This is a genomic window from Micropruina sp., from assembly GCF_047606665.1.
GTDB lineage: Bacteria > Actinomycetota > Actinomycetes > Propionibacteriales > Propionibacteriaceae > Micropruina.
Genome location: NZ_JASGEF010000021.1, coordinates 57,190 through 114,727, shown reverse-complemented (window position 1 = coordinate 114,727; position 57,538 = coordinate 57,190). Strand labels below are relative to the sequence as shown.

53 protein-coding genes and 1 pseudogene (1 of these 54 cut by a window edge) are annotated in these 57,538 nt (G+C 69.1%); 24 read left to right on the top strand and 30 right to left on the bottom strand.

The window, feature by feature from the left end; all coding sequences use genetic code 11:
* A protein-coding gene (locus QM619_RS05195; protein ID WP_415105003.1) for a class I SAM-dependent methyltransferase crosses the window boundary here: on the top strand, positions 1 to 395 show its 3' portion. The gene continues 334 nt to the left of window position 1, outside the view; the window shows 395 of its 729 coding nt (coding positions 335–729); the start codon falls outside the window, past its left edge; its stop codon occupies positions 393 to 395.
* Positions 396 to 451: 56 nt separating this feature from the next.
* On the opposite strand, the gene QM619_RS05190 is transcribed toward QM619_RS05195, so the two are convergent.
* From QM619_RS05190 to QM619_RS05180, 3 genes are all read right to left on the bottom strand, one after another.
* Positions 452 to 919, bottom strand: coding sequence for a hypothetical protein (locus tag QM619_RS05190; protein WP_415105001.1), 468 nt, complete (start codon positions 917 to 919; stop codon positions 452 to 454).
* A 31-nt stretch (positions 920 to 950) separates the two neighbouring features.
* Complete coding sequence (locus QM619_RS05185; protein WP_415105079.1) at positions 951 to 1,127, bottom strand: hypothetical protein; 177 nt, start codon at positions 1,125 to 1,127, stop codon at positions 951 to 953.
* Between the two features lie 387 nt (positions 1,128 to 1,514).
* On the bottom strand, positions 1,515 to 3,326 hold the full coding sequence (locus QM619_RS05180) for an ABC-F family ATP-binding cassette domain-containing protein (protein WP_415104999.1): 1,812 nt from the start codon (positions 3,324 to 3,326) through the stop codon (positions 1,515 to 1,517).
* A 134-nt stretch (positions 3,327 to 3,460) separates the two neighbouring features.
* On the opposite strand from QM619_RS05180, the gene treY reads away from it, so the two are divergent.
* Positions 3,461 to 5,833, top strand: coding sequence for a malto-oligosyltrehalose synthase (treY, locus tag QM619_RS05175; RefSeq protein ID WP_415104997.1), 2,373 nt, complete (start codon positions 3,461 to 3,463; stop codon positions 5,831 to 5,833).
* On the top strand, positions 5,833 to 7,584 hold the full coding sequence (gene treZ, locus QM619_RS05170) for a malto-oligosyltrehalose trehalohydrolase (protein ID WP_415104990.1): 1,752 nt from the start codon (positions 5,833 to 5,835) through the stop codon (positions 7,582 to 7,584). Before treY ends, treZ begins: the two co-directional genes overlap by 1 nt.
* Before the next feature lie 219 nt (positions 7,585 to 7,803).
* On the opposite strand, the gene QM619_RS05165 is transcribed toward treZ, so the two are convergent.
* From QM619_RS05165 to QM619_RS05140, 6 genes are all read right to left on the bottom strand, one after another.
* Entirely contained in the window at positions 7,804 to 10,038 is a 2,235-nt protein-coding gene (locus QM619_RS05165; RefSeq protein ID WP_415104986.1) for a 6-phosphofructokinase, read from the bottom strand.
* Between the two features lie 120 nt (positions 10,039 to 10,158).
* Positions 10,159 to 11,835, bottom strand: coding sequence for an ABC transporter family substrate-binding protein (locus tag QM619_RS05160; RefSeq protein ID WP_415104985.1), 1,677 nt, complete (start codon positions 11,833 to 11,835; stop codon positions 10,159 to 10,161).
* 153 nt (positions 11,836 to 11,988) lie between these two features.
* Entirely contained in the window at positions 11,989 to 14,103 is a 2,115-nt protein-coding gene (locus QM619_RS05155; protein WP_415104983.1) for a dipeptide ABC transporter ATP-binding protein, read from the bottom strand.
* Positions 14,100 to 15,008 (bottom strand): ABC transporter permease, encoded by a 909-nt coding sequence (locus tag QM619_RS05150; protein WP_415104981.1) that lies wholly within the window; start codon positions 15,006 to 15,008, stop codon positions 14,100 to 14,102. Before QM619_RS05150 ends, QM619_RS05155 begins: the two co-directional genes overlap by 4 nt.
* A 1-nt stretch (position 15,009) precedes the next feature.
* Positions 15,010 to 15,990 (bottom strand): ABC transporter permease, encoded by a 981-nt coding sequence (locus QM619_RS05145; RefSeq protein WP_415104979.1) that lies wholly within the window; start codon positions 15,988 to 15,990, stop codon positions 15,010 to 15,012.
* Between the two features lie 87 nt (positions 15,991 to 16,077).
* Positions 16,078 to 16,512, bottom strand: coding sequence for an RDD family protein (locus tag QM619_RS05140; protein WP_415104977.1), 435 nt, complete (start codon positions 16,510 to 16,512; stop codon positions 16,078 to 16,080).
* 129 nt (positions 16,513 to 16,641) lie between these two features.
* Between QM619_RS05140 and glnA the strand changes: the two genes are divergently transcribed.
* The 3 genes from glnA (at position 16,642) to QM619_RS05125 (ending at position 19,791) form a co-directional block, all read left to right on the top strand.
* Positions 16,642 to 18,072 (top strand): type I glutamate--ammonia ligase, encoded by a 1,431-nt coding sequence (gene glnA, locus QM619_RS05135; protein ID WP_415104975.1) that lies wholly within the window; start codon positions 16,642 to 16,644, stop codon positions 18,070 to 18,072.
* Between the two features lie 538 nt (positions 18,073 to 18,610).
* Positions 18,611 to 19,000 carry an MmcQ/YjbR family DNA-binding protein gene (locus QM619_RS05130; protein ID WP_415104973.1) on the top strand — a complete coding sequence of 130 codons (390 nt, stop codon included), beginning with the start codon at positions 18,611 to 18,613 and terminating at the stop codon, positions 18,998 to 19,000.
* Entirely contained in the window at positions 18,997 to 19,791 is a 795-nt protein-coding gene (locus tag QM619_RS05125) for a phosphotransferase (protein ID WP_415104971.1), read from the top strand. The genes QM619_RS05130 and QM619_RS05125 overlap by 4 nt, the downstream gene beginning before the upstream one ends.
* Here the strand turns inward: QM619_RS05125 and QM619_RS05120 are convergent.
* Positions 19,776 to 20,690: a VOC family protein gene (locus QM619_RS05120; protein WP_415104969.1), complete on the bottom strand. Its 915-nt coding sequence runs from the start codon at positions 20,688 to 20,690 to the stop codon at positions 19,776 to 19,778. The genes QM619_RS05125 and QM619_RS05120 overlap by 16 nt on opposite strands.
* A gap of 324 nt (positions 20,691 to 21,014) precedes the next feature.
* On the opposite strand from QM619_RS05120, the gene QM619_RS05115 reads away from it, so the two are divergent.
* The 4 genes from QM619_RS05115 (at position 21,015) to QM619_RS05100 (ending at position 24,374) form a co-directional block, all read left to right on the top strand.
* Positions 21,015 to 21,155, top strand: a complete 141-nt coding sequence (locus QM619_RS05115; protein ID WP_415104967.1) for a hypothetical protein — start codon at positions 21,015 to 21,017, stop codon at positions 21,153 to 21,155.
* 9 nt (positions 21,156 to 21,164) lie between these two features.
* Positions 21,165 to 22,457, top strand: a complete 1,293-nt coding sequence (locus QM619_RS05110; protein WP_415104965.1) for a GH32 C-terminal domain-containing protein — start codon at positions 21,165 to 21,167, stop codon at positions 22,455 to 22,457.
* Between the two features lie 68 nt (positions 22,458 to 22,525).
* Positions 22,526 to 23,320 (top strand): PIG-L family deacetylase, encoded by a 795-nt coding sequence (locus QM619_RS05105; RefSeq protein WP_415104963.1) that lies wholly within the window; start codon positions 22,526 to 22,528, stop codon positions 23,318 to 23,320.
* A gap of 118 nt (positions 23,321 to 23,438) precedes the next feature.
* Entirely contained in the window at positions 23,439 to 24,374 is a 936-nt protein-coding gene (locus QM619_RS05100) for a glycosyltransferase family 2 protein (protein ID WP_415104961.1), read from the top strand.
* On the opposite strand, the gene QM619_RS05095 is transcribed toward QM619_RS05100, so the two are convergent.
* From QM619_RS05095 to QM619_RS05055, 9 genes are all read right to left on the bottom strand, one after another.
* Complete coding sequence (locus tag QM619_RS05095) at positions 24,359 to 25,525, bottom strand: nucleotide sugar dehydrogenase (RefSeq protein ID WP_415104959.1); 1,167 nt, start codon at positions 25,523 to 25,525, stop codon at positions 24,359 to 24,361. The genes QM619_RS05100 and QM619_RS05095 overlap by 16 nt on opposite strands.
* Before the next feature lie 117 nt (positions 25,526 to 25,642).
* Positions 25,643 to 26,404 (bottom strand): decaprenylphospho-beta-D-erythro-pentofuranosid-2-ulose 2-reductase, encoded by a 762-nt coding sequence (locus QM619_RS05090; RefSeq protein ID WP_415104957.1) that lies wholly within the window; start codon positions 26,402 to 26,404, stop codon positions 25,643 to 25,645.
* A gap of 36 nt (positions 26,405 to 26,440) precedes the next feature.
* Positions 26,441 to 27,871, bottom strand: a complete 1,431-nt coding sequence (locus QM619_RS05085; protein ID WP_415104955.1) for an FAD-binding protein — start codon at positions 27,869 to 27,871, stop codon at positions 26,441 to 26,443.
* 49 nt (positions 27,872 to 27,920) lie between these two features.
* A complete protein-coding gene (locus QM619_RS05080) occupies positions 27,921 to 29,042 on the bottom strand; it encodes a hypothetical protein (RefSeq protein ID WP_415104953.1) in 1,122 nt (373 codons plus the stop codon).
* The gene (locus QM619_RS05075) at positions 29,039 to 29,677 is read right to left on the bottom strand and encodes an ABC transporter ATP-binding protein (protein ID WP_415104951.1); all 639 of its coding nucleotides are present in this window, start codon (positions 29,675 to 29,677) and stop codon (positions 29,039 to 29,041) included. Before QM619_RS05075 ends, QM619_RS05080 begins: the two co-directional genes overlap by 4 nt.
* The gene (locus tag QM619_RS05070) at positions 29,674 to 30,714 is read right to left on the bottom strand and encodes a biotin/lipoyl-binding protein (protein WP_415104949.1); all 1,041 of its coding nucleotides are present in this window, start codon (positions 30,712 to 30,714) and stop codon (positions 29,674 to 29,676) included. The genes QM619_RS05075 and QM619_RS05070 overlap by 4 nt, the downstream gene beginning before the upstream one ends.
* Positions 30,715 to 30,771: 57 nt before the next feature.
* Positions 30,772 to 31,209: a hypothetical protein gene (locus QM619_RS05065; RefSeq protein ID WP_415104947.1), complete on the bottom strand. Its 438-nt coding sequence runs from the start codon at positions 31,207 to 31,209 to the stop codon at positions 30,772 to 30,774.
* A 695-nt stretch (positions 31,210 to 31,904) separates the two neighbouring features.
* Positions 31,905 to 32,543: a response regulator gene (locus tag QM619_RS05060; RefSeq protein ID WP_415104945.1), complete on the bottom strand. Its 639-nt coding sequence runs from the start codon at positions 32,541 to 32,543 to the stop codon at positions 31,905 to 31,907.
* Positions 32,540 to 33,703, bottom strand: a complete 1,164-nt coding sequence (locus QM619_RS05055; protein WP_415104943.1) for a sensor histidine kinase — start codon at positions 33,701 to 33,703, stop codon at positions 32,540 to 32,542. Before QM619_RS05055 ends, QM619_RS05060 begins: the two co-directional genes overlap by 4 nt.
* Before the next feature lie 129 nt (positions 33,704 to 33,832).
* Between QM619_RS05055 and QM619_RS05050 the strand changes: the two genes are divergently transcribed.
* Positions 33,833 to 34,705 carry a CPBP family intramembrane glutamic endopeptidase gene (locus QM619_RS05050; protein ID WP_415104941.1) on the top strand — a complete coding sequence of 291 codons (873 nt, stop codon included), beginning with the start codon at positions 33,833 to 33,835 and terminating at the stop codon, positions 34,703 to 34,705.
* Here the strand turns inward: QM619_RS05050 and QM619_RS05045 are convergent.
* Entirely contained in the window at positions 34,685 to 36,421 is a 1,737-nt protein-coding gene (locus QM619_RS05045; RefSeq protein WP_415104939.1) for a SulP family inorganic anion transporter, read from the bottom strand. The two genes, QM619_RS05050 and QM619_RS05045, sit on opposite strands and share 21 nt — an antisense overlap.
* Before the next feature lie 220 nt (positions 36,422 to 36,641).
* On the bottom strand, positions 36,642 to 38,330 hold the full coding sequence (locus tag QM619_RS05040) for a hypothetical protein (RefSeq protein ID WP_415104937.1): 1,689 nt from the start codon (positions 38,328 to 38,330) through the stop codon (positions 36,642 to 36,644).
* Positions 38,331 to 38,437: 107 nt separating this feature from the next.
* On the opposite strand from QM619_RS05040, the gene QM619_RS05035 reads away from it, so the two are divergent.
* Positions 38,438 to 39,229 (top strand): MBL fold metallo-hydrolase, encoded by a 792-nt coding sequence (locus QM619_RS05035; protein ID WP_415104935.1) that lies wholly within the window; start codon positions 38,438 to 38,440, stop codon positions 39,227 to 39,229.
* 315 nt (positions 39,230 to 39,544) lie between these two features.
* Complete coding sequence (locus tag QM619_RS05030) at positions 39,545 to 40,423, top strand: hypothetical protein (RefSeq protein WP_415104933.1); 879 nt, start codon at positions 39,545 to 39,547, stop codon at positions 40,421 to 40,423.
* A gap of 90 nt (positions 40,424 to 40,513) precedes the next feature.
* On the opposite strand, the gene QM619_RS05025 is transcribed toward QM619_RS05030, so the two are convergent.
* Positions 40,514 to 40,675 carry a hypothetical protein gene (locus QM619_RS05025; protein ID WP_415104931.1) on the bottom strand — a complete coding sequence of 54 codons (162 nt, stop codon included), beginning with the start codon at positions 40,673 to 40,675 and terminating at the stop codon, positions 40,514 to 40,516.
* Between the two features lie 155 nt (positions 40,676 to 40,830).
* Between QM619_RS05025 and QM619_RS05020 the strand changes: the two genes are divergently transcribed.
* Positions 40,831 to 41,262, top strand: coding sequence for a hypothetical protein (locus tag QM619_RS05020; RefSeq protein ID WP_415105077.1), 432 nt, complete (start codon positions 40,831 to 40,833; stop codon positions 41,260 to 41,262).
* Between the two features lie 480 nt (positions 41,263 to 41,742).
* Here the strand turns inward: QM619_RS05020 and QM619_RS05015 are convergent, their stop codons facing one another.
* A complete protein-coding gene (locus tag QM619_RS05015) occupies positions 41,743 to 44,706 on the bottom strand; it encodes a bifunctional [glutamine synthetase] adenylyltransferase/[glutamine synthetase]-adenylyl-L-tyrosine phosphorylase (RefSeq protein ID WP_415104929.1) in 2,964 nt (987 codons plus the stop codon).
* A gap of 24 nt (positions 44,707 to 44,730) precedes the next feature.
* On the opposite strand from QM619_RS05015, the gene QM619_RS05010 reads away from it, so the two are divergent.
* Positions 44,731 to 45,114: a sterol carrier family protein gene (locus tag QM619_RS05010; RefSeq protein ID WP_415104927.1), complete on the top strand. Its 384-nt coding sequence runs from the start codon at positions 44,731 to 44,733 to the stop codon at positions 45,112 to 45,114.
* Positions 45,115 to 45,243: 129 nt separating this feature from the next.
* Here the strand turns inward: QM619_RS05010 and QM619_RS05005 are convergent, their stop codons facing one another.
* Positions 45,244 to 46,581, bottom strand: a complete 1,338-nt coding sequence (locus QM619_RS05005) for a glutamine synthetase family protein (protein WP_415104925.1) — start codon at positions 46,579 to 46,581, stop codon at positions 45,244 to 45,246.
* Positions 46,582 to 46,777: 196 nt separating this feature from the next.
* Positions 46,778 to 46,948, bottom strand: a complete 171-nt coding sequence (locus QM619_RS05000) for an SPOR domain-containing protein (RefSeq protein WP_415104923.1) — start codon at positions 46,946 to 46,948, stop codon at positions 46,778 to 46,780.
* A 44-nt stretch (positions 46,949 to 46,992) separates the two neighbouring features.
* Between QM619_RS05000 and map the strand changes: the two genes are divergently transcribed.
* From map to QM619_RS04965, 7 genes are all read left to right on the top strand, one after another.
* Positions 46,993 to 47,841 carry a type I methionyl aminopeptidase gene (gene map, locus QM619_RS04995; RefSeq protein WP_415104921.1) on the top strand — a complete coding sequence of 283 codons (849 nt, stop codon included), beginning with the start codon at positions 46,993 to 46,995 and terminating at the stop codon, positions 47,839 to 47,841.
* Positions 47,842 to 47,889: 48 nt separating this feature from the next.
* The gene (locus tag QM619_RS04990; protein ID WP_415104919.1) at positions 47,890 to 48,858 is read left to right on the top strand and encodes a DUF2510 domain-containing protein; all 969 of its coding nucleotides are present in this window, start codon (positions 47,890 to 47,892) and stop codon (positions 48,856 to 48,858) included.
* A 268-nt stretch (positions 48,859 to 49,126) separates the two neighbouring features.
* Positions 49,127 to 49,849 (top strand): class I SAM-dependent methyltransferase, encoded by a 723-nt coding sequence (locus tag QM619_RS04985; RefSeq protein ID WP_415104917.1) that lies wholly within the window; start codon positions 49,127 to 49,129, stop codon positions 49,847 to 49,849.
* Between the two features lie 52 nt (positions 49,850 to 49,901).
* On the top strand, positions 49,902 to 50,927 hold the full coding sequence (locus QM619_RS04980; protein WP_415104915.1) for a CobW family GTP-binding protein: 1,026 nt from the start codon (positions 49,902 to 49,904) through the stop codon (positions 50,925 to 50,927).
* A gap of 56 nt (positions 50,928 to 50,983) precedes the next feature.
* A complete protein-coding gene (locus QM619_RS04975) occupies positions 50,984 to 51,883 on the top strand; it encodes a hypothetical protein (protein WP_415104913.1) in 900 nt (299 codons plus the stop codon).
* A 375-nt stretch (positions 51,884 to 52,258) separates the two neighbouring features.
* Positions 52,259 to 52,507, top strand: a complete 249-nt coding sequence (locus QM619_RS04970; RefSeq protein ID WP_415104911.1) for a helix-turn-helix domain-containing protein — start codon at positions 52,259 to 52,261, stop codon at positions 52,505 to 52,507.
* Between the two features lie 480 nt (positions 52,508 to 52,987).
* Complete coding sequence (locus tag QM619_RS04965; RefSeq protein ID WP_415104909.1) at positions 52,988 to 53,395, top strand: hypothetical protein; 408 nt, start codon at positions 52,988 to 52,990, stop codon at positions 53,393 to 53,395.
* A 132-nt stretch (positions 53,396 to 53,527) separates the two neighbouring features.
* Here QM619_RS04965 and QM619_RS04960 read toward each other — a convergent pair whose 3' ends face one another.
* Positions 53,528 to 54,295 (bottom strand): carboxypeptidase-like regulatory domain-containing protein, encoded by a 768-nt coding sequence (locus tag QM619_RS04960; protein WP_415104907.1) that lies wholly within the window; start codon positions 54,293 to 54,295, stop codon positions 53,528 to 53,530.
* 135 nt (positions 54,296 to 54,430) lie between these two features.
* Between QM619_RS04960 and QM619_RS04955 the strand changes: the two genes are divergently transcribed.
* On the top strand, positions 54,431 to 54,838 hold the full coding sequence (locus QM619_RS04955) for a hypothetical protein (protein ID WP_415104905.1): 408 nt from the start codon (positions 54,431 to 54,433) through the stop codon (positions 54,836 to 54,838).
* Positions 54,835 to 55,938, top strand: a complete 1,104-nt coding sequence (locus QM619_RS04950) for an alpha/beta fold hydrolase (protein ID WP_415104903.1) — start codon at positions 54,835 to 54,837, stop codon at positions 55,936 to 55,938. Before QM619_RS04955 ends, QM619_RS04950 begins: the two co-directional genes overlap by 4 nt.
* A 244-nt stretch (positions 55,939 to 56,182) precedes the next feature.
* On the opposite strand, the gene QM619_RS04945 is transcribed toward QM619_RS04950, so the two are convergent.
* The 4 genes and pseudogenes from QM619_RS04945 to QM619_RS04930 all read right to left on the bottom strand — a co-directional run bounded on the left by QM619_RS04945 (position 56,183) and on the right by QM619_RS04930 (position 57,333).
* The gene (locus tag QM619_RS04945) at positions 56,183 to 56,515 is read right to left on the bottom strand and encodes a hypothetical protein (protein WP_415104901.1); all 333 of its coding nucleotides are present in this window, start codon (positions 56,513 to 56,515) and stop codon (positions 56,183 to 56,185) included.
* On the bottom strand, positions 56,494 to 56,556 hold the full coding sequence (locus QM619_RS04940; RefSeq protein WP_415105071.1) for a hypothetical protein: 63 nt from the start codon (positions 56,554 to 56,556) through the stop codon (positions 56,494 to 56,496). Before QM619_RS04940 ends, QM619_RS04945 begins: the two co-directional genes overlap by 22 nt.
* Before the next feature lie 139 nt (positions 56,557 to 56,695).
* Positions 56,696 to 56,950: pseudogene (locus QM619_RS04935) on the bottom strand (hypothetical protein); the annotation flags it as partial.
* A gap of 62 nt (positions 56,951 to 57,012) precedes the next feature.
* Positions 57,013 to 57,333, bottom strand: a complete 321-nt coding sequence (locus QM619_RS04930; protein ID WP_415104899.1) for an ArsR/SmtB family transcription factor — start codon at positions 57,331 to 57,333, stop codon at positions 57,013 to 57,015.
* Positions 57,334 to 57,538 lie beyond the last annotated feature (205 nt).

The following is a 57,538-nucleotide window of genomic DNA, read 5'->3' as shown; positions in this document are numbered from 1 at the left end:
TCGACTACCGCTTCGGCAATGCGCTCGACCTGCCCCTCCCGGACGCCAGCTTCGACGTGGTGATCAACTCGCGGTTGCTCTGGACGCTGACGGAGGCCGACCCCGCGATCCGCGAATGGGCCCGGGTGCTGGCGCCCGGCGGCACCCTTATCGCGATCAACGAGTTGGAGCCCGGCGAGGGCATCCGGACCGGCCCGCTGGCCGACTACCGCACGAAGATCCAGGCCGGCGAGCTACCGCTGGCCAATGCCGACATCGACGAGATCCTGGCCGCGCTGACCGGCGCCGGGCTGCGCGACGTCCGCCTGCGGCACCTGCCGGGCTGCCACCTGGTCAAGCGCGACCGCGAGAACTGGTACGCCTTCACCGCCACCAAGGGCGCGGAGAACCGCTGATCAATCCGGCCGGACGCCGGCGTCCCACCAGGACAGCACCCGCATCGCCTGCAGCGTCACCCACTTGGACGGCTCGCCGGCCGGGACGTCGACGTGGAACCAGACCTGGCCGCCCAGCCGGTGGCCTTGCAGCCAGCTGCCGTCGGGTTGATGCAGCAGTCGACCTCGCCGCCCCAGTACGGCAGATCGTCGTACTCCCAACGCACCGGGACCAGCTTCTCGGCGGTGCCGGCCAGCACCGCGGCGTCAAGACCCCATTCGCGGAGGTCGTTGAGCACCCAGGTGGTGGCCGTCCACGGCTGCCACTCGCCGCCGGCCCAGCCGGCCGGGAAGAACGGGCCGCCCGCCCACTGCCCGTCCGGGTCCTGGTGGGCCAGCAGTTCCGCACCGAACCCTTCGGTGGCGACCCGAGCCCGGGTCGCCTGCCAGGTCTGTTCGGACGCGCCCACGACGTCCCGCTCGACCTGCCAGCGCAGGGCCGGATCGGAATCCAGCAGCCAGTCGATCGGGCCGGCATGGGTCATGGCATCACTCTTCCGAACACGGCGCGAGCCTTCAGCCGAGGAGGGACGCCGGGGCGAAGCTCACCGGGAACGGCGCATCGACCTCGAAGGACTCGGCACCGACCACCTGGGCGATTTGTTGGTGAGCGCCGTCGACCAGCCGCCACGCGGTGACCGAGGGTGTCCCCTGGGTCGACGGCCCAGTAGTTCTGGCAACCGGCGCGCTCAAGTCGCTCCTTCTTCAGCAGGAGATCGACGCCGCGCGTTGACGGCGACAAGATCTCGACCGCCAGCAGCGGTGCTTCCGGAAGATCTTTTCTCGGTGAAGGCGTCCTTCGACGTCACGACCAGCACCCCGTCGATGAGTGCGTAGCGATGCCCGTCAGCGGGCAGTCGATCGAGATCGGCGCGCGTCCACTCTCGCCCCATGGGGCAGGAAGCTGCGCGCCTCGGTCGTCATTGCAATCATGGTAATCGGCCCCTCTCGCCACCACACCATTCAACTGGCGGAACCGGCCGCGTGGCAGGGGTCAGGCGAGATCTGTGGATAACTTCGCTGACGGCACGAGGTCTCGACAAGCTCGACCAACGATGGCCGGCGAGGCCGCACCCACTCCTACTCGACCTGCTCGGACAGCTCCAGCCAGCGCTCTTCGAGTTCGGCGACCTCGGTCTGCCGGGCGTCGATCGCGGACATCTTGGTGGCCAGGCCGACGTAGTCGGTGTGGTCGTGCTCGGCGAGCGCGGTCTGGGCGGCGTGGATCTCGTCGGTCAATCGGGCGATCCGGCGTTCCACGGACGCCAGTTCCTTCTGCAGCGCACGCAGTTCAGCGCCCGACAACTGTGTTCCGGACGTCGCACCGCCGGTCGAGTCACCGTTGGTCGAGCTTGTCGAGACCCCCGCGCGGGAGGATCCGGACGCCGCCTGCCCGGCCCGCAGCCGCAGATACTCGTCCACCCCTCCCGGCAGATGGCGGAGGTGTCCGTCGACGATCGCGTACTGCTGGTCGGTGACCCGCTCCACCAGGTAGCGGTCGTGCGAGACCACCAGCAGGGTTCCCGGCCAGGAGTCGAGCAGATCCTCCATCGCGGCGAGCATGTCGGTGTCCACGTCGTTCGAAGGCTCATCGAGGACCAGCAAATTGGGTTCGGACAGCAGCACCAGCAGCAATTGCAGCCGCCGCTTCTGCCCGCCGGAGAGCTCCCCGACCCGCGCCGACAGATGCTCCCGTGCGAAGCCGAGCCGCTCCAGCAGCTGCGCCGGGGTCAGCTCCTTGCCGGCGACCACGTAACTGGTCCGGGTCCGGGCCAGCACCTCGCGGACTAGGTCGCCGGCGATCTCGGCCAGCGCCCCGAACTGCTGGTCGAGCACTGCCAGCCGGACCGTCTTGCCGCGCTTCACCCGTCCGGACGTCGGCTGCACCGTCCCGGCGACCAGGCCGAGCAAGGTGGACTTGCCGGCCCCGTTCGCGCCGAGGATCGCGGTCCGCTCGCCGGGCGCGATCCGCCACTCGATGCCGTGCAGCACCTCGTTGTCGCCGAACCGGACGCCGGCGTCGAGCAGATCGACGACGTCCTTGCCGAGCCGGGCGATGGCCAGCCGGTTGAGCTCCAGCCGGTCCCGCGGCGGCGGGACGTCCTCGATCAGCTGATTGGCGGCGTCGATCCGGAACTTTGGCTTGGACGTCCGGGCCGGGGCGCCACGGCGTAGCCAGGCCAGCTCTTTGCGCATCAGGTTCTGCCGTTTGGCTTCGACCGCGGCGATCTGCCGGTCTCGCTCCACCCGTTGCAGCACGTATGCGGCGTAGCCGCCTTCGAACGGCTCGACGATTTGGTCGTGCACCTCCCAGGTGGCAGTCGCCACCTCGTCCAGGAACCAGCGGTCGTGGGTGACCAGCAGCAGTCCGCCGGCGTTGCGCGGCCAGCGGGCGTTGAGGTGCCCGGCCAGCCAGGTGATGCCCTCGACGTCGAGGTGGTTGGTCGGCTCGTCCAGCGCGATCACGTCCCAGTCGTCGACCAGCAGCGCGGCCAGCGCGACCCGGCGCCGTTGGCCGCCACTGAGGGCGTCCACGCCTGCGTCGAAGTCGAGGTCGGCGACCAGGCCGGCCAGCACGTCCCGGATCTTCGGGTCGGACGCCCAGACGTGCTCGGGCGCGTCGCCGACGATCGCCTGTCGCACGGTCGCTCCGTCCGGTAGCGTGTCGGCCTGGCTGAGCACCCCCATCCGGACGCCGCCGCGCCGGCGCACCCGCCCCGCACTTGGCTGGATCCGTCCGGCCAGCAGGCCGATCAGCGACGACTTGCCGTCGCCGTTGCGGCCCACCACGCCGATCCGATCGCCTTCGTTGACCCCCAGGGTCACCGAGTCGAGGACGACCCGAGTCGGATACTCCAGATGCAGCGCCTCGGCTCCGAGCAGAAAACCCACCGGTCAAGGGTAGGGGCTCAGGATGCCCTGGTCGGTTCCGGCTCCTTCGAACCGACTGTACGGCCGTCCGCGACAGGGTCGGCGGACGTCCGGCGCCGGCCGATCTGCCGTAGCCGTCTGCAAGAATCGCGTGGATGGAGCCCACCGCCCGACCGTTCACGGCCACCTATCGGCTGCAGCTGCACAGTGGCTTCACCTTCGACGATGCCGCCGCGATCGTGCCCCACCTGGCTGCGCTGGGCGTCAGTCACGTCTACCTGGCGCCGATCCTGACCGCGGTGCCCGGCTCGAAGCACGGCTACGACGTCCTCGACCACACCGCGGTCAACCCCGAGCTCGGCGGCCGCGACGCGCTCGAGCGGCTGGCCGCGCGGTGCCATGCGCACGACCTCGGCATCGTCGTCGACATCGTGCCCAACCACATGGCGCTGGTCGAGGGCGAATGGCGCAACGCCCCGCTGTGGGACGTGCTGCGGCACGGTCGGAAGTCTTCCTTCGCGCACTGGTTCGACGTCGACTGGGATCACCTCGACGGCCGCTTCGGACTGCCGATCCTGGCCGCCCCGCCGGCCGACACATCTGCCGAGCTGCGCCTCGACATCGGACGCCCCGACGAAGGTCCGGCATCCGGAACACCAGTGCTGCGCTACCACGAGCATGTGTTGCCGTTGCGTCCGGACGGCCCGGAGACGTCCGATCTGGCCACCCTGCTGGACGCCCAGCACTGGCGGCTGACCCCGTTCGCCGAGGCCGCCGAGACCCTCAACTATCGGCGCTTCTTCGACGTCGACCAGCTGGTCGCCATCCGGGTCGAGGAACCGGACGTCTTCGACGCCAGCCACGCGTTGCTGCTGGAGTTGCATCACGCCGGCGTGATCGACGGGTTCCGGATCGACCATCCCGACGGCCTGGCCGACCCCGCCGGCTACCTGGCACGGTTGGTGGCGCGGTGTCGTCCGGGCACCCCGATCTGGGTGGAGAAGATCCTGGAAGGCGACGAACGGCTGCCGGACTGGGCCTGCCACGGCACCACCGGCTACGACGCGGCCGCGGCGATCGACGCCGCGCTGATCGACCCGGCCGGCATGGACGCCGTGAGCGCCAGCTGGGCGGTCACCGGCGGCGAACCAGAGTTGGACGCCTGTCTGGAAGCCAGCAAACGACAGGTGCTGGCCCAGCTGCTGCAACCCGAGCTGAACCGGCTGCAACGGACGGCGGTCGCCGCACTGCCCGGCATCGACCCGGCCCGGCTGCGGGCCGCGCTGTCGGAACTGCTCGTCCAGCTGCGGGTCTACCGCGCCTATGTGACACCGGGGACGCTGCCCGAACCGGCACTGACCGCCCCGCTGCGGGCGGCACTGCAACGGGTACGGGCCGACCGTCCCGATCTGGCGGACGCCGCGGCGGCGCTCATCGGCGTCCTGACTCAGCCCGAGACGGCGCCCGGCGACTCGGACGCCGCCCGCGACCTGTGCGTCCGGTTCCAGCAGACCACCGGGCCGGTGATGGCCAAGGGCATCGAAGACACCGCCTGCTACCGCTGGCACCGGCTGGTCGCGCTGAACGAGGTGGGCGGCGACCCGTCATCGGGCGACCACCCCGATGTCGAACCCCTGCACGCGTGGGCCGAGCACCAGGCCGACCGGTGGCCGTCGGGGATGACCACGCTGTCCACTCACGACACCAAGCGCAGCGAGGACGTCCGGGCCCGGCTGATCGCGCTGGCCGGGGACGCCGCCGGCTGGACCCATCTGGCCAATCTGGCCGCCGGCGAAGCGCAGCGGCATGGTGTCGACGCCCCGACCGGTCATCTGGTCTGGCAGACCGTCGCCGGCACTCCGGGAATCACCCCTGAGCGGCTGGACGCCTACCTGACCAAGGCACTGCGTGAGGGCAAGCAGCGCACCGGCTGGCTGCAACCAGACGCTGACTACGAGAAACGCGTGCTGGCATTGGGTCGGGCGATGCTCGCCGGCGGTCCCGTCGGCGAGGCCATCGCCCAGGTGGCGCAGGCCAATGCCGACGCGATCCGCTGTGTCACGCTGGTGCAGAAGCTGCTGCAGCTGACCCTGCCCGGCGTCCCGGACACTTACCAGGGGGCAGAGATGCTGAACCTCACCCTGGTCGATCCGGACAACCGCGCCGGCATCGACTTCGCCGGCCACGCCGCGCGGCTCGCGGCCCTCGACGCGGGCATCGTCACCGAGCCGGACCTGGACGACGAGATCCTGCTGATCACCTCCCGGACGTTGCGACTGCGCCGGAAGCGTCCGGCCGACTTCTCCGCCGGCTACCGAAGGCTGGAGTTGGGCGACGGGCTGCTCGGCTTCGCCCGCGGTGCCGACGTGCTGGTCGCCGTCCGCCGGCTACCACGGACGCCGCTGCCGGCGTCCGTGCCGTTGCCCGAAGGCAGTTGGCGCGATGCGTTCACCGGCGCCGTCCACCGCGACGGCACGGCGAGCCTGTTCGACGCGCTGCCGGTGGCGCTGTTGGTGCGGGAGGGCTGATGCTGCGGCACTACTCGGTGTGGGCGCCCGACGCGGAACGGGTCGACGTCCGGCTGGGGGCCGATGGCGTCCGGACCGAACCGATGACGCCGGCCGGCGGCGGCTGGTGGACGGTGGACGCCGAGCCCGGCGACGGACGCTACGCCTTCTGCATCGACGGCGGCGATCCGCTGCCCGATCCGCGCGGACGCCGGCAACCGGACGGCGTCCATGCCGCGAGCGCGCTGGTCGATCCGGCCACCTTCAGCTGGACCGACGGGGACTGGAAGGGACGCCCGCTGCCCGGCGCGGCGATCTACGAGCTGCACGTCGGCACTTTCACCTCCGAACGCACCTTCGACGGGGCGATCCAGCGACTCGATCACCTGGTGGAGCTGGGCGTCGACGTCGTCGAGCTGATGCCGGTGGCGTCGTTCCCGGTGCGCAACGGCTGGGGCTACGACGGGGTCGCGCTCTACTCGGTGCACGAGCCGTACGGAGGGCCGGCCGGCCTGCAGCGGTTCGTGGACGCCGCGCACGCCCGCGGCCTGGCGGTCTGGCTGGACGTCGTCTACAACCACCTCGGCCCGGTCGGCAATTGTCTGCCGCGGTTCGGGCCCTACTTCACCGACCGGCATCAGACACCGTGGGGGCTCGCGGTCAATCTGGACGGTCCGGGCAGCGACGAAGTGCGTGCCTACGTCCTCGACAACGCCCGGCAGTGGTTCCTCGACTACCACCTGGACGGGTTGCGGCTGGACGCCGTGCACGCCCTGCACGACGAGTCGGCGATCCATCTGCTGGAGGAGTTGGCGGCGCTCGCCGACGACCTCGGCACCGCCACCGGGATCCCGCGGGTGCTGATCGCCGAGTCGGATCGCAACGATCCGCGGACGGTGATCGCTCGCGGAGTGGGCGGCGCCGGTGGACTGGGGTTGGACGGCCAGTGGGCCGACGACGTCCATCACGCCCTGCATGTGCTGCTTACCGGCGAGACTCAGGGCTACTACGCCGACTTCGCCGACCCGCAAGCCCTTCCCAAGGTGCTGGCGCACACCCCGTTCTTCCACGACGGCACCTTCTCCAGCTTCCGGGAGCGCCGGCACGGGCGTCCGATCGCTCCGAACATCACGCCCGGCTGGCGGTTCGTCGCCTCGTTGCAGACCCACGACCAGATCGGCAACCGGGCCACCGGCGAGCGGCTGGCGCAGCTGGCCGGACGCGGCCGGGCCGCCATCGGCGCCGCGCTGCTACTCACTTCGCCCTACACGCCAATGCTGTTCATGGGAGAGGAGTTCGACGCATCGACGCCCTGGCAGTACTTCACCGACCATGCCGAGGACTGGCTGGCCGAGTCGATCCGGGCTGGACGCCAGGCCGAGTTCGCCGAGCACGGCTGGTCGGACCGCGTCCCCGACCCGCAGGATCCGGGCACCGTCGAGGCGTCCACGCTGAACTGGGCCGACCTGGACGACCTGGACCGCCGCAAGTTCCTGGATTGGTATCGGACGCTGTTGCGGCTGCGCCGCGAACTGCCGGAACTCCGGGACGCCGCCCTCGGCGACGGCGCCGTGGCCCGCGAGGGCGACCTACTGCTGGTCCGCCGCGGCACCCTCGGGGTGCTCGCCAATCTGGGCGACGAGCCGGGCCGCCTCCCGGTGCCGGACGGCTCCGAGATGCTGGCCTGCTTCGGCGGCGTCGTCCTCACCGACAGCGAGGTGACGCTGAGCCGAGACAGCACCGCCCTGCTCCGCGCGCCGCTGCCCGACTGACCAGGGACTGCCCAACTGACAGGGGACGGTTCTCGAACATTCGAAAATCGCATGTCCGGGGACGGTTCTCCGGCGTTCGAAAGTCGCACGAGAGAGAACCGTCCCCCGACGTTCGAAAGTCGCACGAGAGAGAACCGTCCCCCGACGTTTTCCCGACGTTCGACCCAAACCCGTCATCCCGGCGAACGCCGGGATCTCAGTCGCCGCAGGTCACGGACGTCAGGCGTCCGCGGGTTCGGGTTCTTCGGCAACGGCGCGGGCGACGTCGCGGAGCTGCAGCCACCAGGGGTTCTTGGGACGCCGGAAGTCGCGGTCCATCAGGCTCAGCATGGACGCCATCGGCACCTCGGTGATCTTCGACTCGGTCAAGCCGACCAGGTAGCTGCCGTCGGACTCGCCGTCGAGCTCCTGCGCGATCAGGTTCAGCGCATAGCCGACCAGGCGGGTGGCCAGCAGCCGGTCGAACGGGGTCGGCGATCCGCCCTGCTGCTGATGCCCAAGCACACCCTGCCGGACGTCGTACAGCCCGCGGCTCTCCTCTTCCAGCAGGCCGGCGATCACGTTGGTGGTGTAGTGCTCGTTGGCCCGCTCGTTGCGGACGGCGAGGAACAGCGAGCGTCCGGCGGCGAACGAACGCCGCAACCACTTCACGTCGTCGTTCAGCTGGTCGAGGGTGATGCCCTCCTCGTGCAGGTAGACCCGTTCCGCACCACCGGCCAGCCCACCCATCAGCGCCAGATAGCCGCAGTAGCGGCCCATCGTCTCCACCACGTAGGAGCGTTTGGTCGCCGACGCGGACAGCTTGATCCGGTCGATCGCCTCGACGATCACGTTCAGCGCGGTGTCGGCGCCGATGGCCAGCTCCGAGCCGGGCAGGTTGTTGTCGATGGACGCCGGCACGCAGACGATCGGAATCCGGAAGGCCGGGTACCGCTCCCGTTCGTTGTGCAGCAGATGGGCGGACTGGTAGGCGTTCCAGCCGCCGATCACCAGCAGCGCGTCGACCTTGTGGTCCTCCAGCTGCCGGCTGATCGTGTACAGCTGCTCCACCGGCGGAATGGTCCGGCGCAGCCCTAGGTTGGCGCCGCCGTCGGCCGTCCAGGCCTCCACATCGCCCCAGGTCAGCTCGCTGACCTTGCCGTCGCGCAGACCGGGGAAGCCGTCGTGGATGCCGAGCATGGTGTGGCCGCGGCTGATGCCCAGCCGGACCGCCGCGCGTGCCGCGGTGTTCATGCCGGGGGCCAGTCCGCCGCCGTGGATGATGCCGATCCGACGCGCCCCGTCCCCGGCCGCGACTCGGGACGGCTCGGCCAGCTCGGCGAACAACCTGGTCATGCCGGCGAACGAGGTGCCCCGCTTGGCCATCGCGGCGTCGTAGTCGCCGGCCTCGATCAGGGCCGGCACCTCGCGGGTGTTGCGGACGGCCTCCATCAGGTCGATCGCGGTCACCCGGTTGCCGCGGAAGCCGAACACCCGTCCGGGGGTGTCGGCGTCGGCACTGAGCACCGCGTGGGCCGCCTCGTAACCGAGCCAGGTGGAGCACCAGCGGTCGAACGCGCTCGGGGTGCCGCCGCGTTGGACGTGACCCAGGATGGTGACCCGGGTGTCCTCGCCGAGGCGCTGCTCGATGATTCCCCGCACCTGCTCGGACCTGATCGGCGTCCCGGAGCGGTCGGTGGCGCCCTCCGCCACCAGCACGATCGAGTCCCGGCGTCCGGCCTGGCGGCCGCGGCGCAACTCGGCGCACATCTTGTCTTCCCAGCCGTCGGCCGGCGGATTCTCCGGGGTCAGCACGTAGTCGCAGCCGCCGGCGACGGCGGCCATCAGCGCCAGGTAGCCGCAGTGCCGGCCCATCACCTCGACCACGAAGCTGCGCTGGTGACTGGCGGCGGTGCTGGCCAGGTCGTCGATCGCCGAGACGATCCGGTGCAGCGCGGTGTCGGCGCCGATCGTCATGTCGGTGCCGACCAGGTCGTTGTCGATCGAGCCGACCAGCCCGGCGATCATCAGCGCCGGATGCTCGGCGGCCGTCGCGGCGTCCAGATCGCCGGCCTCGACCAGTTCGGCCAACAGTTCGGGCCATTCGGTGCGGAACGCGTCCAGACCGGACAGGCTGCCGTCGCCGCCGATCACCACCAGCCGGTCGATCCCGGCCGCGAGCAGGTTGCGGGCGGCCTTGCGGCGGCCGGCGCGTTCCCGGAACTCCTTGCTGCGGAAGGTGCCGATCACCGTGCCGCCGCGATGCAGGACGTTGCCGACGTCGTCCCAGCCGAACCGGCGGATGCCACTGCCGCCGTCGATCATGCCCTGGTAGCCCTCGAAGATCGCGTAGACCTCGGCGCCCAAAGTGATCGCCGTCCGGACGACGGACCGCACCGCCGCGTTCATGCCTTGGGCGTCGCCGCCGCTGGTCAGGATGCCGATGCGCTTGCCCGCGCCGATGAGTTCGACCATGAATCCTATCGTGGCGGTTGACGGGCGATCGCACAGCAGTTCTGGGCAAGCTCCGTCCCGAAACGAAAACCAGGGGGCGACCGTCCGGTCGCCCCCTGGCTGCGTGGGCCTGCTAAGACCTCACTTGGTGTAGCCGACGTTCTCCCACTTGATGGTCCCGAACGCCACGGCCCCGATGTTGGCCAGCTTGGCCCGGACGCCGATCAGCATCGGGCGCTGGTACAGCGGCAGGGTGTGGCCGGACTCCCAGATCGACCGCGCGACCTGGTTGCCCATCTCGGCCCGCTTGGCCGGGTCCATCTCGGTGTCGATCTTCGGCGCCAGTTCCTCCACCGTCGGGTTCAGCAGCTGCGCGTAGTTGAACGGTTCGTAGCTTTCCTTGCCGTCCTTGACGGACGCACCGTAGATCTGCCGGAGGTCGCCCAATGGGTAGGGAGTGCCGATCCAAGAGAACGCAATGATGTCGAAGCCGTGATCGTTCAGGACGCCCGGCCACTGCTTGTCGACATTGATGTTCTTCAGCTTCAGGTTGACGCCGATCTCCTTCAGCATCTTCTGCGCCTGCAGGCCTTCGTTCTCGGACGCCGACACCCCGGAGAGCACGACGAAGTTCACGTCGAGTTGCTTGCCGTCCTTCTCCCGGAAGCCGGTCGAGGCGTTCAGCGTCCAACCGGCCTCATCGAGCTTGGCCTTGGCGCCCTCGACGTTGTAGTCGATGCCGGTCGCCTTGCCCTGGTCGACATAGCCGGTCTGGTTCGCCATGTACAGGGTGTTGTTCAGCGGCGTGGCATCCCAAGCGATGCCGGCCAGGTCGGACCGCCCGATCGCACCACGGTCCAGGCCCATCATGATGGCCTGGCGGACCTTGACGTCGGTCAGGTTCGGAGCCTTGGCATTGAAGGTGAAGTGCCGGAAGTTCGGACCTGCGGCCTTGCGGACCACCGAGTTCTGCGCGTCGCTGGCGGTCTTGAAGCCGTTCGGATCGGAGCCCATGTCGTAGTAGTCGAGTTCCTGATTGGCGAACGCGGTGGCCTGGGCATCGGTCAGGATCTTCTTGAAGGTGAGCTTGGTCAGCAGCGGCTTGGCACCCCACCAGCGCTCGTTCGGCACCATGATCGTGGTGCCCGACACGTTGTCGATCGAGTCGATCTTGAACGGACCGGACTGCCAGCCGAGCTTCATGCCCTTCGTCCAGCCATCGTTGAACAACTCCGGCGTCGCCACGCTCTCGGCCCGGAACGGGCCGCCCGCGATGATCTTGGTCCAGTCCGGGTAGGTGGTCTTGAAGGTCAGCACAACCTCGTAATCGTCCGCCCCGGCGGCGACCGAGGTGATCAATTCCCAACCGGCAGTATTGATGTTCTTGTACTTCTTGTCCGAACCGTTCAGCGCCTTCCAGGTGGCGATCCAGTCCTTGACCGTGATCGGCGTGCCGTCGTTCCAGACCGCCTTCGGGTTCAGCGTCAGCGTCAGCTTCAGGTTCGGGTTGACCTCTTCCTTGGCGTCCAACAGGTAATCGTTGTTGATCTTCGGGTTCCCCTCGGCGTCGTAGTCGTAGTACGCCGGCGAAATGGGCTTCTCCAGGAAGGTCATCTCGGCATCGCCACCCGCCGAGGTGTACGGGTTCCAGTTCCGGTACTCGTGGGAGATTGCGCCGATGAACTCGCCACCGACCAGTTGGTCACGGGGGGTCTCGTTGATGTCCCAGCCCGACTTGACCGCTGTCGCCGTCGAGCCGGCGGTCGGTGCATTCGGCTGGGCTGGCCCACCACAGGCCGCCAGTCCCAACACCGTCACACCGGATATCAGCGGCACAATGAATCTTGATGCCTTCACTTGTCCTCCATGTGGCACGCGCCCTCGACCGGCGGAGGCCAGCCGACTTGCGCCCGATCCTACCCCTCACAGGCCTGACACAGGGAGGTCTGTCTGTCAACGATCGGGTGGACCTCAGAGAACCCGTACCACCTCGTTGAAGTGGCATGCCGACTGATGGTCGGCGCCCGCGGCGACATCGACGAGCACGGGGACCTCGTGGATGCACTTCGCCTGGTCAGCTTCGCCGAGAGTGAGGAATTTCGGGCACCGGGTGCGGAATTTGCAGCCGGACGGCGGGTCGGCCGGGCTGGGCAGATCGCCTTGCAGCAGGATCCGGCGTCGGGTCCGCTCCGCATTCGGATCGGGCAGCGGAATCGCCGACAACAACGCCTGGGTATAGGGATGCGCCGGGTGGGAGTAGACGTGATCGACATCGCCGACCTCGACCAGCTTGCCGAGGTACATCACCGCAACCCGCGTGGCGATGTGCCGGATCACCGCGAGGTCGTGCGCGACGAACAGGTAGGCCAAGCCCAACTCCAGCTGCAACTCCTGCAGCAGGTTGATCACGCCGGCCTGGATCGAGACGTCCAACGCCGACACCGGCTCGTCCAGCACCAGCAGCTTCGGTTTGAGGGCGAGCGCGCGGGCGATGCCGATCCGCTGCCGCTGGCCACCCGAGAAGTGTGCCGGGTAGCGGCTGGCATGGCTCGGCTCCAGCCCGACCATGGTCAGCAGTTCCTGGACGCGCTGTTCCATCTCGGCCTTGCTGAAGCCGTGCACTCCCATCGGCTCGGCGATGATGTCGAAGATCGGCATCCGCGGATCGAGTGAGGCCATCGGATCCTGGAAGACCACCTGAAGATCGCGGCGCAGCGCCTTGCGTTCGGCGCGGGTCAGCTTCGCGGTGTCCTTGCCGAGGACCACCACCCGGCCCTCGGTCGGGCGCACCAGGTTGAGCACTTCCAGCAGTGTGGTCGACTTGCCGCAACCGGATTCGCCGACCAGTCCCAGGGTCTCCCCGGCCTTGACCTCCAGGTCGATACCGTCCACCGCGTACACGGTGCCGACCCGGCGCCGGTAGATCGCGCCCTTCATCAGCGGGTAGTGGCGCTTGAAGCCGGTCAGCTCCAGGACGGTCTCGCGCTTCTCGCGCGGCACCCGCTCCAGTGCGGACGCCGGCAGATCGGGCACCGGGAAGATGTCGGCGTGGCCCAGCTGACCCTGGTCGATCTCCGCCACCCGGTGGCAGGCGGCCAGGTGGGCGATGCTGGTGGTCGGCTCCAGTTCGGGCTCCGTGGTCCGGCACACCTCGATCGCCATCGGGCAGCGCGGCACGAACGGGCAGCCCGGCGGCAGGTTCACCACCGACGGAGGGCTGCCCTCCAGCGTCGGCAACGCGCTGTCGGCGGATTGATCGAGCCGCGGCACGGTGCCGAGCAGGCCGATGGTGTAGGGCATCCGGGGCCGGTAGAAGATGTCGTCCACGGTGCCCTGCTCGACCGGACGCCCGGCGTACATCACGGTGACCCGGTCGGACATGCCGGCCACCACACCCAGATCGTGGGTGATCATCAGCACCGCGGCACCGGTCTCGTGCTGGGCGCGCTTCAGCACCTCGAGCACCTGAGCCTGAATGGTGACGTCCAGTGCCGTGGTGGGCTCGTCGGCGATGATCACATCGGGATCGTTGGCGATCGCCATCGCGATCATCGCCCGCTGCCGCATGCCGCCGGAGAACTCGAACGGGAACGACTTCACCCGCTGCTGCGGGTTCGGAATGCCGACCAGGTCGAGCAGTTCGACGGCCCGCGTGGTGGCCGCCGCGGTGCTCACGTCGTAGTGGGCCTGGATGGCCTCGACCAGCTGGGCGCCGATGGTGTAGACGGGGGTGAGCGCCGACAACGGGTCTTGGAAGATCATCGCCAGGCCGTCGCCGCGGATCTTCGACATGTCCTTGTCGCTGCGGCCCAGCAGCTCCTGGCCGTGCAGCGTGACCGAACCGGTGATCTTGGCCGTCTCGGGGTGCAGACCCATGATGGCCAGCGAAGTGACCGATTTCCCGGAACCGGACTCGCCCACGATCGCCATCGTCTCGCCGGCCGACAGCTCGAAGCTCAACCCCCGGACGGCCTGGACCGGACCGGCTTCGCTGGGAAAGGTGACGTGCAGGTCCTGGACGCTGAGCACCGGCCCACCGGCACCGCTGCGTGGCGCCTTCGGTGCGATCGACTGAGTGGCCCTCATGCCTGGCCGCCAGACGCGGACGACGGATCGAGGGCGTCGCGCAGGCCGTCGCCGACACCGTTCACGCACAGCACCAGGAAGACCAGAATGGCCGACGGCCCGAGGAAGACCCACGGGTAGGTGGTCGCCATGGTGGCGCCCTCGCCGATCAGCGTGCCCAGCGAGGTATCCGGCGCCTGGACGCCGAAACCGAAGAAGGAGAGGCCGGTCTCGGCGAGGATCGCACCACCGACGCCGAGCGTGGCGTCGATGATCAGTAGCGACGACACGTTCGGCAAGATGTGCCGGATGATCGTCTTGAACGACGACAGACCCATGAATTTGGCGGCCAGTACGTACTCCCGCTCCTTCACCGACAAGGTCAGCGACCGCACCACGCGCGCCGACAGCGGCCAGGCGAAGATGGCCAGCAGCACCACCAGAATCATCCAGGACGCGTCCCCCTCGGGTGCGCCGCGGGTGAGTACGGCGATCACCAGGAAGCTCGGCACCACCAGCATCAGGTCGACGATCCAGAGCATGCTCTTCTCGTACCAGCCGCCGAGGTAGGCCACCGACGCCCCGACCAGGGCCGCGATCGTGGTGGAGATCAGCGCCACCAGGAAACCGATGATCAGCGATTTGCCTAGGCCCCGGATGGTCAGCGCCAGCACATCGCGGCCTGCCCGTGTCGTCCCGAGCAGGTGGGACGAACTGGGCTCGGTCAGGTAGTTGTAGGAGTCGATGTCATCGAATTTCCAATAGAACAGGTACGGCCCGAGGAGCGCCAGGAAGACCAGGAGCAGGATGCCGACCGCCCCGACCACGGCGGTCTTGTTGCGCAGGAAGCGCCGCCAGATCAGCGCACCGCGGGTCAGTCGCTTCGCCGGCTTGAGGCCGATCTCGGAGGTCTGCACGGTGCTCATCTCAGCCCAGCCTCACCCGTGGATCGAGAATCGCCACCATGATGTCGGACAGGATGGCGCCGACCAGCACGCAGACCCCGGCGAAGGCGGTGACCGCCACCGCGCCGTTGATGTCGTAGCCGGTGATCGTGTCGACGGCATACATGCCGATGCCCTGAAAGTTGAACACCCGTTCGGTGTACGTGGCGCCGGTGAAGAGCGTCGCGACGGTGAACGCGACATAGGTGCCGGTCGGGATCAGCGCCGTCCGCAGCGCGTGCTTCATGATCGCCTTGGATCGGGGCAGTCCCTTCGCCCGCGCCGTCCGGACGTAATCGGCACCGAGCGAGTCGAGCATCAGGTTGCGCTGGATCCGGCTCATCGACGCCGCGCCTAGCGCCAGCAGCACGACCGTGGGTAAGAACAGGTGCTGTAATCGGTCCACCCAGTCGGCGAGCGGATAGTTGCCGATCTCGCCGGTCTCGCCGATGAACTCGAAGGTCCGGGTGCCGGTGACCTCATTGAACCGGGTGGCCAGGATCTGGGTGACGTAGCCGATCACGAAGGCCGGCGTCGAGATCAGCAGCAGCGAGATGACCGTGACGGTGCGGTCAGAGAGGCGGTACTGGCGGGTGGCCGTCCAGGCGCCGAAGGCCACGCCCAACACGATGCCGAGCAGTGAGCCGACCAGCAACAGACGCAGGCTGACCCACATCTTGATCCCGATCTGTTCGGCGACGTCGACGCCGAAGGGCGAATAGCCCCAGTTGCCGTGCAGCACGCCGGTCAGCCAGGTCGTGTAGCGGTCCCAGAGCGGCACCTGATCGCTCAGGTTGTACTGGCGAAGCTGCGCCTCGATGTCCTCCGGCGGAATGGGCGGCTGACGCAACGCGAACAGCTTGCGGGGATCCATTGCGCTGGCCGCGAGGAAGTACGTCATCGACACGGCGACGAAGAGCAGCAGCAGGTAGTTGATCAACCGCTTCACCACGTAGCCAATCACGTGACTCCCCTCGACGGCACTGGGCACAACATAGCGCGCCGGGCGTTGTCCGAGTAGCTTTTTGCGATTGGTCGGGGGCCGGACGCCTCAGCGTCGGTTGATCACCACGGTGCCGAGCACCAGGTCGTTCAGCGCTCGCCGCTCGGCCCCGATCACGATGGTCGGCAGCACCAGGCAGATCATCGCCTGCCGGGCGATCGCCCGCAGCACGCCGATCGGGCGACCGTCGAGCCGGGCCACCCCGATCTTCGCCAGGATGTGCCCGAAACTGCCTCCGGCCAGGGCGGTCAGCACCGCCGACTGGACGAAGAAGACGGTCAGGATCATCCAGCTGCGCCAGCCCGGCTCGCGCAGCACTCCCACCCCGAACAGGATCACCGCCAGCGCCATGGACGCCGCCCAGTCGATGATCAGGGCGGCGATCCGCGCCCGCCAACTCGCCAGCGCCCCGCGTCCGGACTCGGGCAGGCCGAGGGACTCACCGGGGTAGGGGTTGCCGGCGTCGGCGGCTGAGGCACTCATCGCAGGCGATCCTACCGAGCCGGACGCCGAGGCTGGCGTAACGTTGCTGAAACAAATGCGCAACCATGCGGAAATCAGGTCTCCCTAGGGTGGCTGGCGTTCTGATCCCATATCCCACTCGGAGGAAAGATGTTCCAGAGCGCTGACGATCTGTTGGCCTATGTGAAGGACGAAGGCGTCGAGACCATCGACATCCGGTTCTGCGATCTGCCTGGCGTCATGCAGCACTTCACCGTGCCCGCCAGCTTCTTCGGCCCGGAGGTGTTCGAGGACGGCCTCGCCTTCGACGGCTCGTCCATCCGAGGGTTCCAGAAGATCCACGAGTCGGACATGGCGCTGCTGCCCGACCCGACGACCGCCTTCATCGACCCGTTCCGCCGCTCCAAGACGCTGGCGCTCACCTTCTTCGTGCACGACCCGCTGACCAAGGAGCCGTACAGCCGCGACCCGCGCAACATCGCCCGCAAGGCCGAGGCGTACCTGCGCTCCACGGGCATCGGCGACACCGCGTTCTTCGCGCCCGAGGCCGAGTTCTACATCTTCGACGCGGTCCGCTTCGAGACCCGCCAGAACGCCGGCTACTACTACATCGACTCCGAGGCCGGCGCCTGGAACACCGGCAGCGAGGCCGACGGCGACGGCCGTCCGAACCGCGGCTACAAGGTCAAGTACAAGGGCGGCTACTTCCCGGTGGCCCCTGTCGACCACTTCACCGACCTGCGCGACGACATGGTCCGCAACCTGGAGAACGTGGGCCTGACCGTCGAGCGGGCGCACCACGAGGTGGGCACCGCCGGCCAGGCCGAGATCAACTACCGCTTCAACACCATGCTGGCCGCGGCCGACGAGGTGATGAAGTTCAAGTACGTCATCAAGAACACCGCCTGGGCGGCCGGCAAGACGGTCACCTTCATGCCGAAGCCGATCTTCGGCGACAACGGTTCGGGCATGCACGTGCACCAGTCGCTGTGGAACGACGGCGTCCCGCTGTTCTACGACGAGAACGGCTACGGCCAGCTCTCCGACATGGCGCGCTACTACATCGGCGGCCTGCTGCACCATGCGCCGTCCCTGCTGGCGTTCACCAACCCGACCGCGAACAGCTACCACCGCCTGGTGCCGGGCTTCGAGGCGCCGGTGAACCTGGTCTACTCGGCCCGCAACCGGTCGGCCTGTATCCGGATTCCGATCACCGGGTCGAACCCGAAGGCCAAGCGGGTCGAGTTCCGCTGCCCCGACCCGTCGTCGAACCCGTACCTGGCGTTCGCCTCCTGCCTGCTGGCCGGCCTGGACGGCATCCAGAACAAGATCGAGCCGCCCGCTCCGGTCGACAAGGACCTCTACGAACTGCCCCCGGAGGAGCACGCCCAGATCAACCAGGTGCCCGGCACCCTGACCGAGGTGCTCGACCGGCTGGAGGCCGACCACGACTACCTGCTGGCCGGCGACGTGTTCACCGAGGACCTGATCGAGACCTGGATCGAGATGAAGCGCGCCGACGTGGACGCCCTGAGGCTGCGTCCGCACCCGCACGAGTTCGAGATGTACTACGACATCTGATCGGCACCTGCTGATCGAGCACGTCGAGATCCGGCCTCTGGCCTGCGAGAACGCAGGCCAGAGGCCGGATCGGTCTCGTCCGGGTCCTGCGCTCGGGCCTGGCCAGCGACGAGTCAGGATCGTTCCACCGGGTTCGGCGAGTGCGACCAGCAGGGCGTCCACCGCCGGTACCTTTCGCGCCCTGGTGCGCAGTTCGGCGGCTCGGCGCGCGACGCGTTCCGAGACGCCGGGCCGAATATCGCATGTCTTCAGGAAGCGGTTGGTGATGACATCACGCTGAACGGAACCGGTCAGCGACTCGGCCAGGACGATCGTCGGGACGACCGCAGGCCAGAGCCCCCGATGTCGCAGCGCGAGGATGACCGCGGCCGCTCCCTGATCGCGCGCGGCCAGGCGGCTGATCCCGCCCGAGTCCAGTATCAGCATCAGCCTGCCTGCACCGCTCGCACCCGCATGCGTGGCATACGCCCGCCTATTATGCGCCTAGAGAGCCGCAGATACCCTCGAGCTGCCGATTCCGCCGAGTTGGGAGGACGCCATGAACCATCCGCGGCGCTACGCCGACGACGACCCCTACCTGGCCAGGCTGCGCGCGATCTGCCTCGCCTTGCCGGAGGCGTCCGAGAAGGAGTCGCACGGGCAGCCGAACTTCTACACCACGAAGGTGTTCGCGGTATTCGGCGCGGCGGTGAAGGGCGACCACGACAGCGACCGCTGGGCGCAGTCGGTGCTGGTGTTGCCGAACCTGCTGACCCGGGAGGCCGCCCTCAGCGACGACCGGTTCTTCGTCCCCGCCTATTACGGGCCGTACGGGTGGATCGGGCTGGACTTCCGCGCCGCCGAGGTGGACTGGGACGAGGTGGCCGACCTGGTCGACGAGTCCTATCGCAACACCGCTCCGGCCCGGTTGGTCAGGCTGCTGCCGTGACCCTTCCCCGCACGGACACCGGGTACTCCCCGCTGGCCGGCCAGACCAAGTTGGACGACATCGTGGCGCCCGCCTGGGTGCTGGCGATGGCGGACGGACGCCGCGTCGCACCGGTCTGGCGCAACGAACTGGGCGGCATCACCTATCGGTTCGGCGACGGCGACAGCTTCCTGAAGGTGCAGCGTCCGTGCCCCGATTGGGACGTCGCCGCGGAGCTCCCCCGGCTGGCCTGGATCGTCGACTTCGTGCCGGCGCCCCGCATCCTGGACAGCGGCGAGCGGGACGGCGCGCACTGGCTGCTGACCAGCGGCATCGCCGGCCGCTCGGCGGTCGATGAGGCCTGTCGCGTCCGTCCGGAACTGACCGTCCCGGCCCTGGGCCGCGGGCTGCGCCGGTTCCACGACGAGGTTCCGGCGGCGTCCTGTCCGTTCATCTGGTCTGTGGCCGACCGGGTGACCAGGTTCGGGCTCGACCCGGCGTTCCTGGACGCCGTCCCGCCGCTCGACCTGGTGGTCTGCCACGGCGACGCCTGCAACCCGAACTTCCTGATCGGCGCCGACGGCGAGGTCAGCGGATATGTCGACCTCGGCCAACTCGGCGTCGCCGATCGCTGGGCCGACCTGGCACCGGCACTGCTGAGCCTCGGCTGGAATTACGGTCCCGACTGGGAGCCGGCATTCTTGGACGCATATGGCATCGCCGACAATCCCAACAAACGCGCCTTCTACACCGATCTTTGGAACGGGGTCGGCGATACCCTCGACAGAGCTCGCTACTACGTCGACCGCTGATAACGCTCATTTCTCGGCGCGGACGTCAGCCGGACCAGGTTGCCCCATGGGTCGTCGAACTCGACCGTGGCTGAAGTGTCACGCAGTTGGACGCCTCGCGGCCGGAGCCGGGCTGCGGCCCGCGCGACCTCGGCGGCGTCCGGGAGGGTGATGTCGACGCGGCCCAGGCCGAGGCCGGGCGCGCGGAGGCCGACGCCGTCGCTGCGCCAGGTGTTCATCGCCATGTGATGGTGGTAGCCACCGGCCGACACGAAGACGGCGCCGGGGACCTCCGCGGTGAGCTCGAAGCCCAGCAGATCCACATAGAACCGCCTGGCGAGTTCCGCGTCGCCGACCTTGAGATGGACGTGCCCGACCGTTCCGTCCAGTCCGGCCAGGACGCCACGCCGGTCCGGCACGGTCGACAGATAGTCGCGCGCCGCGTCGGTGAGGTGGGCGCCGATGAAGCCGCCCGCGTCGACGAACAGGGTGTCCATCAGCACCCGCCCGTCCTGCCAGTGCCACTCCGAACGGGGCCGATCCCAATACAGCTCGACGCCGTTGCCCTCGGGGTCGTCGAGGTAGAACGCCTGGGAGACCAGGTGGTCGCCGGCGCCGGTGTAGAGCTCCGGTGTCCGGATGGCGACGGACACCAGCGTCGCGGCCAGACTGGCGCGGTCGGCATGCAGGATCGCGGTGTGGAACAGGCCGGCACTGCGCCGCTCCCCCTTGGGCAGATCGGGCCGGTGCCGCAGAGCGACCAGGGTCTCGTCGCCCCTGCCCAGGTCGATCTCGGACGACCGCTCGGCCCGCACCTGCAGCAGCAGGACATCGCGATAGAACGCGGTCATGGCGTCCAGATCGGCGACATCGAGGCTGACCCGCCCCATCCGGGTGTCGCCCGGCAACAACTCGGTCACACGACCCCACTTTCCCTGACTCGTCAACAATAGGCGTTCATGCGATGTTCCCGGCCTGTCGGTGCCGGGTCATAGAATCCCGGATGACTTCAGCCAGGCCGGACGCCGACCCCAGAACGCGCGCCTGGGTGATCGTCGGGATCGTGCTGTTGTCGTTCAATCTGCGTCCGGCGGCGGTCTCGGTCGGGCCGCTGCTCGGCGTGATCACCGGGGGCGCTGTCGGGCTTCACCCAGTCGCTCGGCTACCTGATCGCGGCACCGGGGCCGTTCCTGATCGGACTGCTGCACGACCTGACCGGCGGCTGGACGGCACCGCTGCTGGCCATGATCGGCTGCGCGCTGGTGCTGATCTGGGTCGGGGTGGCGGCGAGCCGTCCGGACGCGATCGAGGACCATGTCGGCACCGGTCGAGCAGCCATGTCCGCGTCCGTGCCGGAGGAGCTGCGTCCGGCCGGCGGCCAGTAGCATTCCGGCATGGTCGGCCAGCACTCACGTCCGCGTTGGCACTATTCCCCTCAGCACATGTGGATGAACGACCCCAACGGGTTGATCTTCAACGCCGGCACCTGGCACATGTTCTACCAGTCGAACCCCTCCGGAACGGTGTGGGGGAACATGTCCTGGGGCCACGCCACCTCGTCCGATCTGCTGAATTGGACCGAGCACAAGGTGGCGCTGTGGCACACCGACACCGAGGAGATCTACTCAGGCAGCTGCGTCTTCGACGCCACCAACTCCTCCGGCTTCGGCACCACCGACTGGCCGCCCCTGGTCGCGGTGTACACCTCCAACTACCTGTCTCGCGACGGCCGGCCCCGCGTCCAGGCACAGAGCCTCGCCTACAGCCTGGACGGCGGCAGCCACTGGACGACCTACCCCGGCAACCCGGTGCTGAACCGCGACTCCACCGACTTCCGCGACCCCAAGGTGTTCCGGCACGGCGACGTCTGGGTGATGGTGGCTGTCGAGGCCGAACAGCACCAGGTGGTCATCTACCGCTCCACCAATTTGACGGAATGGACCCACGCCTCCACGTTCGGCCCGGCCCATGCGGCCGCCGGCGTGTGGGAATGCCCGGACCTGTTCGAGCTCCCGGTGGCCAACGAGGGCAGGTCCAAGTGGGTGCTGCTGGTCAACCTCAACCCGGGCGGGGTTGCCGGCGGCAGCGGCTGCCAGTACTTCGTCGGCGATTTCGACGGCTACACCTTCACCCCGGACGCCTTGGTCGGCCTCTCCACCGACCCCGCGCTGGGCTTGGCCGATCCGCTGCTGCGGGCCTACGACTGGGTCGACTTCGGCCGGGACTGCTACGCGGTGACGTCGTTCGCCGACGTGCCGGACGGCCGGCGCATCGTGCTGGGGTGGATGAACAACTGGGACTACGCCAACGACGTCCCACTGACCGGCGGACGCAGCATCATGACCATCCCCCGCGAGATCGACCTGATCCGCATCGGCGATCGGTACCGGCTGCGACAACGTCCGATCCGTGAGCTGCCGGACGCCGCACTGGAACGGCACACGCTTGCCGACGGTGACCTGGTGCTGATCCGCGGGGTGGCACTGGAGTACCACGACGGCGTCCTCAGCCTCGACCGGCGAGGCGTCGGACGCACCGACTTCCACGAGGGCTTCGGCACCCGGCAATGGGCCGAGGTGCCCGAGCGGCCCCGCAACGTCACCATCGACATCCTGCTGGACACCTGCTCGATCGAGGTGTTCGCCGCCGGCGGCCTGGTGGTGATCAGCGACCTGGTCTTCTTCTGAATCGTCACCGAGTCCCGGCCACCCGCCGGGGTGAGGCGGGCTCCGCGGCACGCGGCATACTGGCCGGCATGTCGACGATCATGTTCGTCCACGCCCATCCGGACGACGAGGGCACGCTGACCGCCGGGTCGATGATCCGGGCCGCCGACGAGGGCCACCGGGTGATCGTGGTGTTCGCCACCCGCGGCGAGCACGGCGAGGCGCCCGACGATCTGCAACCGGGCGAGTCGGTCGCCGACCGGCGGGTCGCGGAGGCGACACGCGCCGCCCGGATCGCCGGGGCGGCCGGCGTCCACTGGCTGGGGTACCGCGATTCGGGCATGGCGGGCTGGGAGCAGAACCATCATCCCCAGGCCTTCCTCCAGGCACCTGCAGAAGAGGCCGCCGAGCGGCTGGCCGCCCTGATCGCGCAGGAGCGGCCGGACGTCCTGGTGGGCTACGACTGGCACGGCAACTACGGCCATCCCGACCACGTCCGGGTCCACCAGGTGGTCCGGCGGGCCGCCGAGCTGGCCGAGCCGCGTCCGCGATTGTTCGAGGCCACCATGAACCGGGACCGGATCCGCCGCCAGTATCGACTGGCGACGGCGTCCGGCGTCCCCGATGCCGAGGGCTTCGACCCCGACCAGCCGATGAACGACGGCAATCCGCTGGGCACCCCCGAGGCCGAGATCAACCTGGCGGTGGACGTCGCCGCCCAGGTGGTGCGGCGACGCGAGATGATGGCGTGCCACGCCAGCCAGGTCGCCGACATTCGGCCGTGGCTGGAGTTGCCGCTGGAGACCTACGCAGCGGTGTTCGACACAGAGCATTACCTGGAGGTCGGCAGTTCGGACCCGATGCGTCCGGGCTGGTTCTTCTGACCTGACGACCATCGGACGCCAACCCGACCGGCGGTGCTGAGTGGCGTCAACCACGATGGGCATCTCGGCACATTGTCCGTAGTTCGACTATTCTTCTACCGTGCCCCCCCGAGAGAGCGTGACAGTCATCACGCCCGCCTACAACGTTGCTGACTATATTGCTGAAGCAGTGACATCGGTTCTCGCCCAAACGATCCCAGATTTCACCTACCTGATTGTGGACGACGGTTCGACCGACGGCACTGCGGAGGTTGCCGAGGCTGCGGCCGGCGGCGATCCTCGAGTGCGGATCATCCGCCAGGAAAACCAAGGATCATCCGCCGCCCGCAACACCGGAATTTCCCTTGCCACAACCCCTTTCATCGCCTTCCTGGACGGCGACGATCGCTGGTTGCCAGAAACTCTCAGGATTCTCATAGCCGCGATCGATGGCGCCGAGCCAGACGTGGGCGCCGTTTTCGGCCACTCGCGGCTTATCGACGAGCAGGGGCAACTCTTGAGGACGACACTCGAACGTCCGCCAGGACGCTACGACCTGAGCGCCATGCTCCGCGGAATGGCACCGATGGGGAATGGGAGTTGCCTGTTGCTGCGCAGATCCTGCTTCGAGGAGGTGGGCGGCTTCGACGTCGCCCTGCGCAGCGCGGTCGACTTCGAGATGTGGCTACGGATCCAAAAGTCGTCCACCACGCCGATCTTCCACTGCGTCCCGAAGATGGTGGTCGACTACCGCATCCGGCCCGGCAGCATCTCGACCTATCCGGCACACCGTTTCCAGGCACTCGACCGCATCTTCGACACCTACGCCGCGGACGCCTCGCCCGCCGACCGAGTCCATGCCTATGTCTCGACCGCGCTCAATGCGTATCGCGCCGGTGACGATCTATTCGGGCCCAAGTGGCTGCGGTCGGCATTGCGATCGGCACCGCTCACGTCCGTGCGCCACCCGGAGTTCGCCCGCGCTCTCCCCTGGCTCGTGCTCGGCGGGCGCGCAACCCGCTCTCTCCGGCGACTGATATCGACGGTTCGGAGTCGTGGTCAGTCGCGTCCGTAGATGTCGCGGGTATAGACCTTGTCCGCGACATCGGCCAGCTCCGGGGCCTGGCGATTGCTCACGATGACGTCGGAGCGCCGCTTGAAATCCTCCAGGTCGCGAACCACCTCGGAGTGGAAGAAGTGCTCGTCCTCAAGCGTCGGCTCGTAGACGATGACCTTCACGCCCTTGGCCTTGATGCGCTTCATCACACCTTGAATGGACGACGAACGGAAGTTGTCGGAGCCCGCCTTCATAACCAGCCGGTAGATGCCGACGACCTGCGGGTGCCGGTCCAAGATATCGAAAGCGATGAAGTCCTTGCGCGTTGTGTTCGCGTCCACCACCGCGGCGATCAAATTCTGCGGGACGTTGGCGTAGTTGGCCAGCAGCTGCTTGGTGTCCTTGGGGAGGCAGTAGCCGCCGTAGCCGAAAGAGGGATTGTTGTAGTGGGTTCCGATTCGCGGATCGAGACCCACTCCCTCGATGATCTTCGCCGGATCGAGGCCGTGCACCGCCGCATAGGTGTCCAGCTCATTGAAGTAGGCGACACGCAACGCCAGATAGGTGTTCGCAAACAGCTTGAGCGCCTCGGCCTCGGCCGAGGTCATCGCCAGCACCGGCACCCCAGTGGTCGCGGCGCCTTCGACCATCAACTCGGCGAACCGGGCCGCCGCCTCCGAGTCGTCCCCGACCACCACCCGCGACGGATAGCGATTGTCGTGGAGTGCAAGACCTTCCCGCAGGAACTCCGGCGAGAAGAAGATCGTTGCGCCCGGATGCCTGGACCGCAATTCGTCGGTGAAGCCCACTGGAATAGTGGACTTGATCACCACTGCGGCTGCCGGGTTGGCGTCGAGGGCCTCGGCCGCCACCTGCTCCACCGAGCTGGTGTCGAACAGATTGGTCGCCGGGTCGTAGTTGGTGGGCGTGGCGACCACCACGTACGTCGCGTCGGGATACGCCTCGGCGGGATTGGTCGTGGCGTACAGCCGAAGCCCGCCGGCTGCCAGCGCCTCTTCGATATCGGGATCGTGAATCGGCGATTCCGCGCGATTGATCGCCTCGACCCGTCCGCCGTCGACCTCCAACAGAACCACCTCATGCCGATCGGCATGCAGAATGGCATTGGACAAACCGACATAGCCTGCACCAACAACCGCGATCTTCAAACTAGCACCTTCCGCAAAAGTCAGTTCCGCACGACGGCCTTAGCGGCCCACTATATCGGTTCCGGACTGACGCTAGCACGGGTAAATAGACGCCGGACGCTCGCGCCGAGCAACCGGTCAGATCGGTAGCTTGCGGAAGATCGGGGTCGGGATGTGTCGCAGGATCATCATCACGTAGCGGAATGCCGGCGGCACCCAGATCAGCTCCTTGCCGTCGGCGACGGCGGCGACGATCTGCTGCGCGACATCCTCCTTGTTCACCGTGAGCGGCGCCTCTTTCACGTGCGCCGACATCCGGGTGCGGACCTGGCCGGGACGGACCACCAGCACCTTCGGACCGAGACCCGACAGCGCCTGCCCGAGGTTGAGGTAGAAGGCGTCCAGGCCGGCCTTGGTCGAGCCGTAGACGAAGTTCGAGCGCCGCACCCTCTCGCCGGCGACCGTGCTCATCGCGACGATCTGGCCGTGGCCCTGGGCCTTGAACCGCTCGCCGAGCAGGACGCCGACACTGACCGCGCCGGTGTAGTTGATGTTGCAGATCTGGACGGCCTTGGCCTGGTTCTGCCACAGCTCCTCGGCGTCGCCGAGCAGGCCGAAGGCGACCATCGCGATGTCGATGTCACCGCCGGCGAAGGCCGCCTCGATGGCCGCCGGGTGGGAGGCGAAGTCGGCGGCGTCGAAGTCGACCACCTCGACGGCCGTCGCTCCCTGGGCCTTGAGGGCGTCCACCGCCGCCTCGATTCCTGGGTCACCGGGCATGCAGGCCAGCACCACACGCAGCGGCTGCCGGTGCAGGTATTCGCTGACCACGGCCAGGCCGATCTCGGACGTGCCTCCCAGCAGCAGGATGGACTGCGGGTTGCCGACGGCGTCGAACATGGGGTTCTCCCTCTTCTATGGGTGCGGGTGCGCGGGTCAGAGCAGGTCGAGGCGGCGGGCCATGTCGGAGGCGAACACGCCGTCGGGGTCGATGGCGCGCCGAGTGGCGATCCAGGAGTCGATCTCGGGATACATGGCGTGGAAGGTGGCGGCGGTGGTGCGGGAGTCCTTCGCGGTGTAGAGGCGTCCGCCGAACTCGAGGATGCGGGCGTCCAGGCCGGCCAGGAACTCGTGCAGCCCGCGCTTGATCGGGAAGTCGACGCAGACGTTCCAGCCGGCCATCGGGTAGCTGAGCGGCGCCCGGTTGCCTTCGCCGAACAGCTTGAACACGTTCAGGAACGAGTAGTGCCCGGATCGCTGGATGTCGCCGATGATCGCCGTGAACTCCTCCACCGCGGACGGCGGGACGACGAACTGGTACTGCAGGAAGCCGGCCGGACCGTAGGCCCGGTTCCATTCGCTGAACATGTCCAGCGGATGGTAGAAGCCGGTCAGGGTCTGGATCTTGTTGCTGTAGCTGCCCGATTTGGCGTACCAGGCGGTGCCCAGCGCGGTGAAGGACAGCTTGTTGGCCAGGCCGTTGGGGAACACGTCCGGCAGTTCGAACAGCGGCTTGGCGTTGAACGCGAGCGGGTCGGCGGCCAGTTTCGGCGCGTACTCCTGCAGCTGCGCCAGGGTGGCCAGGTTGCCCCGGGACAGCGCGGCCCGGCCCAGCTTCGGCGGCACCGAGATGGCGTCGAACCAGGCCGAGGAGTAGTCGTAGCGGTTCTCAGAGCCGTCGGAGTGGACGGCGATTGTCTCGTCCAGGCTGTGCGTGACGATGCCGTCGGCGAGGAAGTAGGCGGTCTCGGTGCGGGTCATCCGCAGCCGCACCCGCAGGATGATGCCGGTCATCCCGATGCCGCCCACAGTCGCCCAGAACAGGGTGGCGTCCGGATCGTCGGCGGAGCCCTCAGGGGTCAGGGTGAGGACGCGTCCGTCGGCGACCAGCAGCTCCATGGAGAGCACATGGTTGCCGAACGAGCCGGCCGAATGGTGGTTCTTGCCGTGGACGTCGCAGCCGATCGCGCCGCCGATGGTGACCTGACGGGTGCCCGGCAGCACGGGAACCCACAAGCCGTGCGGCAGCGCGGCCCGCATCAGGGCGTCCAGGCTGACGCCGGCGTCGACGTCCACGATCGCCGAGTCGGGGTCGATGGAGTGGATGGTGGCCAGACCGGTCATGTCGATCACCAGGCCGCCGGTGTTCTGCGCGACATCGCCGTAGGAGCGGCCCAGACCGCGCGCCACGACGCCGCGCTTCAGGTGCGAGGGGCGTCCGGCGTTGTGGTCGGCGACCGCGGCCACCGCGGCCTGCACCTGTGCGGCCGAGGTGGGCCGCAGCACGTGGGCCAGGCCGGGCGCGGTACGGCCCCAGCCGGCAAGGGTTTCGAGGGATGTGGGCAGGTCGATGGTTGAACTGGGCATCGGTGCCGATTCTATCGCCGCGGCCTCCGGGTGGACGCCGACCGGTGGGTCACGGCACCCGGAGTTCGGCGAGCGGATCGCGCCGGGATGCCACAATCGCCGGCGCGAGCGCACCCAGGCCGGAGGCGGCCACGGTCAGAATCATCGTCGCCGCCACGAAGTCCGCCGGCGGCAGCGGTTCCCGCCCAGAGACCAGCACGGTCAACGCGATCACGGCACCGAGCACGGATGCCGCGCAGGCGATCAGAACGGTCTGAACGGTGATCAGCCCGACGATCAGGCCACGGGTTGCGCCGAGGGCTCGACGCCGACCGAAGTCCTTGCGCCGGATCATCACCAGACCGAACTGGAGCGTGCCGACCAGCACGGCCAGCACCCCCGTCAGCATCAGCGTCAGGCCGCGGCTGAAGCCGCCCAACTGGCCCTGGACCAGGGCGCGAAGCCGGGCGATGTCGGACGCCGCGGCGACGGTCACCCCCGCCGGGTCGACGGGGGCCACCAACTCGCGGCTGGCATCGGCGACGGCGGTGACGGACTCTGGGCGCTGCACGACCACGATCACCAAGGCGACATCGCCCGGTCTCATCGTCGCCGCCACCTGGTGGAGATCGCGCGGCACGATCACAATCGGCTCAAGAGCCTCCAGGAACTCGGGTGTCTGCAGGCGTCCGCCCATGTCGTACCCGGTTCTCTCCAGGGCCGCCAGATAGCCGGCTGCGTCCGGCATCCCCAACGCGTCCAGTGCCCGCTTGCTGGCGTACGCGACGCCATCGACGGCAGGTGCGGCGATGCCCAACGGCTGCAGGCTGGTGGACACCAGAACCCGGCTGGCCACGGCCACGTCCGATCCGGTGATGCCGTTGCTGACATCGACGGCCTGGCCGAACGCGCCCACCCACTCCACTCCGGCGATCGTGCGCAACCGCTCGACGACGCTGTAGTCGAGGCCGGCCGACGGTTCGGCGCGAATGGTGATCGCCCGCGAGCCGACCGCGTCGATGCTGGTCAGGATCTGGGCTTCGGCGGCGGACGCCCGCCCGCTGGTCAGCAATACCGCGGCGGTCATCCCTCCCATCAGCACCATCGCGATCACGGTCGGGACGCGTTGCGCCCAGGCCATCGCGATCGCCTCGCGGACGAGCCGGTGGATCCGCTTCCAGCCCCGGCTCACAACTCGATCTTCCGGTCGCAGGCGTCGACCAGCCGGCGGTCATGGGTGACCACCAGTGTGATCCCACCCGCGTGCGCGTGGCCCCGCAGCGCCGCGATCACGCCGCCGGCGCTGGCGTCGTCCAGATTGCCGGTCGGCTCGTCGGCAAGCAGCACCGCGGGCTGGTGGACGAGTGCGCGGCACAGCGCGATCCGTTGCGCCTGGCCGCCGGAGACCTGGCCGGGCCTGCGGTCAGCAGGAGTGTCGACGCCGAGTTCGCGCATGAGTTCACCCGCCCGGCGCTGCGCTGCAGCGGGTTCCAGATCGCCGTAGAGCGACACCTCCACGATGTTGTCCATCACGGTCCGGGTGGGGTCGAGCGCGGCGTCCTGGAAGACGAAGCCGAACAGCGCGGCGCGCAACCGGGAGCGGGCGGCGTCCGGAAGCGACGAGACCGGCTCACCGTCGATCAGCACCGCACCGGAGCGTGGGGTGAGCATCAGCCCGATCAGATAGAGCAGGGTGGATTTGCCGCGACCGGACGGGCCGGTGACCGCCACCAGATCGCCGGCCGACGCCCGCAAGGCGAAGCCGGAGATGATGCTGGGCAGCTTCCCGTAGCCGAACTCGAGATCGGCACACGTCAGCGTGGTCATTGGTCGGGCACCCGCACCTTCGTGCCGGCTGCCAAGCCCTGCACCACCGCCATTCCCCTGGCCCGTGCGTTCACCGTCACCGGAATGCGGCTGCCGTCGGCACCGATCACGGCGACGCTGCCGTCCGCCGCCGAGGCGAGCGCGGCGACCGGAACGACCACGCCGGGGACCGGAGCCTGAACCTCGGTCACGCCGTTGAGCCGCGTCGTCCCGGACAGCGGGATCGCGCCGCAGTCCTTGCCGCACAGCGAGCCGCCGGTGGGTCCGGTGATGCGCGCGGCACTCTGGTTGTCCGCGCCGGTCGTGAGGGCACCGAGGCGGCCGGTCCAGGCCTGTGAGCCGCTGGTCACCGTGATGGTCATGCCCGCTGCCACCTGACGGGCCTGGGTCTCGCCGAACGTCGCGGTGAACACCGGTGCGGCGCCGAGGGAGTCCACGCTCGCCTGGCCGCTGCCGATCTCGGCCCCGACCCGGAATGCCTTGGGGTCGAGCACGACCCGGACGGGCAGGGTCCGGACGAACAGCACGTCGCCGCGCCGCACCACCCCGGTGGCCTCGACACCGAGCCGCCGCTGCCACGTCGTGGCGGCAGCCACCACCGCCGGGGTCATCGTGCCGGACGTGGCGCGCAGGTAGCCCTTTGCCTTCAGCAGCGCCGTGAACTGCTGGACGTCGGCGCCCGCCATGCCTGCCTTCAGGTCGCGGAAGGCAGGCACCCGTCCCTTTGCGACAATCACCGGACGCTCGTCGACGCGGTACAGCGCGTCGCCGGCCTCGACCCGGTCGCCACGGCGAACGTTGACCCCGGTGACGATCCCGGACGCCTGGTTGACCGCGGCCCGGCTGGTCGGCCAGGTGACGGTGACGACCGTCGCGACGGACGCCGACACCTCCCCCGATACGGCTTCGACCTCGGCATACAGCGCCTCGGACGCTACCTCCGGCGGCTCGCGGGTCACCACGGAGGCCGCCCAGCCGATGCCTGTGCCGGCGACCAGAAGGGCGACTCCGCCCGCAATCAGTCCGAGCTTGGTCACGTCACATGAGTCCGTCGGAATGTGACGGCCAGAAGATCTTCACGTTCGCACCGTCTCTTACCACCAGCTTTCGGCGTCGACACACTTCTTCCTGACCTCGTCCTGCACGCTCTCCGGCACGAGGGCCGTCAGGTACCAGTCCAGTCGATTGCCTCGAATTTCCTCGAGGAAAGACTGCCACGACGGCATCGGAGGAACATCGTAGCCCTCATTCTTGACGCAACGCGACTGCTCTACAAAATGGTCGTACATCAACCTGAAATCGGCGTCGGTCTTGGGCTCGGGTTTCGCAGGCAACGTCGCTCTGCAGCCGTCCACGACTTTCTTGTTTTCCTCAAATTCAGTCCGCGAGGCGGCAGGAAACTCCGTCCGCGCCCGCCCGTCCGGACCGATCTCGAAGGAGGCATTCACACCCGCCTTCTTCAGGCAGTCCACGAGCGCTCGGTTATATTCCGAGACGGTTCCTGCAAAGATGGGCCGCTGGCTTGGCGTCATCGACGGCTCCACATTGGAAGAGCAGGCCGACACAGAGACCACTAGCACGACCGCAGCGGCGATCCAGATCAGACAAGTAGTAGAAGATCTTCCGACCCTCGCAACCTCGAAACCGCGCCGCCTCAACGCCCGAACCCCGGTTATGCGCTGAAGCTCTTGCAGACACCCTTGGTGTAACTCAAGTCCACCGTGATACTGCCAGTCACGGACCAGAATCCACCGCTACCCTTACCCTGCCGTGTGCTGATGTGCCAACTACTCGACCCCTCCTCGAAGAACGCCGAACTCTTCCCCGGTAGAAGGAGGACCCGATCGCCCTTCGTCCTGAGTTGAAGATACGCGAACGGCGTGCTCCCACCGCAGTACTGGTAATCATCCTCGGTCACCGAAGCGTGAGCGGGAGCCACCGAGGCCCCCAGAATCAAGGCTCCAGCGCACACCGAGACCGTCAGACGTCTACCGAAATTGAGGCTCATATCAAACTCCTTCATGCAGCCTTCGATGTCCGGCACTCTAGACGAACACTCATGCTGGCGCAACAACACATCGGAATTAGCCAGGCGACGTTCCTACTGTCGCAGCGGAATCCCGCTGCAGTTATCTGACAGGAGGCATCGAGGTGGAGGCGTCGATACCGCTTATCGCGTCTACGGCGAATGCGACCAGACGGCGTCCGGAGGTCAAGCGGCGCCGTCTCATCGCGGGACGTCGAGCGCGCGGGTCAGCAGCAGAGCGAGCCCGGTGCGGTCACGCCGCTCGAGCTTGCGCAGCAGCGCCGAGACGTGGTTCTTCACCGTCCCCTCGGCCAGGTGCAGCTGGGTGGCGATCTCGGTGTTGGTGGCGCCGGTGGCCACCAACTGGGCGACCTGCAGCTCGGTGGCGGTCAGCGCAGCCAGCGGTCCGGTGTCCGGGCGGGGACGGCTGAACGCCGTCCGAGCCACGCGGGGGTCGATCACCAGGCCGCCGGCGACCGCCTGCCGGATGGTCTCGCCGAGGGTCTCCACCGAGCAGTCCTTGAGCAGGAAGCCGGCCGCGCCGCCTTCGATCGCGCCGCGGACCAGGTCCTCGTCGTCGAAGGTGCTGAGCAGCACCACCGGCAGGCCGGGATGTCTGTGGACGCAGGCCGCCAGCAGGCCGAGGCCGTCCAGGCCGGGCATCCGCGCGTCGGTGAGCACCACGTCCGGGGCGGTGGCGGCGATCACGGCCAGCGCCTGATGGCCGTCGCCGGCCTCGCCGACCACCTCGATGCCGTCGTCGGTGCCGAGCAGCATGCCGAGTCCGCGGCGCAGCAGCTGCTGGTCGTCGACCACCACGACCCGGATCCGGCCGGTCATGCCGCCTCCGCCGGGACGGCGTCGAGCGGGACTTCGGCGATCACGTCGAGCCCGCCGAGGCGTCCGGGATGCCGCAGGACCAGCGTGCCGCCCAACTCGCGGGCACGCTCGGTGAGGCCGCGCAGACCGAAGCCGGGCTCCGGCTCCTGCTCGACCCGGCCGTTGTCGCTGACCACCACCCGCAGCCGACCGGCGTCCCGGTCGAGGGTGCAGCGCACCCGGTCGGCGGCGGTGTGCCGCAGCACATTGGTCAACGCCTCCTGGATCAGCCGGTAGGCGAACAGGGTGCGCGGACGGTCCAGCCGTCCGATCTCCGGCGCCACCTCGACGCCGACCTCCAGCCCGGTGCCGCGGAACACGTCCGCGACCGCCTCGAACGACTGCGGATCGGTCAACTCCTCCAGCCGGGCCGGATGCAGCGCCCGCACCCACAGCCGCATGTCGGCCAGGGCCTGCCTGGTCATCGCCGAGGCGTTCACCACCTCTTTCCAGGCGGCCGCCGGGTCGCGCTCCCGGACCCGGCCGGCGAACTCCAGCGACATCGAGACCAGTGTCAGCTGGTGGCCGAGTCCGTCATGCAGTTCGGCGGCGGCACGGGCACGTTCCTGGGCCAGCACCAGGTCGCGGGAGGCGTCCATCGCCTCGGTCAGCCGGGCGTTGGCCGCGACCAGTTCGCGATGCTGCTGGTCGAAGGCCCGCAGCACCGCGCCGAAGACCAGGACGATCGAGAGCAGCGCCAGGTTGGCCAGCGATTGCAGCAGCACCGGCGTCCAGTCACCCTGGTAGCCGTCGTGCAGCAGGGCGACCAGGACGGCGGTCATCAGCACTGCCAGCGCGCAGCCCGCCCACACGCTCCAGTCGACGACCAGCACGATCAACGCCGCGAACAGCAACGGCAGGCCCAGATTGTCGCCGAAGGTGACCACGCCGATTCCGCACAGGGTCAGCACCAGCGAGGCGACCCTGGTGAACCGCCCCGTCGCCCGGAACCGCCAGGCCGCTGCGGCGACGACCACCAACAGCAGCAGCGCGGTGGCGTTGCCGGGCCGGTCCGCCAGCTGCAGCACGGCCGAACCGAGCGCGGCGAGCAGCCCTCCGGCGAACATCGCGTTCAGCAGCCGGCGCACCCGATCGGCGGGAGCGGTGCTCGGACGGGGCATGGCATCACCCTAAATCGTGGAACGCGCCCGCACCCATGACCGCGGTCATGGGTGTCCATGACCGGACGCCGATACCTGTCATGACACGGGCTGGTTCCCGCGGCGGCATCGGATCCGTAGCGTCGGGGCATGACCGCCGCCACCCACGCCACACCCGCTCCCGTCCCGACCGGGCGGGCACCTCTGGACACACCCGCCGTGGGCTGGCCCGGCGTCGCGCTCCGGTTGCTGCTCGCACTGGTGGTGACGCTGGCCAGCTATCTGTTGCTGCTCGTCGTTCCGTCGCTGCCCGGCATGGACCCGACCCCAGACGCCCGTGCCGGCAACTGGGGGCTGGCGGTGCTCAAACAAGGCATTCCTGTTCTCACCGTCCCACTGCTCTCGATCCTCTTCATCGCGGTGTTGACCAGGTTCGTCGACCGGCGTCCGTTCCGGGTGACCGGGCTGGCATTGGACGCCCGCACGGTGCTGGGGTTGCTGTTGGGCACCGCGATCAGCCTGGTCGTGGTGGTTCCGGCCAGCGTGCTGTTCGCCCGGTTGCAGCTCATTCCGGCGTCCAGCGGCTTCGGCGGTCAGCCGCTGTGGGTGGTGATCGCCGGCTCGCTGCTGCTCGGCTTCGGCATGCAGGGCTTCCCCGAGGAGTACGTCTGGCGCGGCTGGCTGACCCAGTCGCTCGGCGGCCGCCCGTGGCGGCAGGCGGGCGTGTCGGCGATTGCCTTCGGGCTGATCCACATCGTGTCCAACGGCGGACACGCGGTGTGGTGGCAGGGCGCGATCTACATCACCTCGGCCGGCGCCTTCGGCTTCGCCGCCGCCGCGCTCTACTTCGCCACCGGCTCGCTCTGGGCAGCCGTCGGCATCCACGGCGGGCTGCATCTGGGCAACACATTCGCCGCACTGCTCGGCGGCGGAGAAGGCTGGCCGCTGGAACTGTTCCAGATCGTCGCCTACCTGCTGATCGGCCTGGCGATCATGCGGCGGCTACCTTCGGCGTCCGTCTGAGTCGACCAGGGCCGCCGCCCGCTGGATCGCCTGCGACAGCTCCAGCACGTGCAGCGCCGGGTCGAGCGCACCCATCGAGGTCACGGTGCGAAGCTGCGCCTTGGTCATGCCTTGGGCGATCACCGCGATGCCCCGCCGGCTCAGTTGCCGGACGGTGTCTTTGAGCGCTTCGCCGCCGGAGGCGTCCAGGATGTGCATGCGATGGAAGCGGAGGATCACCACCGCGACACCCTCGACCCCCGTCACCAGATCGGTGAAGCGGCTGGCGTCGCCGTAGAACAGTGCGCCGTCCACCCGGAAGATCGCGATCCGGTCGCGCAGGCGTTCCTGCTCGGGCGTGTAGTCGATGACGCCTTCGCGGGTGTCGGCGGGCAGATACTGGCGCCGGACGATCGAGTACTTCGCCATATGCCGCAGACTCATCATCGCCGCCATCGCGGCACCCAGCAGCACCGCCGCCACCAGGTCGAGGAAGACGGTCGCCAACAAGGTGATCACGAAGGTGTTCCGGTCGGCGCGGGTGGTGCGGAAGATCGTCCGGAACACGGCCGGATTCACCATCCGGAGCGCCACCACGACCAGGACGCCGCCCAGCGCCGCCAGCGGGATCCGGGACACGATCGGGCCGAGCGCCAGCATGATCGCCAGCAGGACCACCGCATGGGTGATCGAGGCGAGCCGGGTGCGTCCACCGGAGCGGACGTTGACCGCGGTACGTGCGATCGCCCCGGTGGCGGGCAGCCCGCCGAACAGCCCGGACGCCAGGTTGGCCAGGCCTTGCCCGACCAGTTCCCGATCGGGCTGGGTGCGTCCGATGTCCGGCACCATGCCGTCCGCGACCCGTGCCGACAGCAGCGACTCCAGGGCGGCGAGCGCCGCGACCGCCAGCGCCGGCGCGGCCAGGTCCTGGAGCGTGACCAGGTCGAAGGCCGGCAGGGCAGGTGCCGGCAGGCCGGACGGCAGCGCCCCAATCCGCTCCACCGGCAGAGCGGCCAGCTCGACCACCACCGTGGCCACGGCGATCGCCAACAGCGAGATGGGCAGTTTCGGGAAGCGGCGTCCGGGCAGATGCAGCACCACGGTCAGTCCGGCCACCATCAGCGGCCAGACTGCGGCCGGCCAATCGGTGTGCTGCAAGGTCTGGTAGGTGGCCATCAAGGTGGACTCGGATTCCCCCTTGGGCGCCCCGAGGAGGAGCGGGCACTGCTGCAGCAGAATGATCGCCCCGATGCCGGTGGTGAAGCCCTCGACCACCGGGAACGGCACCATCTCGATGGCCCGGCCCATCGCGGTGAGGCCCATCAGCACCACCAGCACACCGGCGAGGACGGCGAGCAGCGGCACCTGCTGGACGCCGTACTGGGCGATCACCGGCAGCAGCACGACCGTCATCGCCCCGGTCGGCCCGGAGATCTGCAGATGACTGCCGCCGAACACCGCCGCGACGATGCCGGCGACGACCGCGGTGATCAGCCCGCCCGCCGCGCCGGCACCGGAGGCGACCCCGAAGCCGAGCGCGAGCGGGAGCGCCACCACGCCCACCGTCACCCCGGCGAGCAGGTCGCGTCCCCAGGAGCGGGGCAGTTCGGCGTAGTCGGCGCGCCGCGGCCAGAGGCCCTTGAGACTGATCAAATGGTCGCCGACGAGTCCGACCGCACCGGCCAGACTCTCCTGCGCGCTGGCCTGTGACGGCTGGACGCGGTAATCCCGCTTCATGCGCTCGCCCTCACAGCGCCGCATGGTAACGGCTCGATGTGACGACCGAGAGACGTCGGTGACCGGTGGTCACGGTCGGCCGACCGTCATCCAGGCCTGCGACTCCCGCACCTGGTCATCCCGGCGAACGCCGGGATCTCACCGAGCACCTCGAACCCGGACCCGCCGGAGATCCCGGAGCAAGTCCGGGATGACGAACGAGTCCGGGATGACGAGGAGGCTAGCCGCAGATGGCCTTCCGGGCCTGTGCCGGATCGACCGGGATGCGCAGCATGGTCAGCTTCGGCGCCTGCAGGATGTTGGTGACGAACCGTTGCGGGGTGAGCGGTTCGGAGACCGCGGCGATCAGCGCCGGAATGTCGCCGCAGGCCAGAGTGGCGCGGGCGTCGTTGAGCGCCTTGTCGCCGGGGTGGACGTCGGCCGCGGTGTAGCGGGCCATCGCCCAGACCACCGGTTTATAGGCGTGCCCGACCCGGTACTCGGCGTCCGGGGGCAACACCAGCCGGGAACCGATCGGGTCGCCCAGGGACGGTGGGTCGACCATGGTGACGTCCAGCCCGGCGCCGACGCCGGCGATGCCGAGCGAGTTGATCACCACGTAGACGCCCTCGCCGTCGTAGGTGGGCAGTCTGTCGTCCGGCTTGGTGATGTCGACGAAATAGGAGCGCCCCGCGGCCAGGTCTTTCGCGGCCCGCTGGGTGAGCTGATAGCCGACGTCGGCCGACCAGTTCTCGGCGATCACCATGGCGCCGGGGCGATCCGGGACGAATTTCGCGTAGTAGCTGCGCTCGTCGACGATCATGCCGTTCCACAGCACCGGACGCAGCACCAGCCCGGCGACCAGCGCCCAGACCATGGTCAGCACGGCCGCCACCCGCGTCCAGGCCGCACCGCCGACCACCGCGACCGGGGCGAACAGCAACACCGTGGCCGGCAGCAGGAACCGTGCGTGCATGAAGTCGCCGCCCACCGAGATGACGAAGCCGGCGTGGATCGCGGCACCGAGCAGCGGGCCGAGCCAGAGCGCGGCAAGGCCGCCGTCCCGGTCCTGCACGGCGGTGGCGATGCCGGCGACGAAGAACACCAGCATGATCGTCACCGGCAGGTACAGGTAGTAGGTCGATGCGTAGTCGAACAGGTACAGCAGCCCCTGCACCACGGACGCGTTCGCCTTGGCCAGGGCGGTGTTCGGCACCAGCGAGGCGTAGTAGCCCATCCGGAAGATCTCATAGCCGACCGGGACGGCCAACGCGAAGCCGGCCGAGCCCAGCCAGCCGCCGAGCCGGCGCTCGGACTGGCACAGCAGCATGATGCCGAAGACCAGGCTGACCAGGGCCAGGTCGGGCCGGATCAGCACGCCCAAGCCGATCAGCACGGCGACCGGCCAGGGACGCCAGGCCGGCAGCGGATGCCGCGGCCGGTTCGCCCAGCGCCGGGCCAGCGCCCAGAAGCAGGCGGCGATCCAGCAGAAGGTGAGCGAGGTCTCCAGGCCCGAGGTGCCGAAATCCCAAAACGGGGTCAGCCCGGCCAGTACGGCGGCGCCCAGCGGCAACACCACCTGGCTGCGTGGCGGCACCAGCTGCAGCCCGCCGAAGCCGAGCAGGATCATCGCCAGCGTGATGAACCCGGTGCCCAGCCAGACCATCACCTCGCCCACCTCGGCCCACGGGGCGGCCAGCTTGCCGAGCGTCACGAAGGCGAGCCACAGCGTGGACGTGCCCACCTCGACCCGCTCGTTCAGGTTGTAGGTGGGGCCGTGGCCGGCCACCAGCTGCAGCACCACCCGGACGTTGATGAAGCCGTCGTCGGAGACCCAGCGGCGCAGCCAGGTCAGCACCCCGACCACCGCGGCCGGCAGCAGGATCGACAACACCACCCAGGCACGCCTGGAGGACGAGGCAACGGCCACGGGTTCCCCTTTCGAGTCGGCGTCCATCATGACAGCTGGGTCTCACAGCGCCTGCGCTCCCCCGCCGTCGTGGGTGTGGGTCGAGCCGTAGGCATTACCGTGAGCCAATGGACGTTCTGCTGCTCGGCACCGGGGCCTCGGACGGCGTCCCGAACGCCTGGTGCACCTGCCCGACCTGCGCCGAGGCCCGGACGTCCGGCGCGATCCGGACCAACACGTCCGTGCTTGTCGACGACGTATTGCTGCTGGACTGCGGTCCCGAGGCGCCGCGGCAGGCGCAGCGCGCCGGACGCGACCTGTGCGGCGTCCGGACGGTGCTGATCACGCATGCGCACGACGACCATCTCGATCCGTCGTTCTTGATGCACCGCGGCTGGGTGAACGAGCGGCCGCTGCAGATGGTCGGGCCTGCGCCGGCGATCGCCCGTTGCGTCGACTGGCTGGCGCCGGAGCAGCTGGTGGTCACCCTCACCACGGTGACCGCAGGGGATGGGTTGACCGTGGACGGCTACCGGGTGCTGGTGCTGCCGGCCACCCATCACGCCCGTGGCGAGGCGGTGCTGTACGCGGTCGAGCACGAGGGACGCCGGCTGCTGTACGCGACCGACACCGGGCCGTGGCAGCCTCGTGCCCTGGAACTGCTGGCCGGTTGGCGCTTCGACCTGGTGTTGCTGGAGCAGACCTTCGGCGACGCCGTCCCACCGATGACCGGGCACCACACATTCACCAGCTTCGGTGCCGCGGTGGACGACCTGCGCGGCATCGGCGCAGTGGACGCCGCCACCCGCGTGATCGGCGTCCACCTCAGTCACAGCAACCCTCTTCTGGCGGAACTGACCGCCCGGATGGCCGGCATGGACGCCGAGGTGCATCCCGATCTGACGCTGCTCCAGGTCTGAGCGCACCCCTCTGTTGTGCCCGTCGTGGCCAGGTTTCCTTCATCGCCAGGAGCTGCCGATCTCACCATCGGTGCCGACTGGCCGGATCCGTGACCGATGTCATGGAATAGCACGAAATCGATCGGTCAAAGTGAAAGCGGCTCCCGATGGTGAGATCGGCGACCCCCAGGCGACCCCCACGGCAGGTAGCCAGGGTCGGACGAACCGGATCCACACCTGATCCATGCCGTCCGGCGGTCCGATGAGTTCGTCGAGTTATCCACAATTTGCTTGAGCACCGGCGTCCAGGGGCTGAATCTGGCCGATAGTCACAGGATGATTCCGTCTGAACTCAACCAGGTCTCCATCTTCAACGTCCGCCAGTTGCGCGATCGCGGAATCGGACAGGACGAGATCCGCCGAGAGCTCAGCCAGGGGGGCCTGGTGCGGCTGAAGCGGGGTTGGTACACCAGCCTCAACCCAGAGCAGCCGGCCGAGCGCCACCGGTTGCGCGTCCTGACCGAATTGGCCGATCATCCGGACACTGTCGCCAGCCACTATTCGGGCGCCGTCCAACTGAAACTGCCAGTGCACCGTCCGGACTGGAGCCGCATCCACCTGATGCGCATCGGACCTGGCCCCGCCCAGAACCGCGCCCATGTGGTGATCCATCGTCGGGTGGCGGACGCCGACGGAACCGACCCTGCCCTGATCATCGCCCAAACTGCTCTGTTCTGCCCGGTGTCCGGTTTGATGGCGCTCGACAAAGCGCTCGCCCTGGGTTTGGTGTCACTTGCGGCATTCGACGTCTGGTCGAAGAAGCTGGGCGGACGTCCAGGTCATCAGCGGCTCCGGGTCGTCCGCCGGCTGGCCGATCAGCGCCGCGAATCGCCGTTGGAGTCACGGACGGCGCTGACTTTCGACCGCTGGGGGCACCAACTCGAACCTCAGTTCCACGTGCCAGGGACCGACTATCGCGCGGACGCCCGAATCAGCGGAACCAGCGTGCTGGTGGAATGCGACGGACTGGGCAAATATGACGAGCCGGGCTCGGAAGCCAGAGAGAAGGTCCGTGAGGACGAGATCCGCGCCCTCGACTGGGAGGTCGTCCGGGTCACCACGGCCCTATTGGATGATCCATCCGTCCTTGCCCGACGAGTGAAGGCCGCGATCGAGCGCTCCCGCCGTCGAGTCGACGCCCGGATATCCGCCTGAGCACCGGGCACCGGGCACCGGGCACCGGGCACCGGGCAGTGTCGGTCTGGCGCATCCGGCGTCCGCCGATCTCACCTGACTTTCACACGTTTAGTGCCCCAGAGCGTTGAGGATTTCTTGGGTGGCCGGGTCGATGGCGGGGTGGGCGTCGAGGCGGTGGCCGCTGATGGTGATGGTGACTTGGCGTAGCGGCCGCAGGGTGGTGATGAGCTTGCGCAGGCTCCGACCGGAGCGGGCTTGGAGGTCGCTCATCGTCGATCACGCCGAACCCGAGCCGCTCCCACGACCCACGGACCACGTCGATCAGCAACGTCGAGCGTGACGACTCAACGATCACCGTTCCCGCCGGCGCCCCGCGCTCGTCCAGGCCGAGGTCCAGCTGCTTCTGCCCGGCGTTGAGTTTCTGGGTGCCGATCTCGACCAAGGCGTTCTTCCAGCTGGTGCTGGCCCGGTTGGTGGAGCCGACCTCGAAACTGGACAGCCTCCGCGTGATCAACGAGCTCGGGATCACCCCGTCGCATCACAACACCTACTACAAGGCGTTGAAACGGTGTGCCGGCCGCGACTACCGCAGCCAGCTCGCGACGGCTTATTTCCAGCACGTCTGGGGCCAGTTCGGCTTGCGAGTGCGCCGAGCCGAGATGCTCCAGGATCCGCCGCTGGCCGTGCTTCTTCTCCACGATCTGCACCGCCACCGCACCCGAAGCCGTCTTCACCTTCCGCAGAAACGGGCTCACAACCCTGATCCTACCGACCGATTAGTGCCCCAAACACCCCACCCGAACCTCCCTGACAAGGCACGACGCCCACCGAAACCCGAAAATCAGCGCGAGGTGTGAAAGTCAGGTTGGATGATCCATCCGTCCTTGCCCGACGAGTGAAGGCCGCGATCGAGCGCTCCCGCCGTCGAGTCGACGCCCGGATATCCGCCTGAGCACCGGGCACCGGGCACCGGGCACCGGGCACCGGGCACCGGGCAGTGTCGGTCTGGCGCATCCGGCGTCCGCCGATCTCACCATCAGTGCCGACTGGCCGGATCCGTGACCGATGTCATGAAATAACACGAAAGCCGTCACCGAAGCTGAAAGCGGGCACCGATGGTGAGATCGGCGACCCCCGGACCACGACACCGCAGCACGCCAGGCCTCGCTCCACCTCTACGAGCGCAGCGGGGCCGATCGGCGACCCCCCGGACCACGACACCGCAGCACGGTTAGCCAAAGGCCTGGCGTCCGGGTCGGACTCTGGGGAGCCGCTGATCAATCGTGTCTCGGCTGCGGCACACACCCGACGGGCGACCTGTCAACCCCAGAGGCGTCCTACTCCAGGCCCCAGAAGATGTGGTCCATCACCAGCCGGGCACGCCGGGTGCGGCGCCGGTACTCGTCCATGAAGACGCTGGATTCGCCCTTGTCATAGCCGAGTAGCTGGGCCACGGCGGACGCCTCCCGCGGATCGTTCGGGATGGTGTCGGACGCCCGTCCGCGGAGCAGCAGGATCGCGTTGCGGATGCCGCTGGCCATCGTCCAGGCGTCCCGCAGCGCGGCGGCGTCCTCGGGAGAGATCAAGTCCGCGGCCTCGGCCGCGCCCAGGGCGCCGAGGGTCGCTGTCGTGCGCAGCTCGGGCAGCCGATCGCCGTGCTGCAGCTGCAGCAGCTGGACGGCCCACTCCACGTCGGAGAGCCCGCCGGGGCCGAGCTTGGTGTTGCGCAGCGGATCGCTGCCCCGCGGGATCCGCTCCACCTCCATCCGGGCCTTCAGCTTGCGGATCTCGTGCACCTGCTGCCGGGCCAGTCCCCCGGCCGGGTAGCGGATGGTGTCGATCGTCCGCAGCAGGGACGCCGACAGCTCGGCATGGCCGGCACCGTGCGCGGCGCGCTGCAAGGCCTGTGCCTCCCAGGTGGACGACCAGCGCTCGTAGTAGGCGAGGTACGACGACAGCGACCGCACGATCGGCCCGCCCTTGCCCTCCGGACGCAGATCGACGTCGATGTCCAGAGCCGGATCGGGACCCGCCTTTCCCAGCACCGAACGCAGTTCGGAGACCACCTGGGTTCCGATCTTCACCGCGTCCGGACGGTCGGTGTCCTCGATCACGAACATCGCGTCGGCGTCCGAGGCGTAGGAGAGCTCGCAACCGCCCCAGCGGCCCAACGCGATCACCGCGATCCGCGGTGACCATTCGAGCCGGCGGCGCACCACTTCGAGGGTGGCGTCGATGGTGGCGCTGAACAGCTCCGACAGCCCCACCCCGACGGTGGCCAGGTCGATCAGGCCGAGCAGGTCGGCCATCGCGATCCGCAGCAGTTCGCGACGCCGGACGGCCCGGATGTGCTGCACCGCCACGTCCAGTTCGCCGTGGCGTTTCGCGGACGCCCGCATCTCGGCCAGGATCTCGCCGCGTTCCCGCGGCCGCAGGGACGCCTCGTCGATCAGCATGCCGACCGACTGCGGCGCCCGCATCATCAGATCGACGGTGTACCGGCTGGAGGACAGGATCTTGGCCAGCCGTTCGGCCATCGCGTCGCCGTCGCGCAACGCCCGCAGATACCAGGGCGTCCGGCCCATCGCCTCGGACACCTGCCGGAAGGCCAGCAGCGCGTGGTCGGGGTTGGGTCCGGCGGTGAACCAGCCGAGCATCGCCGGCAGCAGCTGGCGCTGGATCTCGGCCTGCCGACTCAACCCCTGCGACAAGGCCTCGATGTGCCGCAGCGCCGCCTTCGGATCGGCGTAGCCGAGCGCCCGCAGCCGCACCTCGGCGCCGAAGCTGGTGAGCCGGACGGCCTCGGACGGGATCCGCGCCACCGCTTCCAGCAGCGGCGAGTAGAACAGCCGCTGGTGCAGGCCGAGCACCCTTCGGGTGGCGCCCCGCCAGCGGCTGCGCAGTTCGTCGGCGTCCGCCATGCCGACGCTGCGGGCCAGCCGGCGCAGGCTCAACTCGTCCTCGGGCATCAGGTGGGTGCGGCGCAGCTTCTCCAACTGGATGCGGTGCTCCAGCAGCCGCATCAGCCGGTAGGCGGCGTCCAGGTCCCTGCCGTCGCCGCGTCCGACGTAGCCGAACTCGATCAGCTTGGCCAGCGCCGGCAGGGTGCCGCGCTGCCGGACCCGGTCGTCGGCGCGTCCGTGCACCAGCTGGATCAACTGGACGCTGAACTCGACGTCACGCAGCCCGCCGGCGCCCAGCTTGATCTCGCGGTCGGCCTCACGGGGCGGCAGCAGCGCGATCACCCGGCGACGCATCGCCTGGGTCTCGGTGACGAACTGGTCGTTCTCGGCGACGTGCCACACCATCGGGGCGACCAGGTCGACGAAGTCCTGCGCCAACGCCAGGTCCCCGGCCATCGCACGGGCCTTGAGCATGGCCTGGAACTCCCAGTTCTTCGCCCATTTCTCGTAGTAGACGGCGTGTGAGGACAACGTGCGCACCAGCGGTCCGGCTTTGCCCTCGGGACGCAGCGCCGCGTCGATCTGCCAGATCGTGCCGGCCGCGGTATGCGCCGAACAGATCCGGCTCAGCGCGCCGACCAGCTTGGTGGCGACGGTGACCGCGCGGGCTGTCTCACAGGCCGGCTCGCCGGCCTCGTCCAACGCGGCCTCGGCGATGTACAGCACGTCGACGTCGCTGAGGTAGTTCAACTCCTGGCCGCCGGTCTTGCCCAACGCGACGATGCCGAGCCGGGCGCACTCCCAGCCGGGCACCTCGCCGCGGGCCAGGGCGAGCGCGGTCTCCACGGTGGCGTCCGCCAGGTCGGCCAGTTCACCGGCCACCTCCGGCAGCAGTTCGAGCGGATCGTCCGCGGTCAGGTCGGCGGCGGCGATCCGGAGCAGTTCGCGCCGGTAGGCACGGCGCAGGTCGTCCGAACGGCTCGGATCGGCGACCGGTGCGCCGGCGTCCGGATCGGCACCGACGGCGTCCAGCAGGATGCGGCGCAGGGTCGCCGCGTCGCGGCGTCCGGACGGGGCGCGCAGCACGTCGGCGTCCAGCGGACGCACCCCGAGATGCTGATTGAGCGCGACGCTGGCGCCCAGCACGCTGATCAGCCGCCGGGACCAGGCACCGGATTCGGCGCCGAGATCGTCCAGCAGACCCGGCCGCTCGCCGACCAGGCGCGCCAAGCCGCTGAGCGCCAGATCCGGATCGGCGCTGGCCAGGATCTCGGCCACCAGCTGGTCGCAGCCCTCGCCCAACTCGTCGTACCAGCCGTTCAGGATCTCGGCAGCCCGATGCGGATCGCCGAAGCCTAATCGGGCTAGGTTTCCTTCGGCGGTCGAGATGCGGGTCATGGCCGCGATGTTATCGTCGGCGGCGTGCCGTCCCGCCCGATTCGCCGCCAGACCCCCGCTCTCGACTGGGCCGAACTGGACGAATTGGCCGGCCAGGGCGCGGCGGCGGACGCCGTCCAGCTCGCGAAGGCGGTACGGGCGCTGTGCACCCGCGTCGCTGCTGAGCACCCCGGGCGGACCGTCGAGCTACGCGTGCCGCCCTACGCCGCCGTCCAACTCGCCCTCGACGAGGGCAGCACCCATCGCCGCGGCACCCCGCCGAACGTCGTCGAGACCGATGCGGTCACCATGCTCGCGCTGGCCACAGGTCAGCTGACCTGGACGGACGCACGGGCCAGCCACCGCGTCCGGGCCAGTGGTGCGCACAGCGACCTGTCCGCCCTGTTCCCGCTCCGCCCGGAGCACTAGGCCCTCCCTAACTACTTCGGCCCTCCCGCATGTGGCAGGGCAGAAGTAGTTAGGGAGGGGGTTGGGTGCCGGGGCACAGGGCGAACGGCGGCGCGACGTCCGTTCGGGACGAGGTCAGTCGGGACGACGTCACAGAGAGGGCAGCGAGGTGCGCAGCTCCCAGGGGGTGACCTGGGCGCGGTAGGCCTCGTACTCGGCGCGCTTGTTGCGCAGCACGAAGTCGAAGACATGCTCGCCGAGGGTCTCGGCGGCCAGCTCGGAGTTCTCCATCAGGCCGATCGCGGTGTCCAGCGACCGGGGCAGCGGCTTGATGCCGAGCGCCTGGCGCTGCCGTTCGGTGAGCGACCAGACGTCGTCCTCGGCGCCCTCGGGCAGCTCGTAGTCGTTCTCGATCCCGGCCAGGCCGGCGTTCAGCACCAGCGCGTAGGCGAGGTAGGGGTTCACCGCCGAGTCGATGGAGCGCAACTCGACCCGTGCCGAGGCCCCCTTGGACGGCTTGTACATCGGCACCCGGACCAGCGCCGAGCGGTTGTTCTGACCCCAGCAGATGTAGCGCGGGGCCTCGGATCCGCCGACCAACCGCTTGTAGGAGTTCACCCACTGGTTGGTCACGGCGGCGATCTCGGCGGCGTGCCGCAGCAGGCCGGCGATGAACTGGCGTCCGATCTTGGACAGGTGGTATTCGGCCGAGGCGTCGTAGAAGGCGTTGGTGTCGCCCTCGAACAGCGACAGGTGGGTGTGCATGCCCGAGCCAGGCTCGTTCTCCAGCGGCTTGGGCATGAACGAGGCGAACATGTCCTTCATCGCGGCGACCTCTTTGATCACGACCCGGAAGGTCATGATGTTGTCGGCCATGGTGAGCGCGTCGGCGTAGCGCAGGTCGATCTCCTGCTGGCCGGGGCCGCCCTCGTGGTGGCTGAACTCGACCGAGATGCCCATCTGCTCCAGCAGGGTGATGGCATGCCGGCGGAAATCGGTGCCGGCGTTGGCGGTGGTGTGGTCGAAATAGCCGCCGCGGTCGACCGGTATCGGCGGCTGACCGGGCTCCAACGGCTGCTTGAACAAGTAGAACTCGACCTCGGGGTGGGTGTAGAAGGTGAAGCCCATGTCGGCGGCCTTCCGCAACGCCCGCTTCAACACGTAGCGGGGGTCGGCGAACGACGGCGAGCCGTCGGGCAGCCGGATGTCGCAGAACATCCGCGCGGTGCCCTGGGTGGTGCCGCGCCAGGGCAGCAGTTGGAAGGTGGACGGGTCCGGGTGGGCCACCATGTCGGACTCGTACACGCGGGCGAAGCCCTGGATCGCCGAGCCGTCGAAGCCGATGCCCTCGGCGAAGGCGCCTTCGAGCTCGGCGGGCGCGATCGCGACCGACTTCAGGAATCCCAGGACGTCGGTGAACCAGAGCCGGACGAAGCGGACGTCGCGCTCCTCCATGGCGCGCAGGACGAACTCGGTCTGCTTATCCATGGCCGCTAGTCTGCCGCCCGTTGTGTTTCAGTTGGGTTACATCCATCAAACGGCCCGCGATCGTTTCACGGCGTCCACCCATGCCGGACACGCAGCCCGAGGCCACGAGTCCGTCGAACAGCGACCGATTCAGGGGCCATCCCCGCCTCACCAGCGCAGCGGCGTACGGAATCGGTCGCCAATCGTCGTCCCGTCGCTAGTCGTCGTCCTCGTCGTCCCACCGCGCGTTGCGTTCGCGCACCTTCTCCAACGCGTTGTTGGCGTCGTCCCGACTTCGATACGGACCGAGACGCTCCTCGGACTTGCAACCCTCGTAGGGCTCTGCCGCATGGTGTTTCAGGCACCAGTACCAGTTTCCTTCGGTCACCGCCGCCCCCTCGTCGCTCGGTTGAGCCCACTATGATCGCGCCCGTGACCGCGATCAAGCCCTACCCGCTGACGCCCAAGCGTCGGGTTCCGGCTGCGATCGGCCGTCCCCACTATGTCGGACGCCCGGCGCCCGACCGGTACCGTGGATCCGACGTCCAGACCCCCGACGTGATCGAACGGATGCGGGTGGCGAGCCGGCTGGCGGCCCAGGCCATGCACGTCGCGGCGGACGCCATCGCGCCCGGCGTGACCACCGACGAACTCGATCGGGTCGCCCACGAATTCCTCTGCGACAACGGCGCTTACCCCTCGGCATTGGGCTACCGAGGCTTCCCGAAGTCGATCTGCACCTCGGTCAACGAGGTGATCTGCCACGGCATCCCGGACACCCGGCCACTCGAGGACGGCGACCTGGTCAAGATCGACGTCACCGCCTTCGTCGACGGCGTGCACGGCGACAACTGCGGCACCTTCTTCTGCGGCGAGGTCGATCAGGCATCCCGCGATCTCACCCAGCACACCCGCGAGGCGCTGAACCGGGCGATCAAGGCGGTCCGGCCCGGACGCCAGGTGAACGTCATCGGACGCGTCATCGAGGCGTACGCGAAGCGGTTCGGCTACGGGGTGGTCCGCGAGTACACCGGGCACGGCGTGCACACCGCATTCCACTCCGGCCTGGTCATCCCGCACTACGACGACCCGACGCTGACCACCGTGATCCAGCCGGGGATGACCTTCACCATCGAACCGATGCTCACCCTGGGCGACCACCACTCGCACATCTGGAAGGACGGCTGGACGGTGGTCACCAACGACGGCAGCCGGTGCGCCCAGTTCGAGCATTCCCTGGTGGTCACCGTGGACGGCGCCGAGGTGCTCACCCTGCCCTGACCATTGGCCCGCCGGGCATGATGGCCGGGAACCACAAGGAGGCTGGCGATGCCGCAAGCAGGCTGGTACCCCGATCCGGGCGGGCAGCAGGGCATGTTCCGCTACTGGGACGGCTCGGCTTGGACGTGGCGGCTGACCGCGAATCCGGCCGCGGAGAGCTTTGGCGGGCCACCGTCCGGCCCACCGCGCCAACCACCCGGCCCGAACGGCCGACCGCCGGGGTCGCACGGGCAGCGTCCGGGCCAGCGCAATCGGAATCCGGCGGTGCTCTGGGCGATCGTGGCGGCCGTGGTCGTCCTTGCCGTGATCGCGGCGTTCGCCTGGCCACGACTGTTCGGCGGCACACCCCCGGCTCCAGCGGTGCCGCCAGCGCCGACCACCTCGGCGTGGGACGAGAGCAGCCCGACTCCCAGCGCCACCCCGACACCCACGCCGACGCCCACCCCGTCCCGCACACCGACGCCCACGCCGACACCGACGCCGCGGGACGTCAATCCGCCGTGCCCGCCGTACGACACGGCCCTGGTGCGGGGGCGGCTCTTCGGCGGCGGGCTCAGCGTGCCGGAGATCCACGATTCCCGCTGGAAGGCGGACGCCGTCCGCGCCATTCCCTGGGCGACCTGCGCCACCGGACTGGAACGCCAGATCGCGACCGACTGGGTGAGCGAGGTGATCCTGGCCGGCGTCCAGCCCTTCGCCCGGACCGACACCTTGAAGGAGCAGGCGGACGCCATCGCACTGGACTCGTCGATCCGCTTCTACCGGGGCGAGATGGGCCGCCTGGTGCCCAAGTCGAGCAAGGCGATCACAGTCGGCGGCCTGGACGCCTGGGAGCTGCGCTTCGAGGTGCGGATCGACTATCTCGGCTCGATTCCAGGCGACAACGTCGACGTGGTCGTCGTGCAGCACCGGGACGGCTCCCGCAGCGCCCTGCTGACCTTCGCCACCATCGGCGACACCGCGACCCAGCGCCAGGTCGACGCCACCCGCGCCGGCGTCCGGGTCGAGAACCGCTGAGATCGGCGGCGGCAGACGTCGCGGTAGCACGCGGGATCTGTCCCACATACCGAACCTCCGACCACCGTCTCGCGCACAACACGAAGTGTCTGCACTCGTCGCCGCTGGCGCGCGCTCCGCTCAGCGGCCCGTGACGAGTGCGGACACTTCGTGGTGGCGACACCAGGGCCCGTTACCCAGCCCGACCCGTGGCCAACCTATCAGCATTGCTGCGAATGATAATCATCATTTATAGTCTCAGAGGACCGACCGAAGACGGAGGCAGTAGATGACGGATCGGTATGCGGCGACAGCCGGTGCCTACGACCTGATGAACGCACCCTGGCGGGCCGTCCAGGTCGTCGCGCTGGAGCACCTGCTGCCGTTGCTGCAACCCGACGCCGGGCCGATCCTCGACGTGGGCGCCGGCAGCGGCGTCAACATCGAATGGCTGCTGGAACGGTCGCCCGACGCCCAGGTCTATGCCCTCGAACCCAGCCCGGCGATGCGCGCGCTGGCCCTCTCCCGGATCGCGGCCCACCTCGAGTGGCAGCACCGGGTGACCGTGCGGCCCGAGGACTTCTTCGCCGCCACCCTGCCCGAACGGCTGGGCGGGGCGATCCTGCTCGGCGTCCTGGGCCATTTCGATCCCGGCGAGCGGGCGGCCGTCCTCGCCGAGCTGGCCGACCGGCTGCCGCACGGCGGCGCGGCGCTGATCGACCTGCAACCGCCGGAACGGCCCGAGGCCGTCCCGGCCGCCACCATCTCACGGACGCAGGTCGGCGAGCTGGAGTACCGGCTGATCGCGGAGGCCACCCCGATCGACGACGAACGGCTGCACTGGCGGATGACCTACCTCAGCCTGGAGGGGGAACGGGTGCTGACCGAGGACACCGCCGAGCACATCTACCACCATCCGGGACCGGACGCCCTGCTCGCCGAGGCGGCCAGCGTCTGGCTGCACGCCGAGCGCCTGGGTGAGACGACCTACTGGCTGCTCCGCCGGGCCTGACCTCACCGGCGTCCGGATCGATCGGACGCGGATCGGAAGGAGTTCATCGGACGTGGTCGCGACCCTGCCCGTCATCGCGCTCACCGGTTACCTGGGCGCCGGCAAGACCACCCTGCTGAACCATCTGCTGCGCACCCCCGGCGCCCGGATCGGCGTGGTGGTCAACGACTTCGGGGCGATCAATGTGGACGCCGCACTGGTCGCTGGCCAGGTGGACGAGCCCGCCTCGATCGCCGGTGGCTGCCTGTGCTGTCTGCCGGACGCCGGCGGCCTGGACGAGGCACTGGAGAAGCTGGCGCACCCGTCCCGGCGGCTGGACGCGATCGTGGTCGAAGCCAGCGGCATCGCCGAGCCGGCCGTGCTTGCCCGGCTGCTTCGGTTCAACGGGGTGGAGCGGGTGCGTCCGGCCGGGTTGGTGGACGTGGTCAATGCCGTCGACCATCTCGAGACCGTCGATCGGGGCGGACCGCCGCTGGCCCGGTACGCGGCGGCGTCCCTGGTGGTGGTCAACAAGATCGACCAGGTGCCGCCCGCGGCCCGCGCGGAGCGGTTGGACCGGATCGCGGCACGGGTGCGCGAGGGCAACCCGCGCGTCCATCTGGTGGCGACCACGAAGGGACGCATCGATCCGCTGTTGGTCTTCGATCCCGCGACACGGCCCGAGACCGGCGACCAGCTGCCGCTCGATCTCGGCTCGGCCGGCACCGCGCACTCCGATCACTCGCACGCTCATCCGCATGCCGACGCGGTCACCGTGACCGTCGCCGAACCGATCGATCCGGGCCGGCTGATCGAGCTGCTGGAGCAGCCGCCACTCAGCGTCTACCGACTCAAGGGCTGCGTCCGGGTGTGCACCGGCGGCCCGCCGCGCCGCCAGCTGGTCAACCTGGTCGGACGGCAGGTCCACATCGCCGATGCCTCGTCCGCAACCTCGCCGGACGCCCTGGTGGCGATCGGCATGCACCTCGACCGCGTCGCCGTCCGGAGCCGTCTGGAACAGGCTCTGGCACCCGCGACGGCTCGTCCCAGCGCCGCTTCGCTGCGCCGACTGCTCCGCTACCGGCGGCTCAGCGCCTAGGGCCTCCTGTTCGGGCCGTCGGCTGTCATGGCATCCAGCCAGAGAGTCTCCAGGGGGTGAGCCTGGTGCAGGCGATGCGGCAACTGCTCGAACGCGAGCAGGAGGTGGCGGCGCTCGACGCCCTCACCGCCGCGGTGGCCGCTGCCGAGGCTCGCGACCCTCGCGGCGGACACGTTCTGCTGATCGAAGCCGACCAGGGCTTGGGCACCTCAGCGCTGCTGCGGCAGCTGGCGACGCTGGCGTCCGAGCGGGGGGTGCGGGTACTCAGCGCCCGCGCCCACCGGGTTGAGAAGGACTTCGCGTTCGGGGTGGTCCGCCAGCTTTCGAGCCGTTGCTGCGCGACTGGCCGGACGTCGTCCGGGCTCCGGCGGCAGCCCAGGATCGTCGTCGCAGGCACCTGCTTCGCATTCGTTCATCCCCTGATCGCCGAGGTCGTCGCCGACGACATCGCCCCGGCCCGACGTCAGGCGATGCATCGCCGAGCCGCGGACTACCCGGTGCAGACCGACCGGCCCGCCGAGGAGGTGGCCGTCCATCTCCTCGCGCTGCCGCCGCGCGGGCGCCCGGAGACCGTCTCCGTGCTGTGGCGGGCCGCCGAGACCGCGCGCCATCGCGGGGCCACGGACCGGGTCGTCGACCATCTGCGGCGCGCCGTCGCCGAGTCGTCGACCGACGTCCGCCGCACCGAGATCCTGGCCGTGCTGGGCACCGCTGAGGCGGTGGCGAACGACATCGCGGGTGCCCTCCCCATCTCGGTCTCGCGTTCGACGCCGAGACCGACCCCGGTCGGCGGGCGCGGATCGCGGCACCGCTGGCCGGATCGCGCTGTTCGCCGGACCCGCCGAGGACGCTCTCCGGGTGCTCCGCCGGGCCACCGCCGGGCTGCCACCCGGCCCACTGCGCACCGGCTGGTCGGCGCTGCGGGCCTACACGGCGAGCATCGCCGGCCTCCATGACGGACAGGTGCTGCCGCCGCTGCCGACCACCTGCCGCGATCTGGGCGACTGTCTGCTGGCGGGCCGTTGTCGAGGTCGCCCGCACCGGGCTGGCCGAGGCGCAGAGTTGGGGGACGGTGTCCGCGGTCGGCATTGCCCGGCGCAGCCTGGGCGAATCGTTGGATCTCGCCGGCGACGACGGCTGCCTGACCGTGCTGGAGGACGCCGCGACGCTGCTGGAGCGGGCCGGCCGTCCGCTGGAGTGGGCGCGGGCGGCGGTCTCCTGGGGTTCGGCCCTGCGTCGCCGCGGCCACGTGATCGAGGCTCGGTCGTTGTTGGCCAAGGCCGCCGGGCTCTCGGACGACCCGCGGTTGCCAGAGACTGGCCGAGCGGGCGTTGTCCGAGCTGCGCGCCGCCGGCGGACGCCGTGCCAGTGCGCTGCGCACCGGCCTGGCCGCGCTGACCGAACGCGAACTGCCGGTGAGCAGGCTGGCGGCGTCCGGGCTGACCAACCGTCAGATCGCAGCCGAGTTGCACGTCGGCGCCAAGACGGTCGAGACGCACCTGTCCAGCGTCTATCGAAAGCTCCATGTCGCCGGCGCGCCGAACTCGCTCGCGTCGCCGTCCCGGCCAACCTGCCGCTGACTCGCGCCAACGCCGTCCCCCGACTCGACTGATGCTGTTCGGGTCAGGTCGGCAACTGTCGATCTCACCATCGGTGACGACTGGCCGGATCGGTGACCGTCGATCTCACCTTCGGTGACGACTGGACGGATCGGTGACCGATGTCATGAAATAACACGAAAGCCGTCACCGAAGGTGAAAGCGGACGCCGATGATGAGTTCGGCGAACCACACCACATTGCGGAGAGCCGGGTCCTGGACGCAACGGCCAATGGACGGAACCTCAGGACCAAACCAGATTTCGCTCCGTCCTGATCTCCGGGGTCACCCCCCTTCGCCCGACCTCGTGCAGTCTGCGGCCACAACTGCGGCAGGGAGCCTTGATTTCGATGACTGCATACCGATGGGCGAAGCCGCAGTTCGCGCGGGGTATGCATACCACAAGAGCAGGTAGTCATGGTGGCCAAACTCATACGCTATGAGGGGTATGCATACCGCAGAGTGACCGCCGACCCAACGACGACAGCGCGTCCACAGATCGGGCTGCTGCTCAGCTCGGTCTTCCTGGCTTATCTCGGCCAGATGACGCTCAACCCGATCATCGCGCCGCTCTCCCGCGAGGTCGGCCTCGCCGAATGGCAGATCGTCGTCACGATCGGCGCGGCGGCGGCCATGCTGGTGATCACCAGCCAGTTCTGGGGACGCCGGTCGCAGTCCTGGGGACGCAAGCCGGTGCTGGTCGCCGCGTTCGCGCTGGCCACCACGACGATGACAGCCTTCGCACTGGTCGCCTGGCTGGGCATGGCCGGCCTCCTGACCGGCACCGGGCTGTTCGCGTTGTTCGTATTGCTGCGCGGCATCGGCTTCGGATCGGCGATCGCCGCCGTCCCGCCCACCGCGCAGGCCTAGTCGCCGACGTCACCAGCGACGAACGGGCTCGAGTGAGGGGCATGGCCGGAATCGGGGCAGTGCAGGGCGTGGCGATGGTCGGCGGTTCGGTGGTCGGCGGACTGCTGGCCGCGTTCGGGCTGATCGTCCCGCTCACTTCTTGTCCATGCCCGTGACGGTCCAGTCGACGGTCTGCGAGGGCAGGTTCGGGTCGAACACGACCTGATGGCCGGTGTCCGGCATGCATACGGCGTAGGGGCTCGGCATGTACTCGCAGACCACCCGGCCGACCGGCACCGTCGAGTCGGCGGTGATCGCGTAATAGCCCGACGCGTCGGTCTTCACCTCGTAACCGCCGGTGGCGTCGGGGGGCGAGACGATCATGTCGGCGCCGGCCACGGGCTGTCCCGCTCGGTCGTGGACATGGCCCGACACGACCGGCTGCTGGTCGGAGCCGACGGTGTCGCCGCCCGCGTTCCCGCCGCCGGTGTCGCCGCCCGTATCGCCACCGCCGACGGTCAGGTCGATCGTGGCGTCCTCGGTGAGCTCGGTGTCCGCCGCGTCCGCCGTCACGGGCACGCAGGTGCCCCCGTTGATCGCGCACAGCACCGTGTAGTCGCCGGCGGGGAGGACGATCGAATACGCGCCGGACGCGTTCGTCACCGCCGAGCGGAGTCGGCAGGTGGCGCAGTCGTTCGCGCGGAATCCGACGGCCACACCCGCGACCGGGCCTCCGGCATAGCTGGCGACACCCCGCACCGAGACCTGCTCCGGGCTCTTGACGGGTCTGCTCGGGGCGGAGCATCCCGCGAGCGCCATCGACAGCGCAGCGAGCGCAGCGAGGACGATCCGGCGACGCGGGACGAAGGCCGGACCACGACGTCCGGACGAGGCGACCCCGGGCATGATCTGCGATGACATGGTTCCTCCCGTTCCACGGCGGCCTCAGCCCGAGGACCGCCTCAGCCAGGCTCCCGCAGCGCGTCTGCGCCCACATCCGCCAAACCGCGTAGTTCCCCTCTTGCAGCGCGGGCCTGCCGGTCCGAGACTCGACCTATGCTGTTCGCTACCGAGGAGTGGTTCGCCGCGTGGGTGGACGCCGCCAACGCCGACGACCGCTTTCGCGCCGCCGGTGTGGGCTGGAAGGGCTCGGTCGGTCTCGTCGTGCTCGGCAGAGTCGACACGTTCGCCCGTCTGGACGGGGCGGAGGGGCGATGGACCACGCTCGCCGTCGGCACGGCGCCGGTCCTGGTCGAGGGCACGACGTTCACGATCTCGGCGGATGCCGCGACCTGGCGCGAACTCGTCGAGCAGCGCCTGGATCCCCTGAGAGCGCTCATCGTGGGACGCGCCAGGATTCGGGGGCAGCTGTCCGCCATCCTGGCGCGCACGACTGCTCTGCGCGTGATGACCGCGATCGCCGGCGGCTTGGACACGACCTTCGTCGAAAGCGCCGGACCGTGAGCACCACCGCCATCCGCTACACGCCCGGCCCCGGGCCGCGTCTGGCCTTTCAGGTCTTCGGCGAGGGCGCGATCGACGTCGCGGTGATCCCCGGCTTCATCTCGCACATCGAGTACGCCTGGCAGGATCCGCTCCTGGCACGCTTCCTACGGCGGCTCGGCACGATGGCACGCGTCATCGCCTTCGACAAGCGCGGCATGGGGCTGTCCGACCGGGATCCCGACGAGCATCCGATCACGATGTCGGACCGCGTCGACGATCTGGAGAAGGTGCTCGACGCCGTCGGCTCGCAGGCCCCTGCCCTGCTGGCGTGGTCCGAAGGCGGTCCGCTCGCCGTGACGTTCGCGGCCCGGCATCCCGACCGCACCAGCGCCCTCGCGCTGCTGGGCACGACGCCGCGCTTCGCGCAGTCGCCGGACTTCCCCGCGGGCATCCCCGCGGAGGTTCTCGGCGTCTTCGTGGAGACGATGGGCGCGGAATGGGGAACCGGGGTGGGATACCACCTCTTCGCCCCGAGCCTGGCAGAGGACGAGCGCACTCGCGCCTGGTGGGCGTCCTACCAGCGGTTCGCGGCGACCCCCGGAGCCGTCGTCGCGACGCTGCGCGGCCAGCTCGACGTCGACGTGCGCGCTCTCCTTCCTGCCGTCGCAGCGCCGACGCTCGTCGTCCACCGCAGCCGTGACATGATCGTCCCCGTCGAGTGCGGGCGATACCTGGCCGACCATATCGCCGGGGCCACGATTGCGGAGCAGGACTCCGACGATCATCTGTTCTGGGTCGGTCACCAGGACGCGACGCTGGACGGCGTACGCGAGCTGCTCGGGCGGACGGCGGACGGGACGGCTCTGCGCCACCGTCGCCCGCCACGCCCGCGCTCCGGCTGGGAGAGCCTGACCGACACCGAACTCGACGTCGTCCGGCTTCTCGCCCGCGGCATGACGAACGCGCAGATCGGCGAACGGCTCACGGTCTCGCCCCGGACGGTGCAGACCCACGTGACGCATGTGCTCGCCAAGCTCGACCTGCGACGCCGTGCCGAGGTCGCCGCCGTGCTCGCGGGCACGGCCGACGAGCCGAGCCGCACGGGGCAGCGGGACTGACGCTCGCCTGCCGGCCGGGCCGCCAGGACGGATCCGACCGGCCACGACGCGCGGGTGCCCCGTCGGAACCGCAGCGGGCGGACCCAGACGAGCGCGGCTGCCGAGCAGCAGGAGCAGCACACCGACCCCGACGATGCCGACGCCGAACGCGGCACCGGTGACGGGGAGCGGGCTGGGCGGTGCCGGCCTCACCGTGACCGCTGCGCGGGAGGAATCGGAGACCACCACGCGACCGTTCGCGGCGTCACCGGTCGTGGTCGCGGTGTTCGCCAGCTCCGCCCCGCAGATCCGCGTCCGTGACGGTGTACTGCGCGGAGCACACCTCGCTCTCCCCCGGTGTCAGACGCTCCGCCGCGGGCGGGCACGAGACCGCCGTCAACGCGCCGGTGCCCGTGAAGACGCCCTCGACGGGCCTCGCGTCGGCGATGGTGGCGTTGCCGATCGTGAACGTGTAGGTGATCACCTGGCCGGCGTGCGTGATCGCGGCCGCATAGAGGACGGCGTCGTCATCGAGCCGGTCGCGGCCATAGTGCTTTGCGCGCGGACGGGTGCAGTTCAGGCAACGTGGGCAGTCCACTCGCGCACCGCGGCCCGGATCGCGTCCGAGCGGGTGGCAATACCTTCCGCCTCGGCGCGCGCCGTCAGCGCCGCGAGGGTACGAAATCTCTGATTTCCGATCGACTCTCGTGGACATCACCCGTCGAGCTTGCCGAGACCCGGGCCGCGTTTCGGCAAGCCCAACCGACGATGTGGAGGCTCAGTGCTCGTCGTAGTGATCGCCGTGGACGGCGTGGCGGTGGCCGTCGTGCACGTAGTCGACGTGGTCGCCATGCGGCACGGCCTCGTGCCCGCAGTCGTCGCCGTGGGCGTGGTCGGACGGCGCATGCTCGGCCTTGGCCTCGTGCTCGTCGTAGTGATCGCCGTGCTCGGCATGGCGATGGCCGTCGTGCAGGTAGTCGACGTGGTCGCCGTGCTGCACCGCCTGGTGGCCGCAGTCGTCGCCGTGGGCGTGGTCGGCCGTGGTGTGCTCGGCGGTGAGGTGATCGATGGTCATGATGGGCTCCCTTTCCCTGGTCAGTCGTCCGCGTCCGGGTTGGACGCGGGTTCCTGGACGTGGGCGAGGGCGTCCGCGATCACGTGGGTGACATGCCGGTCGGCAAGCCGGTAGATGACCTCTTTGCCAGCGCGGCTGGCGATCACCAGTCCACCTTGGCGCAGGGTGCGCAGATGCTGGGAGACCAGCGGCTGCGACAGCCCGGTTGCGGTGGTCAATGCCCCCACGGTTCGCGGCTCCTCACCGATCAGCCTGAGCAACGACAACCGGGACTCGTTGCCGAGCACCTTGAACAGTTGCGCCGCCGCAGCCAGACCGGCTTCCGCGTCCATGGGTTCCATGTCACCACACTTATTAGATGATTGCAATATGTTTATATATGACAACGGTTCTCATCGCCAACGACTATTCCACCGCCACGACGCCACGCGACCGTTCAGCACCGTCGACGCCGGACCCGCCACACCCCGCCATCCGGGCGGAACAGCCGCGCATTCGTAGCACCAATGTGGGATGATCGCGCCGACCACGACAACCTTCCGCGAG

Bases quoted from the DNA above. Each gene is read 5' to 3' on its own strand.
- QM619_RS05190 (WP_415105001.1), bottom strand. From the start codon at position 919: ATGACCCATGCCGGCCCGATCGACTGGCTGCTGGATTCCGATCCGGCC.
- treY (WP_415104997.1), top strand. From the start codon at position 3,461: ATGGAGCCCACCGCCCGACCGTTCACGGCCACCTATCGGCTGCAGCTG.
- treZ (WP_415104990.1), top strand. From the start codon at position 5,833: ATGCTGCGGCACTACTCGGTGTGGGCGCCCGACGCGGAACGGGTCGAC.
- QM619_RS05165 (WP_415104986.1), bottom strand. From the start codon at position 10,038: ATGGTCGAACTCATCGGCGCGGGCAAGCGCATCGGCATCCTGACCAGC.
- QM619_RS05155 (WP_415104983.1), bottom strand. From the start codon at position 14,103: ATGAGGGCCACTCAGTCGATCGCACCGAAGGCGCCACGCAGCGGTGCC.
- QM619_RS05150 (WP_415104981.1), bottom strand. From the start codon at position 15,008: ATGAGCACCGTGCAGACCTCCGAGATCGGCCTCAAGCCGGCGAAGCGA.
- QM619_RS05140 (WP_415104977.1), bottom strand. From the start codon at position 16,512: ATGAGTGCCTCAGCCGCCGACGCCGGCAACCCCTACCCCGGTGAGTCC.
- glnA (WP_415104975.1), top strand. From the start codon at position 16,642: ATGTTCCAGAGCGCTGACGATCTGTTGGCCTATGTGAAGGACGAAGGC.
- QM619_RS05130 (WP_415104973.1), top strand. From the start codon at position 18,611: ATGAACCATCCGCGGCGCTACGCCGACGACGACCCCTACCTGGCCAGG.
- QM619_RS05115 (WP_415104967.1), top strand. From the start codon at position 21,015: ATGATCGGCTGCGCGCTGGTGCTGATCTGGGTCGGGGTGGCGGCGAGC.
- QM619_RS05110 (WP_415104965.1), top strand. From the start codon at position 21,165: ATGGTCGGCCAGCACTCACGTCCGCGTTGGCACTATTCCCCTCAGCAC.
- QM619_RS05105 (WP_415104963.1), top strand. From the start codon at position 22,526: ATGTCGACGATCATGTTCGTCCACGCCCATCCGGACGACGAGGGCACG.
- QM619_RS05090 (WP_415104957.1), bottom strand. From the start codon at position 26,404: ATGTTCGACGCCGTCGGCAACCCGCAGTCCATCCTGCTGCTGGGAGGC.
- QM619_RS05085 (WP_415104955.1), bottom strand. From the start codon at position 27,871: ATGCCCAGTTCAACCATCGACCTGCCCACATCCCTCGAAACCCTTGCC.
- QM619_RS05075 (WP_415104951.1), bottom strand. From the start codon at position 29,677: ATGACCACGCTGACGTGTGCCGATCTCGAGTTCGGCTACGGGAAGCTG.
- QM619_RS05065 (WP_415104947.1), bottom strand. From the start codon at position 31,209: ATGACGCCAAGCCAGCGGCCCATCTTTGCAGGAACCGTCTCGGAATAT.
- QM619_RS05060 (WP_415104945.1), bottom strand. From the start codon at position 32,543: ATGACCGGCCGGATCCGGGTCGTGGTGGTCGACGACCAGCAGCTGCTG.
- QM619_RS05055 (WP_415104943.1), bottom strand. From the start codon at position 33,703: ATGCCCCGTCCGAGCACCGCTCCCGCCGATCGGGTGCGCCGGCTGCTG.
- QM619_RS05050 (WP_415104941.1), top strand. From the start codon at position 33,833: ATGACCGCCGCCACCCACGCCACACCCGCTCCCGTCCCGACCGGGCGG.
- QM619_RS05045 (WP_415104939.1), bottom strand. From the start codon at position 36,421: ATGAAGCGGGATTACCGCGTCCAGCCGTCACAGGCCAGCGCGCAGGAG.
- QM619_RS05035 (WP_415104935.1), top strand. From the start codon at position 38,438: ATGGACGTTCTGCTGCTCGGCACCGGGGCCTCGGACGGCGTCCCGAAC.
- QM619_RS05030 (WP_415104933.1), top strand. From the start codon at position 39,545: ATGATTCCGTCTGAACTCAACCAGGTCTCCATCTTCAACGTCCGCCAG.
- QM619_RS05025 (WP_415104931.1), bottom strand. From the start codon at position 40,675: ATGAGCGACCTCCAAGCCCGCTCCGGTCGGAGCCTGCGCAAGCTCATC.
- QM619_RS05015 (WP_415104929.1), bottom strand. From the start codon at position 44,706: ATGACCCGCATCTCGACCGCCGAAGGAAACCTAGCCCGATTAGGCTTC.
- QM619_RS05005 (WP_415104925.1), bottom strand. From the start codon at position 46,581: ATGGATAAGCAGACCGAGTTCGTCCTGCGCGCCATGGAGGAGCGCGAC.
- QM619_RS04990 (WP_415104919.1), top strand. From the start codon at position 47,890: ATGCCGCAAGCAGGCTGGTACCCCGATCCGGGCGGGCAGCAGGGCATG.
- QM619_RS04985 (WP_415104917.1), top strand. From the start codon at position 49,127: ATGACGGATCGGTATGCGGCGACAGCCGGTGCCTACGACCTGATGAAC.
- QM619_RS04960 (WP_415104907.1), bottom strand. From the start codon at position 54,295: ATGTCATCGCAGATCATGCCCGGGGTCGCCTCGTCCGGACGTCGTGGT.
- QM619_RS04955 (WP_415104905.1), top strand. From the start codon at position 54,431: ATGCTGTTCGCTACCGAGGAGTGGTTCGCCGCGTGGGTGGACGCCGCC.
- QM619_RS04930 (WP_415104899.1), bottom strand. From the start codon at position 57,333: ATGGAACCCATGGACGCGGAAGCCGGTCTGGCTGCGGCGGCGCAACTG.